The 57,671-nt window shown below is 40.8% G+C and carries 56 protein-coding genes, 2 pseudogenes, 2 riboswitches and 1 other annotated feature (1 of these 61 running past the window's edge); of the genes and pseudogenes, 22 read left to right on the forward strand and 36 right to left on the reverse strand.

The annotated features are described in order from the left end of the window. Positions 1 to 263: pseudogene (locus AC1DVK_RS15580) on the forward strand (transposase); the annotation flags it as partial. A gap of 624 nt (positions 264 to 887) precedes the next feature. On the opposite strand, the gene AC1DVK_RS15585 reads toward AC1DVK_RS15580, so the two are convergent. The 3 genes from AC1DVK_RS15585 to AC1DVK_RS15595 form a co-directional block, all read right to left on the reverse strand. Continuing rightward, a complete protein-coding gene (locus AC1DVK_RS15585) occupies positions 888 to 1,202 on the reverse strand; it encodes a hypothetical protein (protein WP_061461379.1) in 315 nt (104 codons plus the stop codon). A 269-nt stretch (positions 1,203 to 1,471) separates the two neighbouring features. Beyond that, a complete protein-coding gene (locus AC1DVK_RS15590; RefSeq protein WP_410861466.1) occupies positions 1,472 to 2,707 on the reverse strand; it encodes a S1C family serine protease in 1,236 nt (411 codons plus the stop codon). Positions 2,708 to 2,891: 184 nt separating this feature from the next. Further along, entirely contained in the window at positions 2,892 to 3,611 is a 720-nt protein-coding gene (locus tag AC1DVK_RS15595; RefSeq protein ID WP_477626854.1) for a hypothetical protein, read from the reverse strand. A gap of 187 nt (positions 3,612 to 3,798) precedes the next feature. Here AC1DVK_RS15595 and AC1DVK_RS15600 point away from each other — a divergent pair, with 187 nt between their 5' ends. After that, the gene (locus tag AC1DVK_RS15600; RefSeq protein ID WP_410861464.1) at positions 3,799 to 4,155 is read left to right on the forward strand and encodes a hydrolase; all 357 of its coding nucleotides are present in this window, start codon (positions 3,799 to 3,801) and stop codon (positions 4,153 to 4,155) included. Positions 4,156 to 4,195: 40 nt separating this feature from the next. Here AC1DVK_RS15600 and AC1DVK_RS15605 read toward each other — a convergent pair whose 3' ends face one another. The 3 genes and pseudogenes from AC1DVK_RS15605 to AC1DVK_RS15615 all read right to left on the reverse strand — a co-directional run bounded on the left by AC1DVK_RS15605 (position 4,196) and on the right by AC1DVK_RS15615 (position 5,794). Then, complete coding sequence (locus AC1DVK_RS15605; RefSeq protein ID WP_477626855.1) at positions 4,196 to 4,363, reverse strand: hypothetical protein; 168 nt, start codon at positions 4,361 to 4,363, stop codon at positions 4,196 to 4,198. 13 nt (positions 4,364 to 4,376) lie between these two features. Next, positions 4,377 to 5,387, reverse strand: a pseudogene (locus AC1DVK_RS15610) (aldehyde dehydrogenase family protein); the annotation flags it as partial. Positions 5,388 to 5,446: 59 nt separating this feature from the next. Further along, the gene (locus AC1DVK_RS15615) at positions 5,447 to 5,794 is read right to left on the reverse strand and encodes a winged helix-turn-helix transcriptional regulator (RefSeq protein ID WP_477626856.1); all 348 of its coding nucleotides are present in this window, start codon (positions 5,792 to 5,794) and stop codon (positions 5,447 to 5,449) included. 124 nt (positions 5,795 to 5,918) lie between these two features. Between AC1DVK_RS15615 and AC1DVK_RS15620 the strand changes: the two genes are divergently transcribed. Further along, entirely contained in the window at positions 5,919 to 6,542 is a 624-nt protein-coding gene (locus AC1DVK_RS15620) for a nitroreductase family protein (RefSeq protein ID WP_477626857.1), read from the forward strand. A 178-nt stretch (positions 6,543 to 6,720) separates the two neighbouring features. On the opposite strand, the gene AC1DVK_RS15625 is transcribed toward AC1DVK_RS15620, so the two are convergent. The 5 genes from AC1DVK_RS15625 to AC1DVK_RS15645 form a co-directional block, all read right to left on the reverse strand. Next, a complete protein-coding gene (locus AC1DVK_RS15625; RefSeq protein ID WP_477626858.1) occupies positions 6,721 to 7,725 on the reverse strand; it encodes an ABC transporter permease in 1,005 nt (334 codons plus the stop codon). A gap of 1 nt (position 7,726) precedes the next feature. Further along, positions 7,727 to 9,229, reverse strand: a complete 1,503-nt coding sequence (locus tag AC1DVK_RS15630; protein WP_477626859.1) for a sugar ABC transporter ATP-binding protein — start codon at positions 9,227 to 9,229, stop codon at positions 7,727 to 7,729. Between the two features lie 56 nt (positions 9,230 to 9,285). Further along, on the reverse strand, positions 9,286 to 10,398 hold the full coding sequence (locus AC1DVK_RS15635) for a sugar ABC transporter substrate-binding protein (protein WP_477626860.1): 1,113 nt from the start codon (positions 10,396 to 10,398) through the stop codon (positions 9,286 to 9,288). Between the two features lie 116 nt (positions 10,399 to 10,514). Next, positions 10,515 to 10,620: riboswitch (SAM riboswitch) on the reverse strand. 97 nt (positions 10,621 to 10,717) lie between these two features. Next, entirely contained in the window at positions 10,718 to 13,459 is a 2,742-nt protein-coding gene (locus AC1DVK_RS15640; protein WP_284471920.1) for a GTPase domain-containing protein, read from the reverse strand. A 498-nt stretch (positions 13,460 to 13,957) separates the two neighbouring features. Then, entirely contained in the window at positions 13,958 to 14,131 is a 174-nt protein-coding gene (locus tag AC1DVK_RS15645) for a hypothetical protein (RefSeq protein ID WP_164468807.1), read from the reverse strand. Positions 14,132 to 14,341: 210 nt separating this feature from the next. Beyond that, positions 14,342 to 14,589, forward strand: a binding site (T-box leader). A gap of 96 nt (positions 14,590 to 14,685) precedes the next feature. Here AC1DVK_RS15645 and brnQ point away from each other — a divergent pair. From brnQ to AC1DVK_RS15675, 6 genes are all read left to right on the forward strand, one after another. Beyond that, positions 14,686 to 16,020, forward strand: coding sequence for a branched-chain amino acid transport system II carrier protein (brnQ, locus tag AC1DVK_RS15650; protein ID WP_477626861.1), 1,335 nt, complete (start codon positions 14,686 to 14,688; stop codon positions 16,018 to 16,020). 120 nt (positions 16,021 to 16,140) lie between these two features. Next, positions 16,141 to 17,073 carry an aldo/keto reductase gene (locus AC1DVK_RS15655; protein WP_477626862.1) on the forward strand — a complete coding sequence of 311 codons (933 nt, stop codon included), beginning with the start codon at positions 16,141 to 16,143 and terminating at the stop codon, positions 17,071 to 17,073. Positions 17,074 to 17,237: 164 nt separating this feature from the next. Then, entirely contained in the window at positions 17,238 to 17,369 is a 132-nt protein-coding gene (locus tag AC1DVK_RS15660) for a hypothetical protein (RefSeq protein WP_477626863.1), read from the forward strand. A gap of 96 nt (positions 17,370 to 17,465) precedes the next feature. Beyond that, positions 17,466 to 17,702, forward strand: coding sequence for a DMT family transporter (locus AC1DVK_RS15665; RefSeq protein ID WP_081108671.1), 237 nt, complete (start codon positions 17,466 to 17,468; stop codon positions 17,700 to 17,702). Between the two features lie 115 nt (positions 17,703 to 17,817). Further along, positions 17,818 to 18,525: a 23S rRNA pseudouridine(2604) synthase RluF gene (rluF, locus tag AC1DVK_RS15670; protein ID WP_061461357.1), complete on the forward strand. Its 708-nt coding sequence runs from the start codon at positions 17,818 to 17,820 to the stop codon at positions 18,523 to 18,525. Positions 18,526 to 18,647: 122 nt separating this feature from the next. Further along, positions 18,648 to 19,241, forward strand: coding sequence for a hypothetical protein (locus AC1DVK_RS15675; protein ID WP_477626864.1), 594 nt, complete (start codon positions 18,648 to 18,650; stop codon positions 19,239 to 19,241). A 12-nt stretch (positions 19,242 to 19,253) separates the two neighbouring features. On the opposite strand, the gene AC1DVK_RS15680 is transcribed toward AC1DVK_RS15675, so the two are convergent. The 10 genes from AC1DVK_RS15680 to AC1DVK_RS15725 all read right to left on the reverse strand — a co-directional run bounded on the left by AC1DVK_RS15680 (position 19,254) and on the right by AC1DVK_RS15725 (position 29,095). Further along, positions 19,254 to 20,222: a sugar phosphate isomerase/epimerase family protein gene (locus AC1DVK_RS15680; protein ID WP_061461355.1), complete on the reverse strand. Its 969-nt coding sequence runs from the start codon at positions 20,220 to 20,222 to the stop codon at positions 19,254 to 19,256. Between the two features lie 21 nt (positions 20,223 to 20,243). Beyond that, complete coding sequence (locus tag AC1DVK_RS15685) at positions 20,244 to 21,284, reverse strand: Gfo/Idh/MocA family protein (RefSeq protein WP_089362554.1); 1,041 nt, start codon at positions 21,282 to 21,284, stop codon at positions 20,244 to 20,246. 17 nt (positions 21,285 to 21,301) lie between these two features. After that, positions 21,302 to 22,324 carry a Gfo/Idh/MocA family protein gene (locus AC1DVK_RS15690; RefSeq protein ID WP_477626865.1) on the reverse strand — a complete coding sequence of 341 codons (1,023 nt, stop codon included), beginning with the start codon at positions 22,322 to 22,324 and terminating at the stop codon, positions 21,302 to 21,304. 18 nt (positions 22,325 to 22,342) lie between these two features. Continuing rightward, positions 22,343 to 23,065, reverse strand: coding sequence for a ThuA domain-containing protein (locus AC1DVK_RS15695; RefSeq protein ID WP_477626866.1), 723 nt, complete (start codon positions 23,063 to 23,065; stop codon positions 22,343 to 22,345). A gap of 233 nt (positions 23,066 to 23,298) precedes the next feature. After that, complete coding sequence (locus tag AC1DVK_RS15700) at positions 23,299 to 24,333, reverse strand: LacI family DNA-binding transcriptional regulator (RefSeq protein ID WP_318682106.1); 1,035 nt, start codon at positions 24,331 to 24,333, stop codon at positions 23,299 to 23,301. A gap of 57 nt (positions 24,334 to 24,390) precedes the next feature. Next, positions 24,391 to 25,209: a carbohydrate ABC transporter permease gene (locus AC1DVK_RS15705; RefSeq protein ID WP_477626867.1), complete on the reverse strand. Its 819-nt coding sequence runs from the start codon at positions 25,207 to 25,209 to the stop codon at positions 24,391 to 24,393. After that, a complete protein-coding gene (locus AC1DVK_RS15710; RefSeq protein WP_061461343.1) occupies positions 25,209 to 26,069 on the reverse strand; it encodes a carbohydrate ABC transporter permease in 861 nt (286 codons plus the stop codon). The genes AC1DVK_RS15705 and AC1DVK_RS15710 overlap by 1 nt, the downstream gene beginning before the upstream one ends. Positions 26,070 to 26,257: 188 nt before the next feature. Continuing rightward, complete coding sequence (locus AC1DVK_RS15715) at positions 26,258 to 27,547, reverse strand: ABC transporter substrate-binding protein (RefSeq protein WP_061461341.1); 1,290 nt, start codon at positions 27,545 to 27,547, stop codon at positions 26,258 to 26,260. 370 nt (positions 27,548 to 27,917) lie between these two features. After that, the gene (locus AC1DVK_RS15720; RefSeq protein ID WP_061461339.1) at positions 27,918 to 28,103 is read right to left on the reverse strand and encodes a hypothetical protein; all 186 of its coding nucleotides are present in this window, start codon (positions 28,101 to 28,103) and stop codon (positions 27,918 to 27,920) included. Positions 28,104 to 28,255: 152 nt separating this feature from the next. Beyond that, the gene (locus AC1DVK_RS15725) at positions 28,256 to 29,095 is read right to left on the reverse strand and encodes a YitT family protein (RefSeq protein WP_061461337.1); all 840 of its coding nucleotides are present in this window, start codon (positions 29,093 to 29,095) and stop codon (positions 28,256 to 28,258) included. Between the two features lie 494 nt (positions 29,096 to 29,589). Here AC1DVK_RS15725 and bioF point away from each other — a divergent pair, with 494 nt between their 5' ends. The 3 genes from bioF to bioC are packed head-to-tail and all read left to right on the forward strand — an operon-like array spanning position 29,590 to position 32,344. After that, complete coding sequence (gene bioF / locus AC1DVK_RS15730; RefSeq protein WP_410861456.1) at positions 29,590 to 30,786, forward strand: 8-amino-7-oxononanoate synthase; 1,197 nt, start codon at positions 29,590 to 29,592, stop codon at positions 30,784 to 30,786. After that, a complete protein-coding gene (locus AC1DVK_RS15735; RefSeq protein ID WP_477626868.1) occupies positions 30,783 to 31,526 on the forward strand; it encodes an alpha/beta fold hydrolase in 744 nt (247 codons plus the stop codon). Before bioF ends, AC1DVK_RS15735 begins: the two co-directional genes overlap by 4 nt. Then, entirely contained in the window at positions 31,523 to 32,344 is an 822-nt protein-coding gene (bioC, locus tag AC1DVK_RS15740) for a malonyl-ACP O-methyltransferase BioC (protein WP_477626869.1), read from the forward strand. Before AC1DVK_RS15735 ends, bioC begins: the two co-directional genes overlap by 4 nt. A 233-nt stretch (positions 32,345 to 32,577) precedes the next feature. On the opposite strand, the gene AC1DVK_RS15745 is transcribed toward bioC, so the two are convergent. The 7 genes from AC1DVK_RS15745 to AC1DVK_RS15775 form a co-directional block, all read right to left on the reverse strand. Next, positions 32,578 to 33,255, reverse strand: a complete 678-nt coding sequence (locus AC1DVK_RS15745) for an ABC transporter ATP-binding protein (protein WP_410861453.1) — start codon at positions 33,253 to 33,255, stop codon at positions 32,578 to 32,580. Further along, entirely contained in the window at positions 33,252 to 34,358 is a 1,107-nt protein-coding gene (locus AC1DVK_RS15750) for an ABC transporter permease (protein WP_410861452.1), read from the reverse strand. The genes AC1DVK_RS15745 and AC1DVK_RS15750 overlap by 4 nt, the downstream gene beginning before the upstream one ends. Positions 34,359 to 34,457: 99 nt before the next feature. Next, entirely contained in the window at positions 34,458 to 35,837 is a 1,380-nt protein-coding gene (locus AC1DVK_RS15755) for a sensor histidine kinase (RefSeq protein WP_477626870.1), read from the reverse strand. Beyond that, positions 35,834 to 36,511 carry a response regulator transcription factor gene (locus AC1DVK_RS15760; RefSeq protein ID WP_061461320.1) on the reverse strand — a complete coding sequence of 226 codons (678 nt, stop codon included), beginning with the start codon at positions 36,509 to 36,511 and terminating at the stop codon, positions 35,834 to 35,836. The genes AC1DVK_RS15755 and AC1DVK_RS15760 overlap by 4 nt, the downstream gene beginning before the upstream one ends. Before the next feature lie 275 nt (positions 36,512 to 36,786). Continuing rightward, entirely contained in the window at positions 36,787 to 36,975 is a 189-nt protein-coding gene (locus tag AC1DVK_RS15765) for a hypothetical protein (RefSeq protein ID WP_061461318.1), read from the reverse strand. A gap of 195 nt (positions 36,976 to 37,170) precedes the next feature. Further along, positions 37,171 to 37,416: a hypothetical protein gene (locus AC1DVK_RS15770; protein ID WP_477626871.1), complete on the reverse strand. Its 246-nt coding sequence runs from the start codon at positions 37,414 to 37,416 to the stop codon at positions 37,171 to 37,173. A gap of 120 nt (positions 37,417 to 37,536) precedes the next feature. Then, positions 37,537 to 38,943: a M28 family peptidase gene (locus AC1DVK_RS15775; RefSeq protein WP_477626872.1), complete on the reverse strand. Its 1,407-nt coding sequence runs from the start codon at positions 38,941 to 38,943 to the stop codon at positions 37,537 to 37,539. Between the two features lie 276 nt (positions 38,944 to 39,219). Here AC1DVK_RS15775 and AC1DVK_RS15780 point away from each other — a divergent pair, with 276 nt between their 5' ends. Genes AC1DVK_RS15780 through AC1DVK_RS15790 form a run of 3 tightly spaced genes read left to right on the forward strand, consistent with a single transcriptional unit; the run spans position 39,220 to position 43,429 of the window. Further along, complete coding sequence (locus AC1DVK_RS15780; RefSeq protein ID WP_089362542.1) at positions 39,220 to 40,368, forward strand: iron-containing alcohol dehydrogenase; 1,149 nt, start codon at positions 39,220 to 39,222, stop codon at positions 40,366 to 40,368. Between the two features lie 12 nt (positions 40,369 to 40,380). Next, complete coding sequence (locus AC1DVK_RS15785) at positions 40,381 to 41,994, forward strand: sensor histidine kinase (RefSeq protein WP_410861450.1); 1,614 nt, start codon at positions 40,381 to 40,383, stop codon at positions 41,992 to 41,994. A 4-nt stretch (positions 41,995 to 41,998) separates the two neighbouring features. After that, positions 41,999 to 43,429 (forward strand): sigma-54-dependent transcriptional regulator, encoded by a 1,431-nt coding sequence (locus AC1DVK_RS15790; RefSeq protein WP_410861449.1) that lies wholly within the window; start codon positions 41,999 to 42,001, stop codon positions 43,427 to 43,429. Between the two features lie 54 nt (positions 43,430 to 43,483). Here AC1DVK_RS15790 and adhP read toward each other — a convergent pair whose 3' ends face one another. Further along, positions 43,484 to 44,497, reverse strand: a complete 1,014-nt coding sequence (gene adhP, locus AC1DVK_RS15795) for an alcohol dehydrogenase AdhP (protein WP_061465944.1) — start codon at positions 44,495 to 44,497, stop codon at positions 43,484 to 43,486. 276 nt (positions 44,498 to 44,773) lie between these two features. On the opposite strand from adhP, the gene AC1DVK_RS15800 reads away from it, so the two are divergent. Then, on the forward strand, positions 44,774 to 45,070 hold the full coding sequence (locus tag AC1DVK_RS15800) for a DUF3892 domain-containing protein (RefSeq protein WP_061461310.1): 297 nt from the start codon (positions 44,774 to 44,776) through the stop codon (positions 45,068 to 45,070). An 84-nt stretch (positions 45,071 to 45,154) separates the two neighbouring features. On the opposite strand, the gene AC1DVK_RS15805 is transcribed toward AC1DVK_RS15800, so the two are convergent. Next, positions 45,155 to 45,967, reverse strand: coding sequence for a hypothetical protein (locus AC1DVK_RS15805; protein WP_089362539.1), 813 nt, complete (start codon positions 45,965 to 45,967; stop codon positions 45,155 to 45,157). Between the two features lie 215 nt (positions 45,968 to 46,182). Further along, the gene (locus AC1DVK_RS15810) at positions 46,183 to 46,704 is read right to left on the reverse strand and encodes a YbaK/EbsC family protein (protein WP_477626873.1); all 522 of its coding nucleotides are present in this window, start codon (positions 46,702 to 46,704) and stop codon (positions 46,183 to 46,185) included. A 159-nt stretch (positions 46,705 to 46,863) separates the two neighbouring features. Then, a riboswitch (PreQ1 riboswitch) is annotated at positions 46,864 to 46,908 on the forward strand. A gap of 6 nt (positions 46,909 to 46,914) precedes the next feature. On the opposite strand from AC1DVK_RS15810, the gene AC1DVK_RS15815 reads away from it, so the two are divergent. The 5 genes from AC1DVK_RS15815 (at position 46,915) to AC1DVK_RS15835 (ending at position 52,858) form a co-directional block, all read left to right on the forward strand. Continuing rightward, positions 46,915 to 47,400 carry a QueT transporter family protein gene (locus AC1DVK_RS15815; protein ID WP_410861447.1) on the forward strand — a complete coding sequence of 162 codons (486 nt, stop codon included), beginning with the start codon at positions 46,915 to 46,917 and terminating at the stop codon, positions 47,398 to 47,400. Between the two features lie 121 nt (positions 47,401 to 47,521). Beyond that, entirely contained in the window at positions 47,522 to 48,178 is a 657-nt protein-coding gene (locus tag AC1DVK_RS15820; RefSeq protein ID WP_089362536.1) for a TVP38/TMEM64 family protein, read from the forward strand. A gap of 115 nt (positions 48,179 to 48,293) precedes the next feature. Beyond that, positions 48,294 to 49,919, forward strand: a complete 1,626-nt coding sequence (locus tag AC1DVK_RS15825; protein WP_410861446.1) for a PAS domain S-box protein — start codon at positions 48,294 to 48,296, stop codon at positions 49,917 to 49,919. A 629-nt stretch (positions 49,920 to 50,548) separates the two neighbouring features. Then, positions 50,549 to 52,177 carry a copper resistance protein CopC gene (locus AC1DVK_RS15830; RefSeq protein ID WP_410861445.1) on the forward strand — a complete coding sequence of 543 codons (1,629 nt, stop codon included), beginning with the start codon at positions 50,549 to 50,551 and terminating at the stop codon, positions 52,175 to 52,177. 18 nt (positions 52,178 to 52,195) lie between these two features. Further along, positions 52,196 to 52,858, forward strand: coding sequence for a YcnI family copper-binding membrane protein (locus AC1DVK_RS15835; protein WP_410861444.1), 663 nt, complete (start codon positions 52,196 to 52,198; stop codon positions 52,856 to 52,858). A 47-nt stretch (positions 52,859 to 52,905) separates the two neighbouring features. On the opposite strand, the gene AC1DVK_RS15840 is transcribed toward AC1DVK_RS15835, so the two are convergent. The 5 genes from AC1DVK_RS15840 to AC1DVK_RS15860 form a co-directional block, all read right to left on the reverse strand. Then, complete coding sequence (locus AC1DVK_RS15840) at positions 52,906 to 53,904, reverse strand: S8 family peptidase (protein WP_410861443.1); 999 nt, start codon at positions 53,902 to 53,904, stop codon at positions 52,906 to 52,908. A 340-nt stretch (positions 53,905 to 54,244) separates the two neighbouring features. Continuing rightward, complete coding sequence (locus AC1DVK_RS15845; RefSeq protein ID WP_089362533.1) at positions 54,245 to 54,751, reverse strand: SEC-C metal-binding domain-containing protein; 507 nt, start codon at positions 54,749 to 54,751, stop codon at positions 54,245 to 54,247. 199 nt (positions 54,752 to 54,950) lie between these two features. Next, complete coding sequence (locus AC1DVK_RS15850; RefSeq protein ID WP_477626874.1) at positions 54,951 to 55,520, reverse strand: nitroreductase family protein; 570 nt, start codon at positions 55,518 to 55,520, stop codon at positions 54,951 to 54,953. Between the two features lie 11 nt (positions 55,521 to 55,531). Next, a complete protein-coding gene (locus tag AC1DVK_RS15855) occupies positions 55,532 to 56,704 on the reverse strand; it encodes a toxic anion resistance protein (RefSeq protein WP_089362531.1) in 1,173 nt (390 codons plus the stop codon). After that, the gene (locus AC1DVK_RS15860; protein WP_061461298.1) at positions 56,701 to 57,357 is read right to left on the reverse strand and encodes a 5-bromo-4-chloroindolyl phosphate hydrolysis family protein; all 657 of its coding nucleotides are present in this window, start codon (positions 57,355 to 57,357) and stop codon (positions 56,701 to 56,703) included. The genes AC1DVK_RS15855 and AC1DVK_RS15860 overlap by 4 nt, the downstream gene beginning before the upstream one ends. A 250-nt stretch (positions 57,358 to 57,607) precedes the next feature. Here AC1DVK_RS15860 and AC1DVK_RS15865 point away from each other — a divergent pair, with 250 nt between their 5' ends. Then, positions 57,608 to 57,671, forward strand: the 5' end (the start) of a protein-coding gene (locus AC1DVK_RS15865) for a hypothetical protein (RefSeq protein ID WP_089362530.1). It continues 374 nt past the right edge of the window; only the first 64 of its 438 coding nucleotides appear in the window; its start codon is at positions 57,608 to 57,610; its stop codon lies beyond the right edge, outside the window.

A 57,671-nucleotide genomic window follows, 5' to 3' on the forward strand; every position in this document is an offset into this window, starting at 1 on the left:
GGTTATAAAGAAGGAGCGAAAAGCAAGACCTATTCTGTCAGTATTAAATCCAATGAACATATAGAACAGGCTACATTCCAGGAGAGTGAATATTTTAAAGAAAAATCAAAAGAACGTTATAAAATTGAAGCGAAAAACAGTGAATTGAAACACAGGCACGGGTATGATGTTGCAAAATCCTCGGGTCTACTTGGCATGGAATTACAAGGAGCAATGGCTATTTTACCGTTAACTTGAAAAGAATATTGAAATTAATGGCCTAAAAAAGTGACAAACAGAAGCAAAAAAAGACGATTTCCATTCAAGTACCGAATGAGAATCGTCTTTTTTTAATTTGATTTACCGTACTAGTTAGAAAAACGTGAGTTTTTCAGCAGCCTCTTTTAAGGTGTCCATTTTTTTTCGTGGGTATAGTTCATGATGTAGAGTGAGAACTTTTCATTTAGGAATGTGGGCAAGTTTGGTTTGGATGGCCAAGCACATCGAATGTACACATATTGTAAGTCAGCTGGGATTTGGGTTATTGAATACGCTTTCATTCGTTAGTGCACTTGGGTTATCGTTTGGTTACATTTTAATCGTGTACAATTTTCTGAAGTACTCGTTATGCACCAAGTAATATTTCAAGCGACCCTTTAAAATTCAGAGTATTGGCCTACTCTCAATTCCAAAGTTCCCGAATACAACTTCGCTACCGTACCGACAGCTGATTCTTCACAAGCATTCCGGGTTCTAGCCTCATCTACCTGTAAGGAATGATGTAATACGAGTATGAAACTATTATTTCTTCGTGGATATACAATGGGGTTCCTATTCTCCATGTTCTTACAGCCGTTGCTCTTGGTGTCGTGTGGCCTTTCTTTCAGAACAGGAATGATTGTCCTTTTTTAGTTACTGTATTCGGTACTCCTTTTTGTTTTAGGAATAGCTTTTGATTTTAATTTTATAACTTTAGTTGTATCCGGTACAACTCTTTCACCCTTTTTTGTGTTCATCACCATTTCTTCTGTCAGGACAAAAAATATACCAACTAGAAAAATGGCAGCTGCGCTTAGTGTAATGGCCATCCCAACAGCGGTTAATAAATAATCCTTGTTGTAATCGCTTACAAAAAAACTTAAACTAAAAATTAAAATCCCGATTACACAACCTGTGCCTGATACCCACTTCACTGCATCCATCATCTTCTGATTAGTTTCCATTATTTCATCCCCTTTCTTTCTATTTTATGACATTTCACAAATTTGTCAAATCTTTTCTATTTTTTAACATATCCACAATGAAAACCTTGACAAATAGAAGACGCCACTATTCACTTTTAGGTATTCAAGACTATATGAAAAATCTGTAAAACAGTATAAATACACTATCAATTTTTCCAATACTATCCTTTTCTATACTTTTAAAAACTTTTTGACTTCAATATCAAATAAATGACCCCTGATGAATTTATCAGGGGCCATACATCTTTCTATGATTTCTGTAAGGTTATCGTTAACGTTTTCTTTTCAGCACCCCGATACACTTTAACCTTCACTTTATCTCCGATTTTCTTATCCGTGTATAAGACTTTCCTTAATTCTGCTGCCGTATTTATTTTCGTTCCATCAATCTCCGCGATGATATCCTGTTGCTTAAGCCCTCCATTCGCTGCTGCCGATCCCGCTTCAATACTTGTAACCATGACACCCGACTTTGCAGCTTCAGGAACATTTTGTAGGTAATACTGTGGCAGTTCTTCTATACTGGCCAAGCTTACTCCTAAATACGGGCGCGTGATTTTTCCGTTTTCAATCAGTTCCGTAACAACCGGAATCACATCATTACTTGGTATGGCAAAACCTAGGCCCTCCACACCATTTTCGGAAATCTTCAAGCTGTTTATGCCTATCACTTCCCCAGCTGTATTGATCAATGCCCCGCCGCTATTGCCAGGGTTGATCGCTGCATCTGTTTGAAGGACATCAAGTTCCCACTCACCGTCCGATGTATCGACTGAAATGGAGCGTCCGGTCGCACTGACGATCCCTTGTGTAACCGAACGTGAAAAGTCAAGTCCAAGAGGATTACCAATCGCCAATACTTCTTCACCTGGACGCATGCTATCAGAATTCCCGAATTTAATTCCATCAGGTGCTTTCGAGGCATCAATTGTCAAAACCGCTAAGTCCGTCAAAGCATCCGCCCCGACAACCACTGCAGTTGCCTTTTGTCCATCATATAATGAAATTTCGACTTTCTTTGCTCCCTCAATAACATGATTGTTCGTAATGATATAGGCCTTCCCATTTGCCTTTTTAAAAATGACCCCTGAACCAGTGCCGCTCGCAACCGTTTCGCTTTTCGTGCTTTGCTGCTGGAATGGGTCCTGGTTTTGCATCTCTTGTAAATTCACGACCCCTACAATCGATTTGGATGCTGATTCCACCATCTCTGCCCTATCATTTGAATCCGTACTTGTCGATAACTTTTCTGCCGTGACACTTCTATCCTTTTCAACGTTTTCCGTTTGCTCTACACCCGCCTTTTGGGTTGACTCATTCACGGAACCTTTCCCTTGATCTATAAAATCCCCGCCAAATACAAATACAGAAGATGTAACAATAGAAGCAACTGTTCCGGAAACAAGGCCAGTTAGCAAAAAGGACTTACCCTTCTTCCTTTCTGTCTTCACTCTGGCTTGCTCATCACCATTATAATTCTCCATCTTTATCCCTCCTATGATTGTCATTTACTTGGCTCAATCATATACAGTAATTATTAAAAAATTCTTAAGAAATAAAGAAATAAGTGACCTTTTTATAAAAAATATAAAATTTTATCACATCCTGCTATGTGATATTTTGCATGCTAGAAAACAAAAAGGCACAATTCGACCGTTATATATACCTTTACATGACTTCATACACTTCTTTTGTCTCCTTATTCACGCCATACCAGCCCCAAGTAACTGCATGGCCATTTTTCTGACTGCCTTCATCCACTTCGAACACTTGAAAAATGTAATCTCCCTTTTCGGCATCATGATCATATTCTATTTGCAAATGCGGGAAATTTTCCATGTCCACGTAATCCTTCACAAGCTTCTCCGCCTGAGATTTACTTAAGGTACTAACCGAATCCTTACTCTCTTCTTTTCCTTTTACCGTCTCAGCTTTTGTATCCGTTGCCGCCTTATCTTCTAATTCGGATCCAATGGTCCCTTCTTTACTTGCTTCCTCCACCGGTTCCACTTCGTCATCCCCCTTTACGGGTTCTATAGTGGCTGGGCCTGATACCGGATGCATTTCCGCCGCCTTCAAAACCATCAGTTTACCTTCCTGGTATTTTGCCTTATATGCGGCTGCTTCTTGAAAATCTCTTTGGGCCGAATCAAAATCCTGTTCGTCGTATTTCTTCATTCCACTCGCCAGAAAACCTGAAAGATCCATTAATTCTCTTACTTCCGGTGTTTTTGCTTCTATATAAGCTAATTCAAATGCCTCGTGGGCTTCTAAATAATTTTCCTCATTCAACTGACTTTTCCCCAAATCCATATTGGAATCATAATTCCTTGTTACGCAGCCTGAAGCAATCAACATCAAAAAAATAACCATGAATGTTCTCTTCACTACATCACTCCTCGCTTTTCCAAAGATACTCTCCCATATTATTCTATACATCCATCTTAAACCCTTTGATAAGAAAACCGATACCTCTATTTCCTATCATTTTCATTAAGGAAATGTTGACTTTTATGATTATCTTTTTACAAAAAGTGGTACAGAAAGATAAACGGTTGAAAGGATGATGAGCAGAATGAGGCAGGACAAACAGACCTATCATGTCGATTTGGTCAGCGGCGACGTACTCGGACAAAAACTTGAAGAGAACCCGAGCTTCACTGTACACGTAACTGATGAGGAACTGGCAGAATTGAAACAATGCTTGGAGGAACACCGGACAGATGACCTGGAGGCATATGCCCGTTCACATGTCCCCTACCTTCTCTATCATCATGACCGGGCAAATGATAAATACGATGCAGCCATGAAAAAGCTTTATGCCCTCATATATAAATTTGGCGATGAAACGGCACGAAACCATATCGAAGAAATCGGCATATTGAAAGACAACAAATTCGAGGGAAAAGAAGAAGTGCAAAAGTTCAAATAACCAATAGGAACAGAACCTGAAATTTAAAGGTTCTGTTTTTTTATGATAAGACTACTAAAAGGTAGTGGGCATGACTCTTCGGTTCGGTACCATTTGACAGACGCTTTAAAACGCCTTCAAGTTCGTTTAAATACTCGATTTGCTGTGGACGCACTTCTATATTTTTTTCAGCATCAATCATATGTAAAATTGCTGCAAAATAAGCCATGCTTTTTCACTCCCTAATTTCGGTTCCAGACAACCAGCTTCATTTCTGTCATTTCTTCTGCTGCAGTATTTTAATCCTTCACGGCCAGTTCCGCTTTCATATTATCCACACGGAATGTCGTTGATCATGACTCCACCAACTTGTATATTTTCTGCCGCATCCAGTGCTTTACGTACATCGTTCGTATAAATCCCTGCTTGCAGGCCGTAATTGGAATCATTCACTAAATCAATTGCTTGTTCTACTGATTGAACCTTGTTAATCAACACGATTGGGGCGAACACTTCATGACAAGATACCTTTGAGTAAGCATCAGCATCTAATATGACGGTCGGATGAAGGATATTGCCTTCCGCTATTCCACCTGTTGCAATCTTGGCTCCATCTTGTTTCGCCTCCTCAATCCAATTGAGGGTTCTTTCAACATCATTTGGGGAGATCAATGCGGAAACATCCGTTTCTGGATCAAGCGGATCACCTAAGTTTAATAGTTTCGTTGCTTCTATAAACTTTTCAACAAAACGATCATAGACTTCTTCATGAACATAAACCCTTTGCAAAGAAATACATACTTGTCCCTGGTTTGAAAATGCCCCAGTCACACAACGAGAAATAATCTTATCGATATCCACACCACTGTCAATGATGACAGCTGCATTGGATCCCAGCTCCAGCGTCACTCATTTCAATCCAGCTTTGTTGCGAATGCCAATCCCAACTCCTGGGCTACCGGTAAAAGTAATCATGCTTACTCTAGAATCTGTGACCAACTTGTCTCCAACAACTCTTCCTCCACCCGTGACCACATTTAATGCTCCTGTAGGCAATCCTGCTTCCTGTAATAGTTCTCCAAGGAATAAAGAGGATAGAGGCGTTTGGCTTGCTGGCTTTAATACAATTGTATTTCCTGCTGCGATGGCAGGAAATACTTTATGGGCGACTAGATTCATGGGGAAATTGAAAGGTGTTATCGGTTCACGTACAGTGTAACAAGTCGATTTTCGCCACCTTGGGCGGCATCCAGCGTCTTGCATCACTGCTCTTGCAAAAAAAAGCCATACTCCTAGTTGATGCAGTTCTTACTTATTTATGACGACAGATTTGTTCTTGTCTTTCGAGGTTTTGTTCGACTGCATATGTATTGCCCCATTCACACATTGTATTTAATACAGGTACAAAGGATTGACCTAACTCAGTTAAACTGTATTCTACTTTTGGTGGTACTTCTTTATATACTTCTCTTCGGACAAGCCCATCTCTTTCCAACTGCTTTAATTGGTCGGTTAAGACTTTCTGGGTAATGGCCGGTATTAGGATATAAAACTCTTTCGTCCTCATTGGTTTTTGACTCAGAAAAAAGAGGATTAAACATTTCCACTTTCCTCCTACAGTATTCATGAAAATATTTATTCCAGTATTTAGACTCTTCATTACTCATTCCTCCTGAATAGGCACATAAAGGTGGCTATGCCACTTTATTGTGCCTTATTTTCTACTGCATCATGGTCCATTATAATCGAATTATGAAGCAAATATTACATTGGAAGTGAACACGATGAGTGTAAGAGAGATTATAGAAAAAAGACGTTCCGTAAGGCAGTATGATCCCCATTATAAAATTAGTCCAGAAACGTTGTCGACATTTATTGAAGGAGCAAGTAAATCGCCTAACGGAAACAATATTCAAGCAACACGATACCTGGTTATAGATGAACCATATTTAAAGAATTTGTTACTGCCCATTGCTTTTAATCAGCAACAGGTAATTGAAGCATCAGTACTGATTGTTATACTAGGTGATTATCAAGCATTTGAAAAAGAAAATATCATAATGATACATGAGGATGAGTTTCAAAAAGGTTATTTTGACGCATCAGTAAGAGATTATCTAACAAACGCGGCAATCAATTATTATCTAAATAAATCAAAAGAAGATTTAAAGGTTGAATTAATAAGAGACGCAAGCCTGGCGTCAATGTCGTTAGTTTTATTAGCGAACGAGGCAGGTCTTGAAACCATTACAATGTCCGGGTATGATTCCGAACAATTAAAGTCAGCCTTGAAAATTTCTGATAGGTATTTAGATGTTATGCTTATTGCCATGGGGAAAGGAATTAAAGAAGGTCACAAAACAGTAAGACACGATGTTAACAAAGTCATTTATAAAAACAAAATATAGTGAGTGTAATTACTTTCTTTAAATTTGGATATTGGAAATTAGTTTGGAAAGAGGGGGAAAAAGAACCCTCTTCCCCTATCTTCTTATTCTTTCGTTAAAACTCACCACGAGTTACCAGTCTCTTATATCATCCACATGCAGACTTATCATATAGTCATATTAACGTAACAGATTCATTTTAATGTTTTTGTTTATAATAAGTTACCGCGAGCGCAAGGGCCAGCACTGTTCCTTTGACGATATCCATAGCATAATACGGAACGGACATCATGATCAAACCATTTTGAAGGATTCCGATCAGGACTGCACCGACAAAGGTTCCAAAGGCATTCGATTTTCCCGCTCCTAAAACGGAGGAACCAATGAAGGCTGCTGCAACGGCATCCATTAAATAGGGGGACCCTGAATTGATTTCCGATGTCATGACCCTTGAAGCTAGGACAATCCCCCCGATTGCAGCTAATAGAGCTGAAAGCAGATAGGCAAGGATTTTGTATTTATTAACCGATATCCCGGAAAGTCTCGCCGCTTCCTTATTTCCCCCAATCATGTACATATAACGACCGTGCTTCGTATAAGTCAAAAAGATATGGGTCGCAATCACAATGACTGCCATGATCAGGATTATCCATGGTACCTGACCAACCTTTGCGAAAAGCTGGCTGATTTGCCCTGTTGCGAATGTCCCATCGGGCATGACCATATTTTGCGAAACCGTGGCCCCTTTTGTATAGGTAAGGGCAATTCCCTGGATAATGAACATCGTAGCCAATGTCATCAGCATGTCGGGAATTCTCAATTTAACGATCATGAATGAATTCAATGCCCCTACGACAAGTGAGGCACCGATTGCAGCTAATATGGCAATCAATGTATCCTGTGAAAACCAGACAAACATTGAGATGACGATGGCATTGGCCAATGATGCGACGGAGCCGACGGAAAGGTCGAACCCATTCACTGTCAAGGATATCGTTATGCCGATCGCAATGATGGTCACGATTGAGATGGAACGCAGGATGTTGATCAGATTAGTAGTTTGAATGAAAGATGGATTGGACACGGCAAAAATTCCAATTAGAATGACAATCGTTAATATTGTGCCGTATTTATAGAAAAATTCGAACAGGTCCACCTTTTTCTTCGCTTTCGCTGTCTGTGTAACAGAAATGGGTGTACTCATCCTAATTTCCTCCTGTTGAATAGAATAGTAGTTCTTCTTCATTCGTTTTGCTTGTTTCTAGTTCGATGACAGTGCTCCCGTCATATAACACGTATGTCCGGTTAGTAATGCCAATGATTTCGGAGAGCTCTGATGATGCATAAATGATCGCTTTCCCATCCCTCGCAAGCTTTGCAATCATTTCGAATATATCCTTCTTGGCTCCAACATCGACACCTTTCGTTGGTTCATCGAATATGTATACATCCGCATCGGCTATAAGCCATTTTCCAATGGCAACCTTTTGCTGGTTACCACCTGAAAGGTTTTCGACTTTCACCTCCCCTGAAGGAGTTTTAATGCCGAGACTTGCGATCATTTCCTTCGCTTTTTCCATTTCCGCCTTACGATCCACAAAACTGAATGTCTTGCAGAATTTGCCGATACTGGCTGCAGTCAAGTTCGCCGATACTGATTCCTGAACAAGGATCCCTTCTTTCCTGCGTTCCTCAGGTATAAGTGCCAGACCGCTTTTTACTGCTTGGTGCGGTGATTTCAAAGAAAGCTTTCGGCCATTTAGGATGATTTCACCTGCTGTAATCGAAGTATGACCGAAAAGGCTTTTACACAACTCCGTTTTCCCAGACCCGACCAACCCTGCCAAGCCGATTATCTCCCCTGCTTTAATATGCAGACTGACATTTTTAACTTTCTCTGTATCTGACAATCCCTTCACTTCCAGAATAACGTCGCCAATCGAAGAATTCACTTCAGGGAACTGTTCATCCATGGTTTTCCCTAGCATATTCTCTATCACTTCGTTACGGGTGATGTCTTCCATCTTTCGACAAGTGACAAGCTCCCCATTCCTCATGATCGTAATTTCCTCACAGATTTCAAAAATCTCAGGCAGACGATGTGAAATGAAAATGACTCCAACACCTTTTTGCTTTAATTCATTTACAATTCGAAAAAGTTCTGTCGTTTCTATATGACTTAACGGAGCAGTTGGTTCGTCGAGAATCAGGAATTTGCATTCTGTCGAAACGGCTCTTGCTATCAGGACCATCTGTTTTTCAGCCAAGGTAAGGTCTCTTACCAGCTTTTTCGAAGGGACACGAATTTTCATATCTTCAAGAATTAAAGAGGCTTGGTTGTGCAGCTCTTTCCATTGAACTATCTGTTTTTTTCCCATGTTTTGGACCATATCATTCAACATTATATTTTCCCCAACGGTTAAATAAGGGATGAGGGCCGTATCTACTTCCTGATAAACTATTTGAATACCCTGTTCCTGCGCCGCTTTGGGCGAGCGGATATTCTGCTTTATCCCATCAATAAAAATGTCACCTGAATAATGAACATGGGCTCCCGATAAAACCTTCATTAACGTCGATTTCCCTGCTCCGTTTGCACCGACCAATGCGTGGGTTGCCCCTGATTGTATAGAAAAGTCAACTTCACTAAGCGCCTTCACTCCTGGAAATTCAATCGAGATTTTCTTCATTTCTAGTTGCGTGCCCATGTCCATTCCCCCTTATTGAACAGACACTCCCTTCACTTGCAAGAGAGTGTCCCCTTTTACTTTTTATAATGAGCTTTCAAAACTTTCATCCAATCTTCTTCAAATTCCGTTGATACACCCCATCCTTCGACAATACCAGACAGATTTGCCATGTTAACGGCTTCTTTTGAGGCTTGGATTTGCTTTTGTGAAATAAGTGAAGCCTCTAAGTCATAGGTTTGCGGTGTTTTTTCGCCCGCTAATTTTTTTGCCAATATCCTCATATTCACTGCACCAATCAACTTGGGATCGACGGCTGCCGTGTAGGACCATGAGCTAGCGGCCGATTGGATTTCCTGAAGATCTGCATTCGATACATCAATTCCGTATATCTTCACTTCATCGCGGCCCGCTTCTTTAATCGCCCGGGCGGCACCGATAGCGAAGGCATCCCATGTTGCGAAAATGGCATCCAATTTACCTTTTGGGTATTTATTCAGCATTGCGGCTACTGCATTTTGTGTTTGAACCGAAGTATCTGCAGATGCCACTCCGAATCTTTCGACTTCCCTAATTCCAGGGTTTTCTTTTAATTTTTCCTGATAAACTGAATTTCTTCTCACCATTGGAGGAAAACCATCCACCCAAAGGTAAGCAATCGCCGCTTCACCTTTCTGTTCTTTTATCAGTTTATCGAAAGCCAGTGTTGCCAGCGCTTCATCATCCTGTGAAGTTAATGTCACACCTTCTATTTTAGATAAATCGCTATTTGAATCGAATGTGACAACGCTTTTACCTGCATCAACCAACTTTTGAACGTCATTCACTGTTGCTGCATCATCACCATGGGAGATGATATAGCCGTCATAATCTTCCTGCAAAGCCTGCGCGATCGCATCATGGAATTTAGCCGTATCCCCATTGGCTGTATACGTATCCACTTGAAAGCCCATTGCTTCTCCTTCTTCCTTCGCTCCAGCAAGGTATTGGGCCGTATGATCATCACCGCCAATTTTACGGATCACTTTGATTTTGGCCCCTTCCCCATCAGCAAATCTTTCCGGTACATTTTCAAATGATACTTTTTCTTCTTTCTTCGATTCTGTGGAACTCTGTCCTGTAGAACAACCCGTTAAAAGCAACGCCGAAGCGATGGCTGAAACGAATATCCCTTTAATAGATCTTCCCATCTTGTTTCCCTCCACATTCTCCTATTATTCTTATCAGTTAAGTTGGTGTAAATCATAAAATAAAAACCTCTCTAGTAATAGAGAGGTTTAATCAGCTGTATTGCAGACTTATCCCTCTCTTATCTGTCAAAACATTTCTGTTTTGCAGGATTTAGCACCAATTCCTAATGGAACGGTTGCTGGGCATCTTAGGGCCAGTCCCTCCGCCACTCTTGATAAGAGAATATATCGTGTTACGTTTTTCGTAATTATCACTTTATAGGGATATAGTCGTAAAGTCAATAGTTTTTCGAATATTTGAAATGTTTCCTGCTACTTTTTATTTTCTTTGAAGCTGGGCTAGACGCTTTTTCTCAATTTTTTCAAGTCTCTCCAACTGACGTAGTTTCACTTCGAACACAGTGATCGGATCACGGTAAACTTCCGGATTTTCTTTCATATGCTCCAATGCAGCCTGGTAGTCTTTAATTTCAGTCTGCGTTTGCTCTATTGTTTTTTGAAGTAAGGCAAATGAGCTGCGATAGAAAAGTGAGATGTCCCGATCTAAAGATTTTTCAAACAATCCAAATTGGGTAAGGAAGCGTTCAGTGATCATTTCCGCAACATCCTGGTAATCTTCACTTTCCAAGTATTTCTTATAACGATTGTACATATTGGCTTTATTTTGCGGTATTGCCCCAAACAGCTTTCCTGCTCCTTTAAGCAGCAATTGTGATGGAGTCCTTCGCAAAAGGATATTAACGTCATCGATGCGGATACTGCTTGTCATCCGGTCGGCATCACGGCGCCAGTCATCCAATACCCTGAAGTCACCTGCCAGCATAATCCGTTCTTCTTTGTATAATTCATTGAATCCGGCACTCATCTCATCCATAAACTGTTGGCTTTGTGAGAACTCCATTTGGGAACTAGCAATCCAATCTTGAAGAGAACGGTAATATTGAGGCATGATCTTGTCAGAAATGAAGGCTTGAATCCGCTCATTCATTTCATGGTTCAACTGTATATGGACCTGACTGAAATCACTGCTTTCCGTTAACGATTTAGAGCAATCCCTCAGTAATTCAGGAATTTTAGAAGAAAGCTGACTTTTCACTTCATCCTTAAGCACACGGTACGACCTTATGATATTTTCACTTTTTTCTTTTTCTAAATCAGCCAGTTGATTGACCGCACCATTCAATTTGACTTCCATCTGTTCATTCCAAGAGATGGAATGCTCGCATTTCCGTTCATTGGCTGTCCGTTTTTCTAACAGATAAGATAAAGTTTTACGAATGAAAGCAAGGATTTTTTCAGACCTTCTTTCTTTCCAATTATCATCTTGATAATTCGATTGAAGGAATGCAGAAAGGTCATTCAACTGCTGCTTGCTGTCATAAAGTTTAGAGAAAGCGAACACTTTCGCATTCGGGAAATATGCATTCACTTTATCCCATGTTTCGTCTTCCATCCGGACCGCGACTTGATCACTGTATATCGTATCCATTTTATTTAATAAGAAATGAATCGGCAGTTTCGGAGCCATCATTTGAATTTCCAATAACAGGTCCCGTTCACTACCGGTGAAAGGCGCCCGGGCATCAAGAACGAACATCAGGCCATCACTGCCATGTAAATAGCCTTGGAAATCCGATTCCACGCTTTTTTCCCCATTGAACCCCGGTGTATCCAATAATCGCAGACGATTATTTCTAAGATAGTCACTAATAAGCGTCACATCGACAATAGTCCCGCGCTGGCGGCGTGTTTCATCCAATTCAGTTAGCTCCATGACAACCTTGCTATCTGTATCGGTAATTTCAAGGATTTCCAAATCATCCCCGTCTTTGACGCTGACTAGTGAAGAATGATCTTCGGCAGCGATGCTCTCGCCAACTATTGACTGTATAAAGGATGTCTTGCCATTTCCTGTACTTCCCACAAGAAGAAGATTGAAATTTCCGGTATCCTTAAGCCCCTCGACCATCCATTTAAGCTTATTGCCAACCCTTAAATCATTCTCTTCAGCCCATTGGATGATAGAATTGAACAGTTTCTCTCCCGCTTCCAGTCCGCCTCCCAATTTAGGCGATTTCGAAAGCAGGCTTTCTGCATCCTGAATGACCAGCGCATTAATCGTATCCGGGAAGATTTCATTCCAGGACAGCGCGGATGCCGCCGCAAACAGCGAAAGCTCCCCATCTGCGATTTTCAGCCAGTTTTCCAGCAACCTTGGCACGACAGGGCTTAAATCTTTGATTAGGTGCGTTCCTTCCAACAGGCCTGCATATGCATCCCTGTAATAGACGGAAAGCTCATCCCATACATCCCCTTGGTTTAATTCGATGGTATCTATCAAGTTATTAATCACTCTTAGCCATTCAAAATAAGAATCGGTATATTTATAATTTTTCCAGAGGGCAACCGTCACCTTTTCGAAACGACCCTGGTCAAGTGTGTATAGCGAACCAAGGACAGTTGAAAAGTAGTCCGGATCCATCGATTGGGCAACCCCCTGCTGGATATACGTTTTCAACACATCGAACCAGCCCATTGATTCTGTACGGATACTTTCATTCGCCGCTAATACCACCGCACTGTTCCAATCCTTTTGTTCTTCAAAAAAGGCTCGTGCGATTTCCGTGACATTCGGATAGTCAGGTTGAAACTCTACTGCTTCTTTCACGACTTTGGAAGCCAAATCATTTCTAGATTCAACTATGTAAAGGGAAAACAGTTGCAAAAGAACCTCCGTTTTCAAAACCGCTTCATTCGTATCGACGGATTTATAAATATCCTCTGCGGTTGAATACATTTCCAGTTCAAAATAAGCATCAGCGATGTTTTTCTTCGCCCATGAACCAAGTTCACCTTCTATGTTTTCCCATTTAAAAATGGCTGCTTCAAAGTCATGGTGCTGAAAGTATACTTCACCTTGAGCGAATCGAATTGCCGTTAAATCCGCTCTTTCTTTTTTTTGTTCCACGAGAAACATTTCACCCAAAGCTTGAATGGGGTGTTTCCTTGTATCCTCAATCATCGTTTCATAATATTTTTTCCCGATCAGCCGTTCGTCCATCTTTATTCCCCCGATATATTTCATATTTTCAATTAAAGGATAATCACTAATTTGAAAAGCAGTCAAGAAGCCCTAACATGCAATTAATAGGTTCCTTTAGTTAAGAAAATCATTTGTAAACCTTAAAATGTTATTTTAACAAAACAATATGGTAACAACATGTCACCACTCTTACAATTTTAAAACAGAAACGAATGGAACTGTAATGATTTTAATGAACCGATACAGAGATGTCATTTCCATATTCGAGAAATTATGTTTTTTCTAGTTTAACCGGTATCTGAAAAGTTTAGCGAACCATTCTTTATACATCTAAATTACCAGAAGTCCAGCCCTTTAACTACCTAAAACTAAAAACGGTAATAAGACAAATCCTCTACCCCACTCATTACTAATATCCCATTTTATCGTTCATATAAAAAAGCAGCACCCTCATTCGTGAAAGGTAACTGCTCTCTGATAAGCTCCGAACAGTCATTGTCCTTTGACAAATTAGGATTATACCCCTGTACGCTTACGTTGGTTATTCGGCTTTTTGGTCAACTGGCTTTTAAGCTGTTTCGTTTTCTTCACTACGCCGGTTTCCAGTTTATCTTTACTTGATCCTGCTTGCTTTTGAGCCAGTTTTTGTTTGACTGCATCCGCCAGGCTTAACTTTTTATTTTCAGACATAATGTTGTCTCCTTTAGTGTTCTGCCTTCTATTATAATATAGTTGCGGTTAGAAAGATAATAGGGAGTTATATCCGATTCTTTTTGCAAAAAATACCCCTCGATAAAGGAAGTTTCGCCAACGGAGGACTAATTCCCTGCTTAAAAGGAATAATGAAATGATAAATTATGTTGACTTCATAATCAGAATTTGCTAAATTATCTTTATATTATAAAATCTATGAAGAGAAAGAGTAAGATTAGTACCCTGTTCCACAGAGAGTCGACATTTGGTGGAAGTCGATGTCCAAGGCCTATCCGAAAATCATCTCTGAGATGCAAAGCTGAAAATGCAGTAGGCTTTGACGGGTTTCCGCCGTTACAATGGATCACGTATGAATTCGTACGTTGACTGAGTGCCGCAGCTTCTTATGAAGTGCGGAATATGGGTGGTAACGCGAGCACAAACTCGTCCCTGATTTTCAGGGGCGAGTTTTTTATTTGCACAAAACACTTAAAATAGCCTTTTTCAGGCCAGTCGGCGGGAGTTATCATTTTAAAAAAAGGAGAATCACCATGAAAAAAACAGACACATTATTTATCGGCCTAATGCTTTTCTCAATGTTCTTCGGAGCGGGGAATCTTATATTCCCCCCATTTTTAGGAGCGTCTTCGGGAACTTATTTTTGGCCAGCCATTACCGGTTTTATCGCCACTGGAGTCGGCCTGCCAATTTTAGTGCTTCTCGCCGTCTCACTTGTTAAAGGCGGGGCACAAACTATCGGGGCACGTGTACATCCTCTATTCAGCACGTTGTTCATGGTTGTCATTTATTTAAGCATCGGACCTTTTCTAGCCATTCCACGGAATGCGAATGTCGCCTATGAAATGGGCTTCAAGCCATATCTTGGTGACTCAATGAATCAATCCCTGTTCCTATTCATATTCACAACTATATTTTTCATCATCGTTTATGCCATTTCATTGAATCCAAAAAAAATGGAAACCTTCATGGGACGCTGGATTACACCTATTCTGCTTTTGTCCATGGTCATTCTCTGTGTTGTCGGATTCGTAAAGCTTGATGCTCCATTCAAAGCTCCAACAGACGCATATGCAGCAGGAGCATTTTCGAAAGGGTTCATTGAAGGGTACAACACGATGGATGCTTTAGCTGCCCTGGCATTTGGGATCGTCATCCTTACTTCAATCCAGCAAAGAGGGATTTCCGATCGAAAACAATTGACGAGATATACAGTAAAAGCGGGTCTCATCGCTGGTGCATTGCTTTCATTAGTCTATATCTCCTTAGGTATAATGGGAGCACGCATGGCAGCCGATGGGTCATTCGAAAACGGAACGGATATCCTCACAGTCGCATCCACCCTTTTACTTGGAACTGGCGGGAAGGCCCTTCTCGGCATCATTTTCACTTTAGCATGTTTCACCACCGTCGTCGGATTGACGACCGCTTGCGGACAGTACTTCTCGAAACTTTTTCCCAAGCTGAACTACAAAAGCGTCATTCTGATTGTAACAATCGTCGGTTTCATCCTTTCAAATATGGGTCTGAATCAAATTCTGAAAGTATCGGTACCATTCCTTGTGATGGCTTATCCGTTAACGATCGTCCTGATTGTCCTAACATTCTTCAGCCGTCATTTCAAAAACCCGAAGAAGGTTTATCGCAGTGCAATGACTTTCACAGGAGTTTTCGCCTTGATGGATGGGCTGAATGCTTTCGGCTTACAATTAGGACCCGTGCAAACCTTGACTGATGTCCTTCCCCTTTCCGCTTACGGCATGGAGTGGGTCATCCCTGCTCTCGTCGGTACAGCCCTTGGCATTCTGCTCAGTCAAATCGGACAAACAGCTCCAGCTGAGGAGTTGGAAATCAAAACATTATTATAATGAGGGAAGCAGATGATTTTACAGATCATCTGCTTATTTTTTGGAGGGCCTGCATTGCTTTATTTTGGAAAACACCATCCACTTTTTGTTATGATGGGGCTAAAGGAGATGATAAGTAATATGTCTAAACAAACCCGTATTGGTAAAACAGATTTGTATGTAAATCCGATTGGCCTTGGAACGAATGCCATTGGCGGACATAACCTATTCCCTAATCTAAGCGAGGATACAGGAAGGGACGTCTTGAGAACGGCACTTGATGAAGGAATTAACTTTTGGGATACAGCTTACATTTACGGTCCGGAGCGCTCAGAAGAACTTATCGGTGAAATCCTTAAAGAGAGTCGCAAACGCGAGGATATCGTACTTGCCACTAAAGGGGCACATAAATTTTCCGATGGCAATATCGTCTTTGATAACTCTCCGGCTTTTCTGAAAAATGCCGTGGATTCGAGTCTAAAAAGGCTCCAAACAGACTACATCGACTTATTCTATATCCATTTCCCTGATGAGGGTACTCCTAAAGATGAAGCAGTAGGTGCCTTAAAGGAATTGAAGGATGCAGGCAAAATCAAGTCAATCGGAGTCTCGAACTTTTCGTTCGAACAATTGAAGGAAGCGAATAAAGACGGCTATGTCGATGTCCTGCAATCCGAGTACAATCTATTCAAACGGGAGGCAGAACAAGACCTACTGCCATATACAGCCGAAAATAATATCTCCTTCATTCCTTATTTCCCCCTTGCTTCCGGCCTTCTCGGCGGCAAATATAATCAAGAATCAACATTCGAGGACGGCCGGGCAAAAAGTCCGCTTTTCCAAGGACAAGCCTTTGTAAGCAACCTGCAAAAAGTGGAAGAGGTACGGGCGATCGCCAAGAGGAAGCATGCCGATGTCGCCGATGTGGTACTAGCTTGGTATTTAACTCGGCACTCGGTAGATGTCCTGATTCCCGGAGCGAAAAAGCCAGAACAGGTCACACGCAACTTAAAAGCATTGGATGTCAATCTAACCATGGATGAAATCGCCGAAATCAGTGCCATTTTCGCTTAGTATATAGAAGGAAAGGCTGTTCAGCACTGTTGAGCAGCCTTTTCTTGATTTATCCCATCTTTATTCCTAACCTTAATTGAACGTCTTACATTACTAGATGATTAGGATCTTCTATTTTCGCTATATTTAGTGAATATTCTACTAATTAAGGAAGAGGCAGCCTGATGAAAAAATCTATTGTTATTTTATTTTTTCTCATCTTGGCCAATCTGTTCTGGGCCGATAATTACATTTTCGACAATGGATTCAAAAGCCAAATTGGAGGAGTGTATGGAAATAATGGAGATTGCTGTTAAAGGAGAAAATTTCAGCCCTCCATGCACTCGGACTTATCATATCTTTATTGACACCTTCCGGATATTTTCCAGCTCACAGGACTCATATACATTTGAATCTTCCCATCTGTTGGCCCCTTTATTTTCTGGAATATTTCCCTTCGTCATATCAATGCAAGCCAGGCTGGAATTTATCTAAATCTGATTGCTGTTTTTACCGCCATTCTTAACCTACTTTTAGGTCAACCGATTACTTTGGTCCAACTCCTGGACGGTCTCCTTGCCTTCATTGGTGTCTATCTGACAAGTAAAAAGAAAAAAGAATACCCAGCTGCCGTCATGAAAAACTTGTAAAAAATGTACAGAATTTCAAACCTCCTAACGCTTTCTTGTCTTTTCCCCTTGTCTACCCAGCATGATTTACGTTATCCTTTAAAGAAGAAAATCTGAATGCAAAGGTGTGCTTTAGTTGAGGATCAATAAATATATCAGTGAATCCGGAATTACCTCGAGACGAGGCGCAGATAAATGGATAGCCGATGGCCGTGTGACGATTAATGGCACAGTTGCTGAGCTTGGCAGTCAAGCTGAACCCGGGGATGATGTTCGTGTAGATGGCAAGCCAATAAAAGTGGAACAGCAAAATGTCTATATTGCACTGAATAAACCGATAGGGATTACAAGTACGACGGAAAAACACATTAAAGGAAATATTGTTGATTTTGTAAATCATCCGCTTCGCATTTTTCATATCGGACGGCTGGACAAAGACTCTAGTGGACTGATCCTGCTTACGAATGATGGAGACATCGTAAATGAAATCCTTCGTGCAGAAAACAAACATGAAAAGGAATATATCGTAACCGTGGATAAGCCACTTACCGCTTCCTTCATTCAAGATATGTCATCCGGCGTGGAGATTTTGGATACGAAAACACTTCCATGTAAGGTTAAGCAATTGACCAAATATACATTCAACATCACCTTGATGCAAGGATTGAACAGACAAATCCGCCGTATGTGCTCAGCACTCGGTTATGAGGTCCGTGATTTGCATCGAATCCGAATCATGAATATCCATTTGGACGGACTGGCGCTAGGACAATGGCGCGACCTGACCAAAGATGAATTATCGGAACTATTCAAGGAGTTGGATTATACCCCTAGGCAGAGATAACTATTGAGATGCTCCCAGAATTCAGGGGGCATCGTTTTTTAATTTCAGAAGATTTTTCAGCAATAAAATTGCTATTTTGTTCTTTTTGGGTACTTTTACTCGTGAATTTCGCACTTTTACTCGTGAATTCTGCAATTTTACTCGTGAGTTCCACAGTTACTCGTGAATTTCACGCTTTTACTCGTGAATTCCGCTCATTTACTCGTGAGTTTCGCACTTTTCGTGAGTTTCGCACTTTTACTCGTGAGTTTCGCACTTTTACTCGCGAATTTCGCACTTTTACTCGTGAATTCCGCTCATTTACTCGTGAATTCCACTCATTTACTCGTGAATTCCGCTCATTTACTCGTGAGTTTCGCACTTTTACTCGTGAATTCCGCTCATTTACTCGTGAGTTCCGCACTTTTACTCGCGAATTCCACTTTACTCGTGAATTTCGCACTTTTACTCGTGAGTTTCGCACTTTTACTCGCGAATTCCGCTCATTTACTCGTGAGTTTCGCACTTTTACTCGTGAGTTTCGCACTTTTACTCGTGAATTCCACTTTACTCGTGAATTCCGCTCATTTACTCGTGAGTTTCGCACTTTTACTCGCGAATTCCGCTCATTTCCTCGTGAGTTTCGCACTTTTACTCGTGAGTTCCGCTCATTTACTCGTGAATTCCGCTCTTTTAATGGCCAAAATAAAAAGCAACCTCTAATAGGCTGCTCGTAATCGGCTATAAAATTATACCCACCATAAATCAGTTGGACTTTCGTTGATGAGGACAGTTTTTAAATTGGTTACCGCCCGTTGAAATCCTTCTTCGACTGACATCAGCGGATCTTCGTGTTCGATGCTGACGACGTAATCGTAACCGTATGTGCGAAGGGCGCTCATGATGTCGGACCAATCTTGCAGGCTGTGTCCGCATCCTACTGAGCGAAAGTTCCAGGCGCGGCTTTGGACATTTCCATATGGCTGCATGTCGGTTAATCCATACATATTGATATTATCCTGATCCAAGTATGTGTCTTTTGCGTGGAAGTGGTAGATTGCCCCCGCTTTCCCTAGAATTTTGATGGCTCCGACTGGCTCGATGCCCTGCCACCAAAGATGGCTTGGATCTAGGTTGGCTCCTATTGCATCCGATGTAGCTTCCCGCAGTTTTAACAAGGTGTAGGGTGTGTGAACGAGAAAACCACCGTGCAGTTCAAGTCCAATTTTTATATTGTGTTCATCGGCAATGGCGGCTACTTTTTTCCAATAGGGGATCAATTTTTCTTCCCATTGCCATTTCAGCACATCTGTATACTCATTGGGCCATGGGGCGACAGGCCAGTTTGGATATTTAGCTCCTTCGTGATCACCAGCTGTACCAGAAAAGGTATTGACGACCGGGACATTTAGTAAGGATGCAAGCTTGATTGTTTTAATCAGTGTTTCATCACTTTCTTTGGCGAACGCTTTATCTGGAGAGATCGGATTGCCGTGGCAGCTGAATGCACTGATCGTTAATCCTCTTGTTTGAACGGATTCCAGGTATTTTTGGCGCTTTTCTTCACTATCCAGCAGTTCATCGAGTGGACAATGGATATTGCCTGGATACCCGCCTGTACCGATTTCAACTGTTTTTAATCCGGAATCCGCAACATAATCAAGCATATCCTCGAATGATTTTTGAGCAAATAGCACGGTAAAAACCCCTAATTTCACAAGCCCCACCTCACCTTTTCTTTAGTTTATGCTCATGACCTTCCCACTTGCCGAGCTTTGATAAATGGCTTCGATTATTTTTGAAACTTTCATGGCTTCCGATGGTTTTACCAATGGTTCCACCAATCCTAGGCAGCTGTCAATAAAGTTCTCTGCCTGCTGCAGGTCTGGTGTATCCTCCCCTGGCATCCATACTGCCTCACTATTTAATAGCATGCCGTGTTTAGCCTGATTCAAGACTAATGGGAACACATCAAGTCCGCCCTGTGTTCCGGATAAACTCAAAACAGTTGCTTCTTCACGGATATTCGCGGCCCAAGAAGTTTCGAATAATAAAGATGCTCCGTTGGCAAATTTGATATAAGCCGTGGCATGGTCATCCACTTCAAATACCGATGCATCGAAATTCCCCCATAGATTGACCTGATCGACACCCTTACTGACATAATTATATGTCGAACCTACGATTTCAATCGGTTCTGGGTCATCCATCAGCCATAAAGCCAAATCAAGCAAATGGCAGCCGTAGTCGATTACGCTTCCCCCGCCTTGCAATTCTTTGCTTGTAAATACTCCCCAGCCAGGGACTTTTCGGCGTCTGATTGCCTGTACACGCGCTACATATGGCTCACCGATTTCACCGGCCTGAATCATTTTCTTTGCAGCCTGGGCTTCCTTCATGAAGCGGTAATGATAAGCAGTCGATAACACTTTACCCGATATGTTTGCAGCCTCGGTTATTGCCTTACATTCCTCAGTTGTAATGGCCATCGGCTTTTCGCATAACACATGTACACCCGCTTGCAGGGCAGCAATTGAAATCTCCGCATGGAACTTATTTGGCGTTGCAATCGTAACAGCATCCACTTCAGCAAACATTTCTTCATAATTGGTGAAAACCTTCTCGATATGAAATTCACGTGCCACTTCTCTCGCCTTCATTTCATCTATATCCTGGATGGCGTATAAAACTACCTTATCTTGAAATTTTTGAAAAGCTGGGATATGCCTTTTTTGGGCAATTCCGCCAGCACCGATAATACCCATTTTTAATTTGTACATGATGACTATAAACCCCTTTATAAGCGGATGATTTTTCGGGATGCATTTGATTCCATCGCGCCAAGAATGACTTTTAATGATTTTAACCCTTCAACTCCGGAGACAAGAGGCTCCTCATTGTTCACCACACATTTTACAAAGTGGCTGATCACTTCGGAATCATGCTGTCCATCAGAATCATTTGTCTGGATGCTTCCTAATTGGATGGTTTCTGTCTTTCCATCATCATGATGGATGATCAGTGAGTATTTCGGATCGTCTTCAAGGCGCAATACCGCTTTTTCCGTATAAATGACCGTCGCATTGTCTTCTTTTGCATAAGACCAGCTGGCGGTAAGAGTACCGATGATACCGCTCTCCGTCCGGAGAATACAGGCCGCACTGTCATCAACGTCTGTGTTTTTCTTGGCAGTCGTTTCCACAAAGGCTCCCACTTCAACAAATTCCTCTCCAAGGAGATACCTTAATAAATCAGCTTTATGGACGCCTAAGTCGCCCATTGCACCAATGACTGCCTGATCCTTTTTAAAAAACCAGCTTTCCCGTCCGTCCACACTCCAGGTTTCTGGCCCGGAATGTCCAAAGGCCGTCCGGAAGCTATAGACTTTTCCTAGCTTCCCACTCTCAATAAGCTGTTTCGCTTTTTGATGCGAAGGAACAAAACGCTGATTATGACCAATCATTAGTATTTTTCCGCTTTTCGCTGATGCTTCATTCATTTTTTCAGCTTCATCTAAAGAAGTGGCCATTGGTTTTTCACAAAGAACATGCTTACCTGCTTCCAAGGCCGCAACTGTGATGCCTGCATGCAGGTAATTCGGTGTACATACACTGATCGCTTCAATCTCCTCATTTTTCAAAAGTTCTATATAATCAGTATATGCTTGGGCGCCATACCTTTGTGCTGCTGCATTCGCCCGGTCTGGCACAATATCACAAACGGCAATGATTTCAGTTCCCTTATGTGCATCATACTCCGGAAAATGCCTATTTTTTGCGATACTCCCGCATCCAATGACTCCTACCTTCACTTTGCCCATTCTGTTCTCTCCTTCACTTCAGCTCTTTGTTGATATGGATTCCAACGGTTCGGCTTTCCCATAGTTCGTTACCATTCCAAATTCTGGCTTGACCCAATAAACGGCATTCTTAATTACCCGTTGAATCTCTGGATTATGGTAAGTCGGATATGTTTCATGACCTGGACGGAAATAGAAAATCCTTCCTTTTCCCCGCTGATACGTGCAACCGCTTCTGAAGATCTCCCCGCCTTCAAACCAACTGACGAATATTAATTGATCTGGTGCAGGAATATCAAAATGTTCCCCATACATCTCTTCCTTCTCAAGCTCTATATATTCCCCGATTCCATCAACGATCGGATGACTGGGATCGACAACCCAGAGCCTTTCCCTCTCATCCGCCACCCGCCATTTCAAATCGCAAGTCGTGCCCATTAACTGTTTGAAGATTTTAGAGAAATGACCAGAATGAAGGACGATGAGACCCATTCCCTCGAGAACCCGCTTCTGAACCCTTGTAACGATTTCATCCTGAACTTCATCATGTGCTACATGTCCCCACCATAGAAGTACATCCGTTCGTTTCAGTGCTTCTTCGGTTAATCCATGCTCTTCTTCATCGAGAGTGGCCGTCCTCACTTCGACCTGCTCACTTTGTAAAAAGCCGGAAATTGCCCCATGGATTCCATCTGGATATACTTCGGCTACTTCAGGCTTTGTTTTCTCGTGGCGAAACTCATTCCATACTAGGACTCTCATGAACAATCTCCTCCATATCAATTTGTCGGCATCTTGCTCCTGCTCGTATTTTAAACTATTACCTCTTTATTCATAACGCAAACGTTTGCGTTAAACGTGATCAAACCTTAGTCGATTATCAGATCATACTTATTGGCAGAAAGTTGAATTTTCAAAAATAATAGTGATAATCTATATTGTAAATTTATGTTAGCAAAAATCAAGCTTTAATTAGTAAAACATTTCTACATTTTTCATTTAATTTCCTTTTCGGCAACAAAATGCGACTCCCGCTTTATGATTTTGGTAGGGATCCTTATACTTTTTTCCATCATTTCAGGATTTGCAATGAGATCGAACACGCATTTTGCCGCCTCATACCCTAACTGATACGTATGGATATCAACCGTTGTAAGCGGCGTACTTAAAAATTCTATGAATTCTGAGTGATTAAAACAGACGACACTAATTTGCTCCGGCACTTTCAAGTTCTTTTCAGCTAAAACTCCAAGCAAAAGAACTCCCAATAAAAGATCCATAACCAAAAAAGCGGTTGGAGCCTTACTTAATTCCAGCAATTCATCAATCGCCTTTATTCCATCTGTTCGATTTAAAGGGATCAATTTGATATATTCCTGTGGCACATCTAATCCCGCCTGCTCCATCGCTTGTTGAAACCCTGTCAAGCGGGCTTGAATCACTTCAAACTCTGGACTGCCTCCTAAAAAGGCGATTCGCTCATGTCCAAGGCTGATTACAAACTCCGATACTTCCCTGGCCGCTTGAACATTATCGTTATCAATGAATGTGATGCCGCCGACGTTCGTACTTGGCTTCCCTATCAAAACAAACGGAAAGCCTTGCTTTATTAAATATGGCACTACTTTATCGTCCTTTTTAGAGTATAAAACAATCATGCCATCCACTCTTCTGCCCTGAACCATTTTCACGACATCCTCAAAGATGGCATCCTCCGTCTCGCCGGTTGTCAGGGAAAGGCTGTACCCCTCTTTATTGCAGAAATCCCCGATGCCTCGGATCACTTCTGGAAAAAAGGGATTATAAAGTGATTCCCTTGCGGAACTTTTCATGACGATTCCAATGGCTTTTGTGGACTTCGTGACTAAGTTGCGGGCATTTTCATTCATATGATAGCCCATTTCTTTTAATACCTTGCGTACCTTACGCTTTGTCTTTTCACTTATTGTCGGGCTGTTATGAATTACACGCGATACCGTTGATGGAGCGACATTCGCTTTTTTGGCAACGTCCTTTATTGTAACAGACATATTCATCACCACTTCCCGTTCACCGCTTATGGTTTAATATTCCCTATATTTAAATAGTTATTTAACGGCTCCATCTGCAATTCCTTTGATAATTTGCCTTTGAGCAAAAAAATACGCAATGATGACTGGAATGATGGATAAAGTAAGTCCAGCCAAGGCAAGATGCCATTGTTTCGTATATTGCCCGAAAAAGAAGAACAATTTAAGCGGAATGGTCTCCGATCCCTCGCCACCAATAACAAGGGATGGCAACAAATAGTCATTCCATATCCAAATGACATTTAAGATCCCAACTGTAATGGACATCGGTTTTAATAATGGAAAGATGATATACCAAAATACCTGAAACCGGTTAGCACCATCAATTTTAGCTGCTTCATCAAGAGAGAGGGGAATCCCTTTTAATGTACCATGGTATAGGAATATGGAAAGACTGCAGCCAAAACCTAAATACATGAAAATCAGTCCGGCCTTGTTCAACATCCCCAGCTGACCAAATTGGGCAACAAGCGGTATCATCACAGACTGAAACGGAATCAACATGGCTGCTACAAACACAAAGAAAAGCAAGGAACTTATTTTACTTTTGTTTCGGGAAAGTGCATATGCGGCCATCGCAGAAAAGATGATAATAATGACAACACTGACGCCCGATATCAATAAAGAATTGAATAAAGTCCGGAGGAAATCCAATTGCTCGAAAGCTTGAATGAAGTTTTCGAATGTCCAGGTTTCAGGCAGTCCCAGTGTATCGGCAAATATATCCCGCTTCATTTTAAAAGCATTGACAATCATTAAATAAAACGGAGTGAGCCATATTACAGCTAAAATGAAACCGATGAATCCAACCAGCCATAGCTTCCATTTTTTTTTCATTACAGCTCAACCTCCCTTTTCTTATTGATATACACTTGTGTTAAAGAAACTGCTGCCACAATTACGAAAAAGATTACGGCTTTTGCCTGTGCATATGCCATATCATTTTCGGTGAAAGCGGATTTTACAATGTTCATCGCGACCATTTCGGTTGAATTATAGGGAGCTCCGTTCGTCAAAGAAAGATTTTGATCATAAATCTTGAACGAGTGGGACAGCGTCAAAAACAAACTGACGGTAAAAGCAGGTGCCACAAGCGGGAAGGTGATATGGCGAAAACGCTGGAAGCTGTTAGCCCCATCAATTTTTGCCGCTTCGATCAAGTCTTCAGGAACAGCCTGCAGATATGCAATATAAATGATCATGATATACCCGGCCATTTGCCAAGACGTTAATATGATCAATCCCCAAAAACCTGTTTCTGTCGTTGATAACCATCCATTAAATGCCTCGATCCCAGTCAAGTCACCAATCGCACCAAAGACCTTAATGAAAATGAACTGCCAAATAAAACCTAGGATCAAGCCGCCAATTAAATTGGGCATAAAGAAAACTGTCCGCAGTATGTTGCTTGATTTGATTTTCGATGTCACGATAAGAGCCAAACTTAAACCGATGACATTGATTACAACAATTGCCGCTACGGAAAATTTAATGGTGAACCAAAATGTATCCAGAAACCCTCTATCCGTAAACAAATCCATATAATTCTTAAGACCGATGAAAGCTGGCGTCCCTAGACCGTTCCAATTCGTAAAGGAATAATAAAATCCGTAGATGAGTGGCACGATCACCACCAAAATGAGTGCAGCAAGAACAGGTGTCAAAAACAGCCAATATGCGGCATCCCGATTCCTCAACGAAACCGACCTCCTTGAAATGATTTAATAGATAACGGATTTCAAAAAATATTAAAAATCATCGATCATGACTAGTTAGTAAATGATGTATACCTTATTTACGCAATTTCCCTTAGCTACTTTCTTGTAACAGGAACAACCAATCGACACACTTTTCATGCCGATTGGTCATTTGCCATTCCGAACACTTACTTGCTATGAATCTTCTCCCAATTTTCAATGTTCTGTTGGACAAGTTCATCCCACGTCAATTTACCAGTTACGTACTTTTGGACACTTGCACCAAGGTCATCATTCCAACCAACCGGATATCCATTAAACACCCACCCAATCGTGTTTCCATCTTGGGAGTATTTATAAATTTCTTTTGAAATTGGATCGGCTATTTTTTCTACATCATATCCTTCATAAGCAGGAATGAATTTAAAATCTTCCAAAACGGCTTTTTTCCCTTCTTCAGATGTATACATCCAGTCGAGGAACTTCTTCGCTTCTTCCTGTACCTTTTCATCCGATTTCTTGTTCACTGCCCAATAGTTCGGTACGCCGACCGGCATTCCTGCTTTGTCTCCATTAGGAATCGGAATGATACCGATGCCTTTTTCCGCTAATTCCGGGTCCATATCATATACTGTGTTATACACCCAGTTACCTTGCTGAATGATTGCAACCTTTTCAAGTGAGAACAACTCTTCCACTTGTTGGGAGTAATCAAGACTTGTTGTCGGCTGGACGGAATATTTATTTTGGATATCGACCATTTGTTTAAACTTGTCACCATCCGTGAATTTAACAGTTGGAGACTTGCTTGCTTTTAACACATTCCCATCAAACTCCGGCGCTAAGAATACATTGGATAAATGGTTCCCTGTCACCCACTTCTCTTTAACCGGGTAAGCGAAAACTGCATCGATTTTCAATTTGTCTTTCTGTGAATCCATTTTCTTAACTGCCGCCTCTAATGCTGCATAACTTGTAATTTCTTCAGGATTGATTCCGGCTTCCTTAAATATCCGTTTGTTATAAATCAAGCCGTATCCTTCCTGGTTAAATGGAAGTCCAAGAACTTGCCCGTCCTCTTCCACGCCATCCAAAGTGCCATCAAGTGCTGCTGCCGCTGCCTTCGTGTCCTTTAAATCTAATAATCTATCTTTATATTGTTTGACATCTACCGGTCCGCCAATGTTAAAAACCGCTGGCTCCTCACCTGAAGCGAACTTTGCCGTAATGGCTGATTTATAATCATTTCCACCGCCAACTGTCGATATCTTGATCTTCACATCTGGATTTTCTTTTTCATATTGTTTCACCAATGCCTCGAATTGCGACTTGAATTCTACCTTGAATTGAAAAATATCCAGAGTCACTTTATCCTTAGAGTCGCTGTTTCCACCAGTAGAAGAAGAGCATCCAGCCAAAATCACACTAAAAATTAATAAAACAGAAAAGATTCCCCCGTACCATTTTTTACGATTCATGCCTACCGACTCTCCCTTTTTTCATAATATTCATGCAATTTTAAGAAAACGTTTGCATAAAATAGTAAAATAAAAACCTTTCGTTCTACGATATGAATAGTCTATCGTACTTCTTTTACATCACCTCCCCACAAACTCTTTTGCAAACGTTTACATTTATGCGCTTTATATTACCACCAAATTCCATACTTTACAATTAAATTGTAGTATATTGTAAAAAAAGGATGTTCAAAACCTTCTCAATCTAATTATATGATTCAGAAACCATTGAATATTCCTTTAAACGGTTATAAAAACTATTTTTTTGTACGGGCCATTTTCACCTCTGACATTAGTACCCAAAAAGGGAAACCCAACGGTCCCCCTCTTTTCACTTCAATACCATCTGTACATTGGATGAACCATATTCATCTTTCAGTTCATAATATTTATCGCTTGCCTGTCCAAATTCTTTAAACACACCACTAATGATCAATTCATTCGTTTCCTTATCAACTACACTGTACTTGATATTGCTTTTCCCAAACTTTCTGTCATCCACTTTTAAAAGGATCATCTTAGACACCTCCATATTTAATGGCTGCATTCCTCAGGGTGTGTGGTTTCTTACTTACATAATATAACAAATTATTCGGAATTTACAGATTTTTTTACATTGCAAAATAAAAAAGCCTATTAGGCCTTTTCATTTCGAACTAACCAATCGCTTCAGGACTTCGAGATATCCAGGAATCCTTCACCAAATACATCCCGAACGTCATGTATGGCTATGAAAGCATTGCTATCCGTTGACTGCACAATTCTCTTTAACTTGAGCACCTCTTGCTTACTTATAACGATATATAAAATATCCTTGGATGCTTTTGTATAGTATCCATGACCGCTAAAAACGGTTACCCCTCGGTCCATCAATACCGTCACTTGTTTTGCAATCTGGTCCGCTTCATTTGATATGATGGTAATCGCTTTTTTCGGGTTCAATCCCTCAATGATGAATTCCATCGTTTTTGTTCCAATATAAAGCATTAGGATAGTAAGCATCAGACCTTCTGCGCCAATGATGAAATAAGATGAGAACGCAACGATTAAATCGAAAAACAGAAGTCCATAACTTAAGCTCCATCCCAAATATTTATTCGTAATTCGGGCTAGGATCGTTGTACCGGCAGTCGTACCTCCAACTCGAATGATTATTCCAATCCCTGCTCCAGCAAAAACCCCGCCAAATATCGCATTGATGACAATTTCATCGGAAGATATATTCCAACTTTCGGTTAAATGAAGGAAAAGCGAGTTGAATGCAACGGCGATGATGGTATAAATCGTTGTCATTTTCGACAGATATTTATAACCGACAATGAGCAGGAAAGCATTAATGATCAAACTTAACAGCCCTGGTGACCACTCAAAAAGATAAAATAAAATGATGGTTATCCCCGTGACTCCTCCCTCACCAAGTTCATTGGGAATAACGAAAAGATTTATTGCCAAAGCGAAAATAAAAGCTCCTATTAATATAAATAAAACATCTAAAGAAATCTTTTTCATATTTAATTACCTTCCTTTATGTAATTGTTAATGTGAAAAGAAATAGGTTAATTTCACTGCTCTATAGTAACATGGAATTCCATTTAATCCTTCAAAGATTTGAAGGTTTAACAAAAAGACTACCTTGGTAGTTAGATTATCTTCAATGAATAAGCTTAATACGTATAAGGGCACTAAATTTTTCTAAGCTCTTTTAGACATTAGCTTAACAAAGCTGCTGCCCATGGAAAACAGCAGCCATCATAATCCCCCTTTCAACTTATTGTTATGGTCAAACTCTACTGCTCCACTACATGGTTCAAAGGACAAATTCTAATCAGAATGCTGATAATAGTTCTCCTCTTTCGCCCCTCGTTATCTCCCTGATTTATGGATAATTATTTTATAATCGGGTTCCTTTTCAAAGCTTGACAGTTTTATAGAGTCATGATTAGAATGTTTTATATGTTAACTAAAATAAATTTAAGTTAACATATAACAAAAGGAGAATGTCCATGCACAGTGAAAAACAATTACCTTGGGAAGATAAAATAAAGAAAGAACTGGCTTATTTAGAAGAGATATCGCAAAAACGTGAACTCGTCACAACTGTATTTGCCGAGAAACCATGGCTTTTGATTAATGGCCATAGGATGCTAAACCTTGCTTCCAATAACTATTTAGGATATGCAGGAGATGAACGGTTGAAAAAGGCTATGGTTGATGCAGTACATACATATGGTGCAGGAGCAACGGCTTCACGTTTAATCATTGGCAATCATCCCCTTTACGATCAAGCAGAACAAGCTCTTGTCAATTGGAAGAAAGCAGAAGCAGGTCTTATTATCAACAGTGGATATAACGCAAACCTAGGAATTATCTCCACCCTGCTGTCTCGTAACGATTTTATTTATAGTGATAAATTGAATCATGCAAGCATTGTCGACGGAGCTCTTTTGAGCCGTGCGAAGCATATGCGATATCGGCATAATGATTTAGATCATTTAGAAGCATTATTGAAAAAATCATCAATTGAAGCACGTAAATTAATCGTGACGGATACGGTCTTCAGCATGGACGGTGACTTTGCTTATCTTGAAGACCTTGTTCGATTAAAAGAGCGTTATAACGCAATTTTAATGACAGATGATGCACACGGAAGCGGCATCTACGGTAAAAACGGCGAAGGTTATGCCTGTCATCTCCATCTTCAAAATAAAATTGATATCCAAATGGGAACATTCAGTAAAGCGCTTGGTTCATTCGGAGCCTATGTTGTCGGAAAAAAATGGCTTATTGACTATTTAAAAAATCGCATGCGCGGATTCATTTATTCAACTGCACTTCCCCCTGCCATACTCGGTGCTATAAAAACAGCGATTGACCTTGTGCAAGAAGAACCAGAGCGCCGTGCACTGCTCCAAACACATTCGGAATACTTTAGAAAAGAACTCACATATTACGGGTTTAATATTTGTGGGAGTCAATCACAGATTGTTCCTATTGTCATCGGAGAAAACGAAAAAACGATGAAATTTGCCAAACGTTTGCAGAAAGAAGGAATTGCAGCCATTGCTGTCAGACCGCCGACCGTTCCTGAAAATGAGGCGAGAATCCGGTTTACCGTGACAGCTCTCCACAATAAAGAAGATCTTGATTGGGCAGTTAAAAAGGTTTCTATTATTGGAAAAGAAATGGGTGTTATTGAATGAAAAAGCCGAATTTAATCATGCTTCCTGGCTGGGGAATGGAAGAAGGAGCATTTAAACCGTTAATCAAACCGCTGTCTGAAGCATTTAACCTTTCATTTATAGAATGGAGAGATACGAAAACACTAAATGACTTTGAAGAACGAGTCATCGACACAATCGCTTCCATCGATGGTCCTATTTTTTTACTTGGCTGGTCATTAGGGGCACTCGTATCACTTGAACTTATAAGCTCATATCGAGAAAAAATAAAAGGTTTTATACTAATTGGTGCAACGAGTCGGTTTACCACGGATGAAAACTATTCATTTGGTTGGAATCCACTTATTGTCGAGCGCATGAAGAAACAACTACAGCGTAATAAAGAGAAGACTTTGATTTCATTTTATGAAGCAATGTTTTCCGAAGCAGAAAAAAAAGAAGGTTTTTATCATCAATTCAATGCGACAATTCAACGCGAGTTTCAAGGAGATGATGTGTTTTCGCTTCTTATAGGCTTGGATTATTTACTTCAGAAAGACGTAAGAGTAAAGCTCGCTCAGGTTAAAACCCCCTTTTTATTGATTCATGGAATGGAAGACAAAATTTGCCCACTCGAAGCCTCAACTTTCATTAAAGAAAATCTGGGTGGGGAAGCTGAATTCCACATTATGGAAGGAACTGGTCATATTCCCTTTTTCACAAAACCACAGGAATGTGTGCAGCTCATGAAAACATTCATTCAAAAAGGAGTACATTCATGATTGATAAACGATTGTTAAGTAAGCGGTTCAGTGAACATGCGAAAACATATGATGCGTATGCAAATGTTCAAAAAAATATGGCGAGACAATTGGTTGATCTACTTCCTCAAAAAAACCCCAGTCAAAGAATTAATATTCTTGAAATTGGCTGCGGCACTGGTTACTTGACCAGGTTACTCGTTAAAACATTTCCTAATGCTGTTATTACGGCTGTTGATTTAGCACCAGGAATGGTTGAAGTGGCGAAAGGACTGACAAAGGAAGACCGTGTTACTGTTTTATGTGCTGACATCGAAGAAATGGAACTTAATGAAAACTATGACTTAGTTATTTCCAATGCCACGTTTCAATGGCTGAATAACCTTCCTGCAACCCTTGAAAAATTGTCTGCGCGTTTAACGCCTGAAGGATGCCTGATATTTTCAACGTTCGGAACTAAAACCTTTCAAGAGCTTCATATGTCGTATGAACATGCGAAAGAAAAGCTTCAACTTACCATTGATAGTTCACCTGGCCAAATGTTTTATACTCTAGAAGAATTATCGCAGGTTTGTGAAGAAGCAATCCCTTTTTCATCAGCATTTCCAATAGAGATAACAAAAATGGAAACGCTTGAACCAGAGTACTTTCAGACAGTACGTGAATTTTTCACTTCAATCAAAAAGATTGGTGCAGCTAACAGCAACAAAGAAAACTACTGCCAACGCCCCGCTTTTTTTCGAGAGTTAATCAACATATACGACACAGAATACCGAGAAGAATCAGGTGTGAAAGCAACTTATCACTGTTTGTTCTTTAAAATTAAAAAACATAATTAATCCGAAGAGAACGGTCTGGGATACCAGCATAATATCCTTTTCTTATAGCCATATATAAAATATGCCTTTGCCTTTGCTTACATATTTGCAGCCCGTTCCTATAAAATTATTTATAACGGTTCCATCTAGTATTTCAGAGAATTCAGGCCGCCGCCTCTCCTAATTCCTTTGGAGAGGCGGCGGCCCAGTTACCCCTTGATTCAACTCAAGGGGGCGTGTGTTTTAGGTATAACTCATCCAAATACCTTGCCATCTGTAATATTGACCACTCGATCACATAAATCTAGCATTCTTTCATCGTGCGTTACCATGATGGCCGCTTTATTTCTTGACTTCACCTCATGTGCAAGCATTTCAACAACATCCCTGCCTCTTTTGGAATCAAGACTTGCCGTTGGTTCATCCGCTAAAATGATTTCAGGATCATTCATCAGCGAACGGGCGATGGCTACACGCTGCCGCTCTCCGCCCGACAGTGCTTCAGGCAGGTGATCTGCCCGATTTCCAAGTCCAAGATGGCTAAGCAATTCGTCCGCTTTTTTCACAGTTTTTTTATCCCGCTTGCCAATCAGTTCGGAAATGAGCAGCAGCTGATCTCGTACAGTTAAATATGGAACAAGATTCGATGACTGGAATACAAACCCGATCTTTTCAAGGCGCACCCGAGTCAATTCCTTTGAGGATAGTGATGTAATATCCTCATCATTCAGCAGTAAGCGACCTTCGCTCGGAGATAGTAACGCACCCGCTATTGAAAGAAAAGTACTTTTTCCTGAGCCTGAAGGACCCACGATCGCGACGAATTCCCCCGCTTTCACATTCAGGGAAATATTATCAAGGGCTGTCACCTTATTAATGCCTTCCCCATAAATCTTACTGACGTTTTCAAATAATAGTTTATCCCTCATCATGATACCCTCCCTATTGCTTCGATCGCGTCTATCTTCGCTACTCGGTATAGTGATAGCAGCGAACCCAATAGGGATACAACCAAAAGTAACACGGAATATTTAATGACCAAATCGGTACTCAATACGAATGGCATTCCCTCTGGCATGATTAACGTGACGACATATGTCAGGGCAACACTGATGGCTATGCATGTCACTGCAAGCAGCATTACTTGACCAATAATACTTTTTGCCAGGTAGCCCGTATTGGCCCCGAGTGCTTTAAGAACTCCGAATTGATTCGTTTTTTGCAAGGTAATCACATAAAAGAATACAGCCAAAACGAATGCTGCTATGACAAACAAGAAAGCGATCATCATCGTCAATGTGCCCTGTTCCTCTTTGAACCCTGGTATACTCTGAAGGGATTCATCTTTAGAAATGAGCGTTACATCCTCAGGCAATGATTCACGTACATTCTCTTCTGCCTTCGAATCCATTTGCACTGCTATGGTGCTGATTGAATCCTCCCCTTGGTTTTTCAATGCAGGATTAATCTCCTGCCATCCCTTAACATTCATGTAAACAACAGGTGAATGGCTGTAAGACTGCTTTTCTGTAAAACCAACAATGGTGAAAACCTTACCTGATAGGTCATCTTTGAGTGAATCACCTAATTTATAGCCAACCTCTTTTAAAGAACGATCAGCAACTACTTCACCTTGTTTCTTATTGTCATAGTTCCTTCCTTCTATGACCTTCGGTGCTAAAATACCATTAGCATTGGTCGCAAAAATCGTGACATCCGTTTTTTCCGTTGACCCGATTTTATTCAATGTGGTCATCATTTGCCCAAGACCCTCGGCTGCTTTAACATCCGAGGAAGCACGGATTTCATCTAGTTTTTCCATGGATATGATCGATCGGTTCAATTTATTTTTAGAGTCATGCTCCATGACAAAATAGTCGGCCTTCATATTTTGTATGGATGAAGCATTATCTGAAGAAAGTCCATTAGCTAATCCTGAAATGATAAAGACAAGCAAAGCGACCAATACCATGATCAGTCCAATCAGCAGATAACGTAACTTTGAATGCTTTAGTTCACGTATTGCCAAAAACATCATTTCATCCCCCATTCCTTTTGTTTACCGATCAATTCCTACTTGATTCGGTATGACCCGATTGTAAACAATCAATATGAATGGAAGATGAACAAATGATTACATAAGGGGCAGCCGTATATAAAAAGTGGTCCCTTTGCCAAGTTCGCTTTGAACCTCAATCGTTCCGCCATGTAGTTCAACGGTCTTCTTCGTTATCGAAAGTCCTAAGCCACTGCCTGTTTCACTGCGATTTCTCACTTTATCGACTTTATAAAAGCGCTCAAGAATATAAGGGAGGTCTTCTTCTGGAATTCCCATTCCCGTGTCTGAAATCATCACTTCAACAAAGTTACCCATTTTTTTGAGTCGAATAACGATCGAACTGCCGCTTTCGGAGTATTTAATGCTGTTGGTTATCAAATTCGTCCATACTTGATTTAAAAGTTTCTCATCTGCAGTAACGACGGTTGATGGTAAATCCATTTCAATCACCATATTTTTTTCACGCCAATTCCATTCCAGCATAAACATCACTTGCCTTATTTGTTGTGCTAAATCGAAATTGGAACGTTGCAGCGGGTCATCCTCTTTATCCAAGGAAGCAAGCATTAGGAGCTGTTTGCTTAACAACGACATGCGCCTGCTTTCTTTTTCAATAATGGACAAGTAATTATTTCTTTGTTCCTTTGTTAATTCCTCAGATTGAAGGGTTTGAGAAAAACCTTGGATGGATGCGAGCGGAGATTGAATTTCATGAGAAACATTTGAAACGAATTCCTGTCTCATATCATCTAACCGCTGTATGCTTTGAGTCATTTTCGCGAAATGTTGTGCCAAATCCCCAATTTCATCACTCCGGGTAACATTCAATTTACTACTATAATCCCCATCAGCGATTCTCTTTGTAGCTTCTGTTAATTTCGTAATTGGCTTAACGATGAAACGCGTGTTAATAATAACAAATAAAAAACTGAGTAGGAGCGTAAGTACGAGCAAAACAGAAAGGTAAAAACGGAACTCTCCAAACTGCAGTTCTATATTCGGCCTTACAAACAATGCATGCCTTTCCCCATTCACGTTCATGGGAACGCCAATGCTATTGATTAATACATCCTCAAAAAAACCGGTAATAAATAGCCCATTATTGTAATTGGCGATCCCTTGATACGTTTTTCCGTTCAGAACTCCGGAAATCGTATCCGTGTCCAAAGCCGTTTCCCGAAACGGCTCCCCATATAAAGTTCCTTCACCCTGCTCATTAAAAAGATACATTTGATAGTGCAATCCTGCTATATGATTTAAATAGTCATCAATATCCTGATCTGGGTTTTCCTCATATAAGGAGACAATCTCACTTGCCACTTTGCTTATCTTCTCGCCATTGTAAGGTTTCTGAACCTTATGATAATAGATATTGGAAATCAAAAAAGCGATGACACTCGCAAGCACCATGATCAAAATGGTTTGAATAACTATCCTGAAATAGAGTGTTTTCACTTCCTATTGACCTCCAGTTTATAACCTAAGCCACGGACAGTCGTTATAACAAAATCATCGGTACGCCCGGCAAAACGTTCCCTTAACCGTTTAATATGGACATCAACCGTCCGATCATCCCCTTCAAAATCAGCACCCCACACCAATTCAATAAGCTGTTCACGCGTAAAGACCTGATCAGGAAAACTCCCCAGCTGAGCCAGCAGCTCAAATTCCTTAAGCGGCAGGAGCAACGTATTCCCCTTTATTCTCACTTCATAACTTTTCCGGTCAATAATCGTTTGATTCAATGATATGGATTCAGAATTCACCATACGGTACCTTCGCAATAGCGCTTTTATCCGAAATAGAAGTTCCCGTGGCTCAAATGGCTTCACGAGGTAATCATCCGTACCCGCAAAGTATCCCTTTTCCTTATCGATAAGTTGATCTTTGGCAGTCAATAAAATGACAGGCAGATCATATTGATCCCGGATTTCCTTACAAAGATCCAGTCCGTTTTTAAACGGCATCATAATATCAACAACCGCCAGATGGATCCGTTCCCTCTCCAGTTTCAAGGAAGCTTCATTCCCGTCCTTCGCTTCCGATACCATGTATCCTTCCTTTTCCAAATGAAATTTAAGCAACTCCCGAATATGCCGATCATCATCCGCAATTAATATATGTATCATAGAAACCACATCTCCACTTCTTTTATAGCTCTAGCTACACATACAATAGCAATAATTAAACCTGTAAAACAACAAATACTCATTCCAACTCCAGTTCCTTATAAATTAGTTTGCCACTAATAGGCAAAAAAAAGAAGATAAACAAAAAGGCGGCCAAGGTSTTCATGAASACCTTGGCCGCCTTTTTCCATCTGGTTACTTTTCATATTAACGGGGTTTTATAAATAGACTTAGATAGCAGATCAAAGCCCCGCTTAAAGCAGGGCTTCAATTAACTAAGGTTTTAATTGATCACTAAGCCAGCCATCAATATGATCTAAATTAAAAATCAGTAAATTATTTATGGGTCTTAGATGAGGTATCTTCTTATTTAATATTAGATCATCGATTTCCTTTTCGGTAATTGGATAATTTACCGATTCTAAGTAAATTATTAAACTTTTTATACCATAGGCCTTTCTCATTTAATCACCTCCCACCAAACCATCCTTATTCAAAAGAATAAAGAAACCTTAGTGCTAGATATTAAATGAAAGACAGCTTAATACTTTTTACCCAATTCCGGAAAAAATAATCCTCTTTTACTTTATGTAAACAACTTGGTGAACCAGTTTGTATAATAGTGGGTATAAAAATAGGCCCTTAACCTTAAAGGCTATTTAAATGAAAAAATTAATCCATTGAATAAGGCCTCCTCTCCTTGGTAATTCCCACTTAATCCTATTCCACATATTTGGATATATATATTTATCTGTTCGTTCAAACCCCATCTTTATAGCAAGTTCAGTGTTGGTTGTATCCAACAATACTTTTCCTGTTGTTCTTTCTTCTGATACTGGAAACAACTCTCCCTTATATTCAGCATAGGGATTAATAGAAAATAATTCATAATTCATTAACTTCATTTAAATAGGGAATCCCTCCCATTTGGAAAGATTATGAATTAGACTTCCCCCGTTTATTCATTTTTTAACATAAAAAAAGAGTGCAGCTGCACCCTCTAAAATTCATACTTTTTTAATGCTTTATCTGAATTCCTTTTCGTCAAATAAATGCGGAGCTTTCACCTTTTTCCCTTTTTTATGATTTGGATTTGGCTCTTTAGCTTCGATTTTAGCTTGGTCATAGACAGCGGTTCCGACAATTCCAGCAACATCTTGAAGCTTTTCTTTTGAGATTTTATCAATGGAATCATCAGGAGTATGATACCAAGGTTCTGATGGACTGTGGATGAATAAAGCAGCGGGAATCCCAGCCTCAGCGAAAGATACATGGTCACTGCGTCCGCCTTGTCCATATGGAGTAGGCTCGCCATTCAGCCTTGTACTTGATGCCTGAGCCAGCTCGGTCACAAGATTCAACTCTCCATCATTAGTCAAAATGACCAAATCTCCAGCGTCCTTGCTTCCCACCATATCCAGGTTGAAGTTTGCAATCGTCCGCTTGATCTCATCATCAGAGAGGTTCTCCACATAATTCTGTGAACCAAGCAATCCATTTTCCTCGGCCCCAAAGGTGACGAAGCGAAGTTCCGTATCTGTAGGAAGATTCTTCAGTGCACGTGCAAGTTCAAGTGTGACGGACGTGCCTGATGCATCATCATTCGCTCCAGGTGCCCCAGCGACGGAATCATGATGTCCAGTGATATAGATGATATCGCTCTTCTTAGCCTTAATGGTCTTTGTTGCTTTTTTTGTTGCCACCACGTTATAAGAGGTTTTCTCTCCGGTATGTGCTCCTTCAATCTTTAATGATGCTGCCAGTTTAACTCCAGCATTCAATTTTTCAAGCAGTGCTTCTCCATCCTTTTTCGTTATCGTGACAGATGGAATATACTGATCATTAGCCCCTCCAAGGGTCCCATTTAATTCCCCATCTGCATTATTGAATAGGATGATACCTGCTGCCCCTTTTTCTGCTGCATTCAATACTTTCTCTGCAAAAGTGAAGCTGCCTCTTTGAATAAGGGCGATTTTCCCTGTAACATCCGCTTTTTCAAGCTCTTCCTTCGTTCCTAAGCCGGCATATACCACTTCACCGGATAGATCACCATTAACTGAATAAGTTAAATGGTTCGCTTGGATTTCCTCATCAAACCCGTCAACGGACAGCTCGACCAGATTTGGGTCTGTATAGGATAAAAAACTGAACTCGTCAATATCGGCTTTATAGCCATAAGATTCGAACTGCTTTTTGATGAATTGGACGGCCTTATACTCCGAATCAGTACCGGCAACTCGAGGTGTTTGTGAGAGGTATTCAATATTCTTGTAGATTTTGTCGACATCGATCCTTTTAACGATTTGCTTGTCTGTGGATGGCACATGATGTACTGGAGAAGAACTCGGTGTTGCTAAAGCGGTAGTAGTGGTCCCGGCTGCTCCGAATGTTAATGCCGCGACTAATGATACGGATAGAAATTGTTTTTTCATAGATTGCCTGCCTCCTAGTTCAATAGATTCCCTCCATCATTTTACAATATACAGAAAATTCTAACTAGGTAGGTTTATCCCTATTAATCCATGTCTAAAGTAATGAATTTACAAATAAAAGAAATAGTTAGGTGATTTGACTCATAACAAAAGTCCTCAATCGTTTGATACTTTGTCATATTATATAAAAATACCTGGTATCCAAACAGGATTTTCGTTCTTTTTCGGGAAAATAATACAATAGAAATTGAATTTTTATAGGGAGAAGGCGCAAAGATGTCGATAACTAAATTTGTGATGCCGGAAGTGATTTTTGGAAAAGGTTCGATAGAACAAGCTGGCGAGGCCTGCTTACGGTTGGGTGCCAAAAAGGCGTTGATAGTCAGCGACTCCGGTGTTGCCAATGCTGGCTGGTTAGATAAAGTCATTGAATCCTGCCAAGATGTGGGTCTTGCCTTTGCTACCTTCATTGAAATGACGACCAACCCGAAAGACACGGAGATTGAAGCCGGCTGTTTGGCATTTAATGACCAAGAATGCGATGCCATCATTGGTTTGGGAGGAGGCAGTGCTTTGGATGTCGCCAAAGGGGTAGCCCTTTTAGCTACGAATGGTGGCATCATCAGTGATTATGAAGGTGTTGATAAAGTCCACTCTCCCCTCCCACCCATGGTGATGATTATGACTACGGCCGGATCAGGATCAGAGGTCTCTCAGTTTTCGGTGATCGTCGATTCATTCCGCGAGAAAAAAATGACGATCATTTCAAAATCACTCGTCCCCGATATTGCAATAATCGATCCTGGTACCTTAACCACCTTGGGACCGGATTTGACCGCGGCTACTGGAATGGATGTTTTAACCCACGCCATTGAATCCTACGTTTCTATCGCTGCGACACCGTTGACCGATGTACAAGCTAAAAACGCGTTGTCCATCGTTTCCCGTCACTTACGCCCCTCTGTAGCATCCAGGCATAATGAGGAAGCTAAAAACGCGATGGCGATGGCGAGCCTGCAAGCTGGACTAGCGTTTTCCAATGCCATTTTGGGAGCGGCCCATGCCATTTCACATGCAATTGGCGGAAAATACCTTCTTCCGCATGGTGAAATCAATGCGATACTGCTTCCCCATGTCATGGATTTTAATCGGATTGCCTCACCAAGGCGATTCAGTGAGATGGCAGACATCATGGGCATCGATACGCGGGCATTGACCGAGCAGCAAGCTGGAATGGCAGCCGTTCACTTCGTAAGGGAATTATCCCAGGATATAGGAGCTCCCAAGAGTTTAAGTGATGTCGGCATTACGAAAGAAATGATAGAACCCATAGGGATGACCGCACTTGAGGATGCCTGCATGATCACAAATCCTCGTGATATGTCATTAGAACAGATTAATCAGCTGCTTCTTACAGCCCTTTAAGAGGTGAAAGGCATGAATAAACTTGAATTGATAGATTTAATGACAGGTGTGAAATCTTCAAAAAAAACGTATTACACGGAACTTAAGAAAACCGTGGATCAGTTGAAGAAGAAAAATATGCAGCTTGAAATCATGAATGACATCACTAAAAATATGAATATTGAAATCGACATCCAGGAAATTCTCCGAAATGTCATTGCGAAACTCAAGCAGCTCATTACATTCGATGACAGTCATTTTATCATATTGTATGAGGAAGAACCTGCCCTGCTTCATATCTGCCCCAATGGTCACTGCGAACTTGAAATGGATTCCAATAACCTGTTACACCCTTTTCAGGATTTCTCGTCCGTCTTGAAAGACAAGCAGCCCATTCAGGTGGAAGTTACACGGTTACCGGACTTCCCAGAAAAAGAACGTCTAATATCCCTTGAAATTGAAACACTTCTATTAGTCCCTTTGTACGGAAAAAGTAAAAAAATCGGAATCTGGACTTTCGGAAGGAAGAAAAAGAAAACATGGCATAAAGATGAACTGGATTTTCTTGAGCAACTATCCAATCAGCTTGCACTTACTTTGGAGAATGCCCAGCTTTATAAGGAAGTTCTTCATTCCAAACAGGAGTGGGAGGATACGTTCAAGGCAGTTGAAGATATGATCATCGTCTTTGATCACAAAGGATCTGTCTATCAATCCAATGATTCTGCCCGGGACTTTTCCGACTTGGTTCCTTTAATTGAAGCATCCCAATCTCTTATTCAAGATACCTTTTCATTTAATATGCCAGGATTTCAGGAAATTCTCCTTCAGCATGATACCATCTTGGAAATGCATGCTTACCCGATTCAGAATAAGGAGCACCAAGTATATGGGGTCATTGCTTATTATAAAAATGTCACCGAAAGAAGACAGATGGAAGTCCAGCTATTACATGCCGGTAAACTTGGGGCGATTGGTGAAATGGCAGCTGGGATTGCCCATGAGTTGAACAGCCCATTAACGGCCATTCTTGGTAACTCGCAAATTTTATTACGGAAAACCCCACAGGACAATCCGGATTATATGCTATTGGACGACATTAAGATTTGCGGGGACCGATGCAGGCAAATCGTGAAAAGCCTGCTTACCTTTTCTAGGCAGGATGAGTATAGGTTCCACTATTACTCTATTAACGAGGCCATTCACCAGGTTCTGAACCTATTGAAGTTCCAACTTGGGAAGAAGCAAATCTCCCTCCATCTTAGCCTTCAGGAAGACCTTCCTTTCATAAAGGGCAGCCAGCCGCAGATTGAACAGATCATCATCAACTTGCTATTGAATGCCAAGGACGCATTGGATGAGTCTGCGCAATCGGAAAAATCGATTTCGATCGCTACCTATTCAGAAAACAAGTTCATGGTGGTTCAGGTGACTGATAACGGAACGGGGATTGAACAAGAACGCCTGCCCTTCATATTCCATCCCTTTCATACGACTAAAGACCGTGAAAAGGGTACAGGTTTGGGGCTGTCTGTAAGCCTTGGCATCGCCAAGGACCATGGCGGAAAGATCGACGTTTTGAGCACACCAGGACATGGAAGCACTTTTTTCCTGAGGCTTCCTATACAAGGAGAGGAAAGGGGATGATAAGGTGATTCATTTACTTGTGGTAGACGATGAGAAAGAGGTTGGGACTTTTCTATCCCGCCTTTTTACGATGAAAGGTTACCTCGTACAAGTTGTGAATAGCGGGAAGGAGTTTCATGAAATCGACTGGAATCAGCAGCGTTTTGATGTCGCAATGATAGATTTGAAGCTTCCGGATTGCGATGGACTTTCCCTCCTGCAGCATCTAAAACAACTGCAGCCGCGTTGCAAGGTACTGATCATGACCGGATACAGCACCGTCAAGACCGCTGTTGATGCCATGAAACTTGGCGCGAGTGATTACATGGAAAAACCCTTCGTGGATATTGAAGTACTGGAAAGGCAGATTGACAACCTATTGAATGAAAATGAAGCTTTGAACCAGCATTTCATCCATAAGCTTGCCGAGGATTCAGGACTCATTGTCGGTGAAAGTCCTTTAATGAAGAATTTGATTGAAACGGCCTTCAAGGTTGCGCAAAAATCCGTCAATGTATTAATCGAAGGAGAAACCGGAAGCGGGAAAGAAGTGCTTTCACGCTTCATCCACATAGCCAGCCCCCGAAACCATGAACCTTTTATCGGCATCAATTGCGGAGCGATCACTGAATCCCTGCTTGAAAGCGAATTATTCGGTCATGAAAAGGGCGCTTTCACCGGAGCGACCCAACTGAGAAAGGGTTTTTTCGAAATTGCGGGGAACGGGACGCTTTTCCTTGATGAAATTGCTGATGCAAGTCCGGCCATTCAAGTCAAATTACTTCGAGTTTTGGAAACGCGGGAATTCATGCGGGTTGGTAGTAGCGGGACATTACGGACGAACGCCCGTTTAGTGGCGGCCTCCAATGAAAACCTGCAGCAGGCAGTTGACAAAAAAACATTCCGGGAAGATCTATTTTATCGACTGAACGTTGTGACTCTAGAAATCCCGCCTTTAAGGAAACGTAAAGAGGATATTCCCCTGCTTGTCCGGCATTTGATTGAGAGAAATGGTCAGGGAGATATCTCTTTTTCCAATGTAGCCATTGAAAAGTTACAGCAACACAACTGGCCAGGCAACATACGCGAACTATCTAATGTGGTCATGCGGACGCTGACTCTCGCAGACCATAAGTCAGAAATAACCGCCAATGATATCTCACTAACTAACAGCCAGATTACTCCGAACAAGAAAGAGCCTCCGAATGAGACTGAGGCAACTGAAAACCTTCTTGAAGAGTGGCGAAAAAAGCTGGTGGCTGACTTTAATGAGAAAGATGAACTGATGCTTGAAGAAATCCTTACAGAAATCAAACAGCTTCAATCCACAATTGGAAAGGAACTCGTCTTGCAGGCGCTGCAAAAAACATACGGCAACCGGAATGAAGCTGCCAAACGCTTGCAGATATCCATAAGGAAACTGCGCTATATATTAAATGAGAAGAACCAGACATAAGACAAAAATACAAAAAAGGAGGATGCCCTTTTCTATGGCATCCTCCTTTTGTTCTTATTCTAAAGTCAATACGATGCGCCCGTTGATTTCTCCTTTTTCCATCATCGAAAACACGTCGTTGATTTCATCAAGTGTTCTTGTTTCAATATTTGTTCTTACTTTTCCCTCTGCCGCAAATTGAACAGCTTCCTGTAAGTCTTTTCTCGTGCCTACGATTGACCCTTTTACAGTTACCCCATTTAGTACTGTATCAAAAATCGGGATTGGAAGTTCATCATTCGGCAGTCCAACTACGACCAGTGTCCCGCCCCTCTTGACTGAACTGTATGCCTGTTCGAATGCCTTTTTCGTAACCGCTACAGAAATGGCTGCCTGCACACCACCAACTTTATCCTTTATGGCTTGTACAGGATCAGTCTTAAGCCCATTAACAGTGAAATCCGCCCCCAGCTCCGTTGCCAGATCAAGCTTATCATCTTGAATATCGACAGCAATGACATTAAAGCCCATCGCTTTCGCATATTGAAGGGCAACATGTCCCAATCCGCCAATTCCATAGATCGCTACCCAATCACCAGGTTTCGCTTCTGATACTTTAAGTGCTTTATAAGTCGTTACACCCGCACAGAAAATCGGTGAAACTTCCGCAAAGTCTAGCCCTTCAGGAACCTTCACCACATATTTGGCAGGTGCTTTACAGTATTCCGCATATCCCCCGTCCACGGAATAGCCTGCATTCAGTTGATCCAAGCAAAGCGTCTCCCTTCCAGTCAGACAATACTCACAATCGCCACAGGCCGAGTAAAGCCATGGGATCCCAACACGGTCACCTACTTTCAAGGAAGTTACGCCTTCTGCCACCTTTTCTATAATGCCTACACCCTCATGTCCAGGGATAAGCGGAAGTTTAGGTTTAACTGGCCAATCGCCATGTACCGCATGTAAATCGGTATGACACACGCCACATGCTTTAATTTTCACTAATATCTCACCATAAACCAAGTCTGGGATGGGTACTTCTTTAATCTCAAGTTCTTGGTTGAATTCATTGACGACTGCTGCCTTCATTGTCCTAAGCTGTTGTTTTGCATTGAAAGTGCTTTCCCCTTGTTTTACATTCATGATTCATATTCCTCCCTTAATTTAAGTGGATATTTTTTTTACTACCACACATACAAGATGCAAGTGCCATGCCACTTCAAAAGGCCAAGACAACAGCATTCACTAAAAAAAAGTGCCGAAAAGTCGGCACTTCTGGACGAATTAACGGCTCAAGTCGGACGAAATCCGGTTTGTATATTGCAGACCAAATAGCTCACCCTATAAATAGGAGGTGTCTAAAACATGGACCAATTTGAAAAAGCCTATGAATCCTATAAACAGCAAGGAACACCGCAAGCAAACCAACTTGATTCAGCTGGAAAAGAAGAAATCATCGCCGTAAGGAAAAATGAAGAGGACAATATTATCGCCATCAAGACGGACTCCGGCCGCGAGCTCGACTACCCCACTGCCCTTTCGGAAGCCAAAGCAGGCAACCTGGCCAATGTTGACGTCTTTCATAAATATGGCCGTGACATATTGCGGAGTGAGCCCGATGGGATAAAAGAAAATAACCTGGATCAACTACCGGAGTTTTAAGTTTACGGGGAAACTGCCTGATATGGGCAGTTTTTTCTGTCTGGATCTAAACGATAAAAAAGAACCAGCATGATAGCCGGATCCTTATTTTTCATACTGATAGGATTCAGAGATTTCGAGCAGTTGGCCACAGGACTCGACAACCTCAATGATTTCCATCCACGACATGTCCAGACCCAGTTCATTAGCATGGGAAATCTTATCACGTAATTTCCGGATGGCATTGGCATCCTTTTTCCCTTTACTTTTTGAAGGGATTTGGAAGAAACACCTCAGTTGTTTATCCTTATGTATGATGTCGAATTTATCACTGATTTGCAGGCACTCTATTAAATTGATATCTTCATTTTTATCGATTCTCCTCCTATATAATTCGGTTGCTTTTTCTAAACGGTCTTCGCTGATCATTGGATGCCAGGTGCCATCGCCAAATCTATCCATGATGATATCGCTCATCCTCATTTCCAATAAGGTAATATATCCGAATATGAGCATCCTGATTGGAGGCTTTTGAAGGTCGGCATGGGTGATCAACTTTTTAATTGAATTATTCTCCAATACGAACACCCTTGTTTTATTCTTAAAAATATGGAGAAGCTGGATCAAAGGGGTTGAATCCGAAACCATTTCCCTTGGTGAAAAATTTCTTAAATATTCCGAAACGCTCCCTTCACCTAGTTCTTCCCTATCTATATATCCGATGATTTCTCCTTGATCTTGCACTGCCAATATATCAAAATTCTTTTTTTCCAGAGCTTTCTGGATATCCAGCGCCAGATCGTTTTTATGGCAAAACTCAAGCTCCTGGGCTATGCTCTTTACCGTGATATTTTCCTCATAAAGAGTTTTAAGACTAAGATAGCTGCTATTGCTTTTCCCATGGCTTCCAATTAACATCTTTCATCCTCCGCTTATGAACTTTCTGCACGTTTTACCAATCACGAACCGCTTTAAGAGCGTTTGCCTCTTCAAAAGTTTTGGAGCAATCGCATTCGAACAAGTTTATAAGGCTTTAACCGCTAACTGAATAATAAAATGTCCATGTCATCAATAAATAAAGTCCACCCATGTGGACTCAATCCCATTCATCTGGATCTTTTTGGCACCATAAATCAAATGCCATCAACAGCATTGCCTACCGCCGTTTCCTCATTCCCCTCTCCTTCCCAAGCCTTACAAACATCCACCCAACCCTTTGCTCCTGAATATTCAAATAATTCAGCGAGTGTAAGTTCTATTGCAGAGTTCGTACTGCCGCATGCCGGGAACAATGACTCAAAGCGCTTCATTGATACATCAAGAAAAACATCTAGATTGTTTGCAAGTCCGAATGGGCAAACTCCTCCGATGGCATGGCCTGTTTGTTCGAGCACTTCCTCAGGTGATAACATTCGTGCCTTGAATCCGAACACCTGACGAAATTTCTTATTATCCACTTTTGCGTCCCCTGCCGCTACAACCAAAATAGCATGTTCACCTTCCCCCCTAAAGGAAAGAGTCTTAGCGATCCGTGCTGGGATAACGCCGATGGTAACTGCTGCCTCAATCACCGTAGCACTCGATGTTTCGAACTCCATTACATCGCCTTCCCGGTCCCATTGTTTAAAATGGCTTTTGACACTCTCGATACACATATAATTTTCACTCCTTTGAAGTTCATACAAAAATAATATCATCCTTCATTACAATAAATCAAAATCCTTTTGGACTTCCCCTGCCTTATAAATACAACCATTCTTTACAAATTGACCAAACAAGCTTACATGAGATACTATTAATCTTCGGGCAAAAGCCTTAACGTGGTTCGTAACCATCCCACGATAAAAAACTAGGGAGAGAGTAAAATGAATGTTCGTACACTCGTGATAAACGGGTTATTGGCTGCCTTGTATGTGGCGGTCTCATTGGTGTTTAAACCAATTGCTTTTGAGATGTTCCAATTTCGTGTACCGGAAATGTTGAATCATCTGATTGTATTCAATAAAAAGTATATCTACGGTATCGTGGGCGGCGTCTTCATATCTAATCTGCTTTTTTCGCCGATGGTGCCATTTGATTTGATTTTCGGGGTAGGGCAATCCGTACTCGCCTTATTGCTTGTCATTTTTGTATCTCGGTTCATAAAAAGCATTAAAGGACGAATGTTCGCCACGATTATCTTTTTCACATTCACAATGTTCTTAATTGCAATTGAACTGAACCTTGCCTTTGGCTTACCATTCTGGTTAAGCTGGATGACCACGGCTGTTGGTGAGTTCGTTGTCCTCTTGATTGGTGCGCCAATTATTTATGGAATGAACAAAAGAATTCAGTTTGAAAAGTGGCTATAAAGGAATCCTCGCGTCGTTAACCCACTATAATGTAAACAGAGCTGTCTGCATCATGCGACAGCTCTGTTTTCACCAATGAACTTGAAAATGATAAACTATTAGTCAGAATGGTGGTGACCCTTTGAAAAAAGTCCTGACTTTAACCGGTCTATTGGTAATGGCATTATTTATTTTTTCAAATGCAGAATTATTTACTTTGATTTGGAAAAGTGACTTGGATTCAGTTATTGGCATATTGATGGAAAACTTATTGCTTACATTTATTGTGACATTCGTATTGATGTTTGTCCAAAATTCATTTACAATCATCCCCTTAATATTGCTCCTGACTATCAATGTCACGATATTCGGATTCATATATGGCTACCTATGGAGTTGGTTTACAAGTGTTGTTGCGTCAGGGTTTATTTTTTATGCAGCAAGAAACTGGTTTCAGGAACCTCTTTTAAAGAAGATGGGAAAAAAGTGGCAAGAAACTGTTGTAGAGCATGGTTTCATGTACGTTTTTACCGGCAGGATTTTCCCGCTTATCCCAACAAGTTTAATTAACTTGGCAGCTGGAGTCAGCACCGTCACTTTCAAGGATTTTTTATTTGCGACGGCACTAGGCAACCTTATATACTTTTTCTTCCTATCTCTAATCCCATATGGATTCCTATCCGTTGAAATGAACCAATATACGCTAGCTGCACTTGCACTCCTTTTCTTACTATTTTTCATTATCTATAAGCGTGCAAAAAAGAAAAAGAAACTATCCTTATTCAGAAAAAACAGGTGACCGCATTGGCCCCTGTTTTTTTATTTAGGATTCTGCATATATTTTTTTCCGATAGTTTGTTAAAATGTGTATGTAATTTTACCTTTGAAATGTCTTAAAATCAGGGAGAATCTCCATGTCCAAACGCTCCATTTTAGCAATTTATATCCTATCCGGGATTCTTACACTAGTCGTGTTCGACTATTTTTTAACTACAAATATCCATAACAAAGAGTTCTTCATTCAACTTCAAAGAGCGGAAGGCATTTTTTTCCTTTTATCTATAGGCTTGATCTTATACCTTTACTTAGCTAAAAGGGAAGAATTCAAACAATTAAAAGAAGCGGAACAACGTCGGCGTACCCTCATCAATTCAATGGTGGATTTCGTTAACTTCAAGGATGGTGATGGCCGATGGCTTGAATCCAATGCCTTCGGGCTGCAATTATTTCAATTGGAGCATGTAGACTATAAAGGAAAAAAAGACAGCGAACTCGCAGAATACTCCGAATTTTATAAAGAGGCGTTGATATACTGTGAAGGTTCCGATGAAGAAACGTGGGTAAAAGGGGAAATCACAAGATGTGAGGAAATCATCCCTCTTCCCAACGGCAATCACAAGACCTTTGATACAATCAAAGTTCCTCTGTTCCATGAGGATGGTTCACGAAAAGGCTTAGTCGTCATTGGCAGGGATATTTCTGAAAGGGTTGTCGCGGAGAAACAATTATTCGATAGTGAACAACGCTATAAATCATTGTTTGAACACAATCCTTATCCGATGCTGATGCTTGATTTAAACGGATTGATCACGACCGTAAATCCAAGGTTTGAAACGGTAACAGGCTTTCAAAAAGAAGAAATACATGGTGCCTCATTCATTAATTTGAAATTTTCAGCAGAAGATGCGGATTTAATCCGTACATCTTGCCAATATGTCATGGAAAACCATAAGGGGATCAAAAAAGGGAAAGATATAGAATTCATAACGAAGTACGGGAAGTCCATCTTACTTTCATGTACGTTTGTCCCGATGATGGTTGGCGAAGATTTGGTCGGGATCATCACTTATGCTAAAGAGGTCACTCAAATTCGAGAAACTGAAGCACGCTTGAGAAGAACCGAAAAATTGTCGATAGTTGGCGAGCTAGCCGCAAGTGTAGCCCACGAAGTACGAAACCCGTTGACTTCTTTAAAGGGCTTCGTCCAGCTGCTTAAAAAGAGCGACCATCCCTATGAACAATACTACACGATTATGTTAAGTGAATTGGACCGGATCAATCTAATTGTAAGTGAGTTACTCGTTCTGGCAAAACCACAGGAACTTCCATTCAGCAAACATCAAATCATCGAACTGATGAATGATGTCAAAACATTGTTGAAACCAGAGGCGGACTCGTACCCCACCCAAATATCAATATCTGTTAAAAACGAAATACCGCTTCTGTTATGTGAGGCAAACCAATTAAAACAAGTATTCATAAACATGCTCAAGAATTCAATGGAGGCATCCGCCGATCACATTTTGATTGATTTCGAGCGCATGGACAATAACCTTTCCATTACCATCAAAGATAATGGAAGCGGAATAGAAAAAAAACGGTTAAAGCATCTTGGTGAACCTTTCTATTCTTCTAAAGAAAAAGGAACAGGGTTAGGATTGACAGTCAGCTGCCGAATCATTGAAGCGCACCGGGGGAAGGTCCGTTTTAACAGCGAACTAAACCATGGAACCGAGGTCCAAATCATTTTGCCCATATAAGTATAAATCGGAGGACAAGCCTTTATCTTGTCCTTTTTTCAGGTTTCGGAACTATACTTGATAAAATTAAAATAGGGAGGTAAAGAAATCCTTGATTTCCCTCAAGAATGACACAGCCTCATCAGGTTGGTTCCCCTTTAAGTATCCTTTGCCCTCCTGCGTTATTGGATGTAACGGTCTCTGTTTTGCCAGCTGTACCCATTTGCGTTGCCTCAATTACCGCCTCTTTTTTTTGACATCATCCACGGTCTCTTCCTTATCCTTATCCTTATCCTTATCCTTTTCCACATCCATATCCTTTAGAAAAACAAGGACTACGTCGCTCCCGATCCTTTGAAACTGTAACTGAAATAGCTCGGGTTTGCTTTATCCTTGAAAAATTACTTCTTAATCGGGTTTGCGCCACAGGCCTATTGATTTTTACGTAAGGGAATCACCACCAATATTTCCCATCCGATGTTTTATTGGCTATAATGGTGGAAGCTAGGCAAATCTAACCTTATTGTTATCACTTTTTTAGTGAACCTCTCAAACTGCCTTTAGATAACTAATTTATTTTCACTGTTTTTTCACATTTTCCTTTTATAATAAGCTTACATAATCTGATGAAAGGATGATGGCACACCAAGATGAAGAATTATTTATGGCTGGTAGTCAGCCTATTCAGTTTGCTTTTATACCCGGCAATGGCTTCTGGTCATGCTACAGTAATAAGCTCTAATCCTAGCCCGAATGAAGTGATGGATACACTTCCTGAAAAGATCAGCATTCAATTCAGTGAGAATATACAACCAGCTTTCCATTCGCTTGAGGTATTCAGCCAAGATGGGGACAAAATTCAAATTCAAGATAGTGCAATCTCGGAACAAAGTGAAAAAGTACTGGAAGCTAAGTGGAAAGGCACTATTGATGAAGGGATTTACTACATAAAATGGAGAGTGGTTTCCAGCGATGGCCATCCCATTGAAGGGACAATCCCCTTTCAATTTGGAGATTCAACGGTCCTACCAAATCAAGAAATTTCCAAAGTGAACGCAGGTTTTCCGGATTCCATCACCGTTTTCCTGCAAAGTCTTCAATACATATGCTTCGCGGCCCTTACCGGAATCCTTTTTTTCCAATTATCTTTAATGAAGGGTTCTCGTCTTTTTGAAGCCAGCAGCAGGGCTCGTCTATACCTTTGGCTTTCATATGCAGGTCTAGCATTTTCCATCTTCTGCAGTCTGCCTTTAAAAGTGACGATTGACGCTGGTGTAGGTTGGGCGGATGCGTTTAATGGGACTTTTATAAAAGAAGTATTGAATGCTACAAGCTTCGGTACCATCTGGATCATAGAAATTCTATTGTTGCTCCTTCTGTTTTTRGTTATTTATTTCATGCTCGAGAACACACTGATTAAATCACTACCCTTCCTTTCTTTCATCATAATAGCAATCTTGATGGTTTGTAAGGCTTTAACTGGACATACGGCAGCTGTTCCTAATCAGGTTCTGGCCGTTTTGATGGATTTCCTCCACTTATTGTCCATGGCTTTATGGCTTGGCGGCCTTTTGGCCTTATTGGTTATTTTGCCTGGACTTGCTAATCGGCAGGCAGACGATAAGAAAATCTTTTACTGGTCAATCATTCAAAGGTTTTCCAGATGGTCGTTTCTGTTTGTAATCATACTGATCATTAGCGGGATCTATAGCAGTTTACAGCATGTACCGACTATCCATTCATTGATAAATACAACATATGGACAATTGTTACTTGCGAAAATTGGTCTCATGTTAGTCATGATCGTTTTAGGGGCCTTTCATTATTTCAGGGGGAAAAAGCGGGTTAAAAAACTTGGTTATAGTGTGGGAATGGAGTTTGGTTTAGGAATCGTCGTACTCATTGTTGCGGCTCTATTGACAAATGTCCAAACTGCCATGTCTTCTCCCGGTCCAATAGAAAAAACGTTACTGACTAATGAAAATAATGAGGTCACATTAATGGTGACTCCGAATAAAGTCGGGGATAACCTGATTCAAGTAGATCTATCCAATGGAGGCAAGCCGATAGCTGAAATAGAACAGCTTACAATCACTATGCAGCCAGTAGATACGCCAGGCGGTGAGATAAAGCTGCAAATGAAGGAAAAAAGCACAGGTACATTTGCATCAAAGTCTATAATAACCATGCCAGGAAAGTGGAATATCCATATTCACGGATTAACTGATAGCCTGGATTCAATCAATGCTGATTTTACAATTTTCATAGGGAATTCATAACAGGAGGGATAAATACAAATGAAAAACATTTCAAAGCTTCTTATTTCCACATTTGCTGCATTATTCATTTTCTCTAGTTCTGCGTATGCACACGTTACGGTCAAGCCAACCTCATCTGCACCTGAGGCGTGGGAAACTTATACACTCAAAGTGCCCGTTGAAAAAGAGACTGCCACCACAAAGGTGACTTTAAAAGTACCTGAAGGGGTTACTTTTGAAAGCTATCAGCCTGTACCAGGATGGAAAGTGACAACCAAGGCTGACAAAGATGGGCATGTAAAAACGGTAACTTGGGCAGCAACTGAAGAAGGAATAACCGCTGGACAATTCCAGCAATTCTCATTCGTTGCCCAAAATCCTAAAGAAGAAACGAAAGTGGCCTGGGATGCATTTCAATATTACGAAGATGGTGAAATTGTTGAATGGAGCGGTGATGAAGGCTCAGACCTACCGCATTCTGTAACGGAAATTTCGGTAGCTCCCAAGGATGCTGCCGGATCTACGGACCATGGTCACAAAAATGAAGCAGACACTAATAATTCCAAGACTGCTGACAATGCCAAGGATTCCGTAACAACAGAAGGTGATAGCAATCAAACGCTGATCATCACTCTGGCTGTCATATCACTAATTCTTTCCATTGTAGCGCTTTTTGCAGCTCTTAGGAAAAATAAAAAATAATCATTATGGAAGGTGCCCCAAGAATCATGGGGCACCTTTTTTCACTTCTAATTTTCCATGACTACCGATTTACTCGGAAACTGAAGGTTTTCTGATTTTATGGTAGTATTAATGGAATTTTCCACTCTTTGTCCCGCTATCGTTAGGTTAAGCATTCCATTGCCCTGTGCCTTTTTGCTTATTCCCAGGTCTTCCGTACTTTTCACTAACTGTGCATATAATTCCGATTCAGTTAATTCGCGGTCAAATTCCTTTTCCGCAATCACTTTCAAGAGGGCTGCTGCACCGCTTACATGAGGCGTAGCCATCGACGTTCCGCTCAGCCTTGCAAATTTATTTCCTGGATACGTAGAAAGAATACCAACCCCTGGCGCCACCAAGTCAATTTCATCATTTGTATTTGAAAAATCAGCTAAATTTCTGTTTAAATCCACAGCTCCTACTTCCACTACCTCGGGATATGCTCCAGGATAATCCATTTCATCCGTTTCATGACGCCCATCGCCACTATTTCCAGCGGCGCAAACGACAAGGATATCGTTCTGAAGAGCCTTTTGAATGAGTTTGTGTTCAGCTTCATCCGCTGGACCGCCTAGTGAAAGTGAAATAACAGAAACCTTTTCTTCATTAGGTCCCCGCCAATTGATTGCATACTCTAAAGCTCCATTAATCCAATCTATTTCGCCTTGCCCTTGACCATTTAAGGCCTTTAACGCTAATACGCTTGCTTTAGGAGCCACTCCAACTACACCAGCATTATTAACGGCAGCCAAAATTGTACCGCTCACATGTGTCCCATGTCCGTTATCATCTTGATAATCCCCGGTATTGGTAAAATCCTTCCCTCCGATGATTCTTTCTTTAAGATCTGGATGTCCTTTATCAATGCCTGTATCGATGACGGCAACTACCACACCCTCACCATAATTGCCTTTTTCCCAAACTGCCGGGGCCTTCACAAGCTCGACACCCTCGGGAATCTTCTCTTTCACCGTGTCCATTACTTCAAGTACTTTGTAAGGTATTAATCTTTTTTCTCTTGTCATTTGATTACCCCTTCCTTCGTTCAATAAGTTAAACTGCCAACAGTGTGGGGATTTTCATCCCGTCTGGTTGCCGTCTACCGTTGAAAGAGATGAGATCAAAAAACTCTTCTCCCTTATATATACCAGATTTTTAAAAATAAAAAAGAAGTTTTCGGAAAATTCCGTCTAAATAACTACTTTTTATTTCTTTTTCTTTTATTATCTGGTAATTCATATTATAGAACAAATGTTCTGTTTGTTCTACATGTTTTTTATCAATTATCAAATTTCATTTTAAAGCTAAGCACTTTTCGCAACTAAAAAAGAAGCGACCCCAGAATCGAGTCAGCTTCCATGGATGTTAAGCTGCACCACAGCATTTTTTGTATTTTTTCCCGCTTCCGCATGGACAAGGTTCATTTCTTCCAATTACTGGATTTTCATGGACGTGCGGCATTTTAGCTGCCTTGGCACTTTCCATGATAATTTGCGTGCCTTTTTCCTTCATTTGCTGATACCGCTGTTTAAATAACTCCATTACATCTTTACTGTACTTTAACGTATCTTCCGCGATATCCATCGCCTTTTGCTTGGATATATTATAATCCTCCAGGGCAAATTGATTATCCCTGAAAGAAACCCTAACTCCAAAATGCTGTCCAGCCTGTTTATTGGTCTTGCGCTCCTCAACGAATTCAAGGTATACTTCCTGGCAATCACAAGTCTGATGCATGCAATAATAATCATATATCCAATACGTTTTATCTTCATACTTACTCTTTAAAGCAATGCCATCCTCAACGCCAAAAACATCCAAATATTTAATCGCTTTTCCATCGAGGATCTCAAATGGATCAATCGTTCTCATCTATAGACACATCCTAATTCATCAAAGTTTATTCTTCCTATGTATTGTACAACCTAATTCATCAATCGTCACTTGAAACGAAGCCTGATGAGGCCAAATCCATTTCGTTAAAGCAGATATATGGAAGCCTTATTGAAGGCAAAAAAACAGCTGCAGCAGTGATTTTGCACTGCTGCAGCTGCCCCTAATCCTTAATCTTTCATCCGATCCAAGTGGTCAATTCATTAATCGGTGTTTTCTTAGCAGGTTTCGGCTCCATGTCAGGATAACCCAAGTATATGAAAGCCAGTATTTCCCCCTTTGAGGATAGCTTGAAATATTCCCGGACCTTTTCATGATAAGTTATTTTCCCCGTTCTCCATACTGCTCCCAGACCTAGGGAATGTGCAGCAAGAAGCATGTTTTGGATGGCACTGTTCACTGCCGCATATTCCTCGGAAACGAGGACATTTTTCTTATCACTAGGCTCTATGCCCACTGCGATGATGACAGGAGCCCTTAAGGGATTCTTTTTTTGCCTTTCAAGCTTACTGATTAATTCTTCCGGGGTATCATCAGCATTTTCAATTCTTGTTATTTCTTCGAATACCTGCCCAAGTTCATTTCTTCCTTCTCCTGTCAATACAAAAAAACGCCAGGGCTCCGTTCGATGATGATTAGGTGCATATGTTCCAGCTTCTATGATTTGCTCGATCATTTCTTTAGGTACCGGATCTTGCTTGACGATTCCAATGCTTCTTCTCGTTTTTATAGCTTCAATAGTTTCCATTTTATCTCCCCTTATCCCTTTATTTCTAATAGTTTCTGTTTCAGTTCATTTTCCATTGACGCCAATTCCTGTTCGGCTTGTCGGCGTTTATGCCTGCCTTCTTCTTGAATCCGCATGGTCTCCTCAAGCGTGGAAATCAAGTTAGCTTGCGTATTCTTTAATGTTTCGATATCGACAAGTCCCCGCTCATTTTCCTTAGCCGTTTCAATGGTATTCGTTTTCAGCATTTCAGAATTCTTCAATAACAAGTCATTTGTAGTCTTGGAAACCTGCTTTTGCGCTTCTACAGCATGCCTCTGCCTGATTAAGGTCAATGCAATCGCAACCTGATTTTTCCAAAGTGGAATGGCCGTCATGATCGAAGACTGTATTTTCTCGACTAGTGCCTGATTCGTGTTTTGGATCAGCCTGATTTGCGGTGCGCTTTGAATAGTGATTTCACGACTCAATTTCAAATCATGAAGCCTTTTATCCAACCGTTCAGCAAATTGCCGCATATCATTGACTTCTTGAAATTTCATTTGATCATTGCTTAATTCAGCGGACTTCCTTAGTTCCGGAATCGTTTTCTCATGGATTTCTTCGAGTTTAATTTCCCCTGCTGCAATATAAACATTCAAAGCCTGGAAATATTCTTTATTCGTTTCATATAGCTTTTCAAGGATTACAATATCCGATAACAGGATATTCTTGCTCCGGTCGAGTTTTACACTGATTCGATCAATTTGGGCCCCTGTTTTTTGATACTTGGAGAGCACCTCCTGTACAGATCCCGAGAGCTTCCCGAACATGCGTGCAAAAAATGAGGGCTTATCCGGTTTAAGCTCATCCGGGCTCAGCTCGTTTAACTTCTTCATTAAATCACTGATAATGTTGCCCACTTCACCTACATCTTTTTTCTGGACATGCTCAAGCATCGAGTTTGAAAAGGTCAGGAGCTTTGATTGGGCGGGTGTACCATAGGATATCATCGCTTGATGATTCGTTGGATCGATTTGTTCGGCGAGCTGATAAGCCTTTGCCCTGTTCTCTTCAGGAATGACATCAATCAGTTTAACCGGTTTCGCTTCCTGGGAAGATACTTTCTCAAGTTCCTGCACCCCATCGAATGGATTGGCTAAAAGATCATCGATCAAACTGGCGTTATTCGTTTTATTCAACAGGTTTGGATCATTGTTATTCATTTTAACCTCCTGCTTTCATCAATTACTTGTGACTCTTTTCTAGTTTTAATGGATTGTTTAGCAACGTCCAATTCGAAGTTAAGGTTATCGATATCATCGGCAATCACTTTATATAAATCCTTTTCTATCGTTTTAGTGAGTTCTTTTAAGGTTTTACGAGTTTCTGTTAAGGAAAGTTCAAGTTCCTTATTCTTTTTTGGCTGCTGTGATAAAAAAACATATTTCTCGGCGAGCTCCGTAGCTGAATCCAGATGCGAGTAATAAAATTGCTCCGCCTGGTAAAAACGCTTCGGTTCTTTTTTCGTGAGACTATATATTTTCCTGATCATTTTAATCATATCCTTCCTCTGTTTAAAAGAAGAGATATGCCTGACCGAGATTAGTGCCTTTTGCACCCGCCATATTTTCGGTTTTGCTTCAATTAAATTTTTCTTTATATATTGGTATTCTTTTCTCGTCAATTCATGCTTTTTCAGGAATCTTGATGAAAAATAAACGGAACTTAACCAATAGGAAAGCGCCCCTCCTGCTAAGGATATGACAACAGATAGGACAAACGGTTGATTCAATCCAAAATAGCTAATCATCCAAAACGGCAAAACCATTGGAAATGCAATCAATATCGGAACAAAACCAGCAAGAAATCGATTCATTATCTTTACACTCCTGACTTACACTCTTTTCTATATATACGGATTATCTTTAAGATTGGTTTCAAGATGGATGAAAGATTTTCTCCTATACTAAACGATATAGGAACAGCATGGTTTCTGCAAATTTATTGAAATTTTTTCGATAAAATTATCTCTTCTTCCCACTATTATGGGCAAACGCCTAGACACTTCACCGGAACTTACATAAGTTATTACGTATCCATCCTGATTTTAAAAAGGAGAGTTGACTATGAATTCATACGGATTTTATCCTTATCCACAACAAAATGGAAATCAACAGTACTATCAGTCTA

This window comes from Peribacillus sp. P4_B1, assembly GCF_056402395.1.

Bases quoted from the DNA above. Each gene is read 5' to 3' on its own strand.
- bioF (WP_410861456.1), top strand. From the start codon at position 29,590: ATGCACAGTGAAAAACAATTACCTTGGGAAGATAAAATAAAGAAAGAA.
- AC1DVK_RS15765 (WP_061461318.1), bottom strand. From the start codon at position 36,975: ATGAGAAAGGCCTATGGTATAAAAAGTTTAATAATTTACTTAGAATCG.
- AC1DVK_RS15635 (WP_477626860.1), bottom strand. From the start codon at position 10,398: ATGGGAAGATCTATTAAAGGGATATTCGTTTCAGCCATCGCTTCGGCG.
- brnQ (WP_477626861.1), top strand. From the start codon at position 14,686: ATGAAAAAAACAGACACATTATTTATCGGCCTAATGCTTTTCTCAATG.
- AC1DVK_RS15605 (WP_477626855.1), bottom strand. From the start codon at position 4,363: ATGGCTTATTTTGCAGCAATTTTACATATGATTGATGCTGAAAAAAAT.
- AC1DVK_RS15715 (WP_061461341.1), bottom strand. From the start codon at position 27,547: ATGAATCGTAAAAAATGGTACGGGGGAATCTTTTCTGTTTTATTAATT.
- AC1DVK_RS15695 (WP_477626866.1), bottom strand. From the start codon at position 23,065: ATGAGAGTCCTAGTATGGAATGAGTTTCGCCACGAGAAAACAAAGCCT.
- AC1DVK_RS15840 (WP_410861443.1), bottom strand. From the start codon at position 53,904: ATGACAAGAGAAAAAAGATTAATACCTTACAAAGTACTTGAAGTAATG.
- AC1DVK_RS15590 (WP_410861466.1), bottom strand. From the start codon at position 2,707: ATGGAGAATTATAATGGTGATGAGCAAGCCAGAGTGAAGACAGAAAGG.
- AC1DVK_RS15780 (WP_089362542.1), top strand. From the start codon at position 39,220: ATGTCGATAACTAAATTTGTGATGCCGGAAGTGATTTTTGGAAAAGGT.
- AC1DVK_RS15825 (WP_410861446.1), top strand. From the start codon at position 48,294: ATGTCCAAACGCTCCATTTTAGCAATTTATATCCTATCCGGGATTCTT.
- AC1DVK_RS15720 (WP_061461339.1), bottom strand. From the start codon at position 28,103: ATGATCCTTTTAAAAGTGGATGACAGAAAGTTTGGGAAAAGCAATATC.
- AC1DVK_RS15630 (WP_477626859.1), bottom strand. From the start codon at position 9,229: ATGGGCACGCAACTAGAAATGAAGAAAATCTCGATTGAATTTCCAGGA.
- bioC (WP_477626869.1), top strand. From the start codon at position 31,523: ATGATTGATAAACGATTGTTAAGTAAGCGGTTCAGTGAACATGCGAAA.
- AC1DVK_RS15800 (WP_061461310.1), top strand. From the start codon at position 44,774: ATGGACCAATTTGAAAAAGCCTATGAATCCTATAAACAGCAAGGAACA.
- AC1DVK_RS15845 (WP_089362533.1), bottom strand. From the start codon at position 54,751: ATGAGAACGATTGATCCATTTGAGATCCTCGATGGAAAAGCGATTAAA.
- AC1DVK_RS15705 (WP_477626867.1), bottom strand. From the start codon at position 25,209: ATGAAAAAAAAATGGAAGCTATGGCTGGTTGGATTCATCGGTTTCATT.
- AC1DVK_RS15860 (WP_061461298.1), bottom strand. From the start codon at position 57,357: ATGAATCGATTTCTTGCTGGTTTTGTTCCGATATTGATTGCATTTCCA.
- AC1DVK_RS15815 (WP_410861447.1), top strand. From the start codon at position 46,915: ATGAATGTTCGTACACTCGTGATAAACGGGTTATTGGCTGCCTTGTAT.
- AC1DVK_RS15690 (WP_477626865.1), bottom strand. From the start codon at position 22,324: ATGGGCAAAGTGAAGGTAGGAGTCATTGGATGCGGGAGTATCGCAAAA.
- AC1DVK_RS15585 (WP_061461379.1), bottom strand. From the start codon at position 1,202: ATGGAAACTAATCAGAAGATGATGGATGCAGTGAAGTGGGTATCAGGC.
- AC1DVK_RS15725 (WP_061461337.1), bottom strand. From the start codon at position 29,095: ATGAAAAAGATTTCTTTAGATGTTTTATTTATATTAATAGGAGCTTTT.
- AC1DVK_RS15645 (WP_164468807.1), bottom strand. From the start codon at position 14,131: ATGTCTGAAAATAAAAAGTTAAGCCTGGCGGATGCAGTCAAACAAAAA.
- AC1DVK_RS15745 (WP_410861453.1), bottom strand. From the start codon at position 33,255: ATGATGAGGGATAAACTATTATTTGAAAACGTCAGTAAGATTTATGGG.
- AC1DVK_RS15660 (WP_477626863.1), top strand. From the start codon at position 17,238: ATGAAAAAATCTATTGTTATTTTATTTTTTCTCATCTTGGCCAATCTG.
- AC1DVK_RS15700 (WP_318682106.1), bottom strand. From the start codon at position 24,333: ATGTCTGTTACAATAAAGGACGTTGCCAAAAAAGCGAATGTCGCTCCA.
- AC1DVK_RS15615 (WP_477626856.1), bottom strand. From the start codon at position 5,794: ATGAAGAGTCTAAATACTGGAATAAATATTTTCATGAATACTGTAGGA.
- AC1DVK_RS15770 (WP_477626871.1), bottom strand. From the start codon at position 37,416: ATGAAGTTAATGAATTATGAATTATTTTCTATTAATCCCTATGCTGAA.
- AC1DVK_RS15735 (WP_477626868.1), top strand. From the start codon at position 30,783: ATGAAAAAGCCGAATTTAATCATGCTTCCTGGCTGGGGAATGGAAGAA.
- AC1DVK_RS15640 (WP_284471920.1), bottom strand. From the start codon at position 13,459: ATGGACGAACGGCTGATCGGGAAAAAATATTATGAAACGATGATTGAG.
- AC1DVK_RS15750 (WP_410861452.1), bottom strand. From the start codon at position 34,358: ATGTTTTTGGCAATACGTGAACTAAAGCATTCAAAGTTACGTTATCTG.
- AC1DVK_RS15835 (WP_410861444.1), top strand. From the start codon at position 52,196: ATGAAAAACATTTCAAAGCTTCTTATTTCCACATTTGCTGCATTATTC.
- AC1DVK_RS15855 (WP_089362531.1), bottom strand. From the start codon at position 56,704: ATGAATAACAATGATCCAAACCTGTTGAATAAAACGAATAACGCCAGT.
- AC1DVK_RS15810 (WP_477626873.1), bottom strand. From the start codon at position 46,704: ATGTGTATCGAGAGTGTCAAAAGCCATTTTAAACAATGGGACCGGGAA.
- AC1DVK_RS15850 (WP_477626874.1), bottom strand. From the start codon at position 55,520: ATGGAAACTATTGAAGCTATAAAAACGAGAAGAAGCATTGGAATCGTC.
- AC1DVK_RS15775 (WP_477626872.1), bottom strand. From the start codon at position 38,943: ATGAAAAAACAATTTCTATCCGTATCATTAGTCGCGGCATTAACATTC.
- adhP (WP_061465944.1), bottom strand. From the start codon at position 44,497: ATGAAGGCAGCAGTCGTCAATGAATTCAACCAAGAACTTGAGATTAAA.
- AC1DVK_RS15625 (WP_477626858.1), bottom strand. From the start codon at position 7,725: ATGAGTACACCCATTTCTGTTACACAGACAGCGAAAGCGAAGAAAAAG.
- AC1DVK_RS15600 (WP_410861464.1), top strand. From the start codon at position 3,799: ATGAGGCAGGACAAACAGACCTATCATGTCGATTTGGTCAGCGGCGAC.
- AC1DVK_RS15760 (WP_061461320.1), bottom strand. From the start codon at position 36,511: ATGATACATATATTAATTGCGGATGATGATCGGCATATTCGGGAGTTG.
- AC1DVK_RS15685 (WP_089362554.1), bottom strand. From the start codon at position 21,284: ATGTACAAATTAAAAATGGGTATTATCGGTGCTGGCGGAATTGCCCAA.
- AC1DVK_RS15805 (WP_089362539.1), bottom strand. From the start codon at position 45,967: ATGTTAATTGGAAGCCATGGGAAAAGCAATAGCAGCTATCTTAGTCTT.
- AC1DVK_RS15785 (WP_410861450.1), top strand. From the start codon at position 40,381: ATGAATAAACTTGAATTGATAGATTTAATGACAGGTGTGAAATCTTCA.
- AC1DVK_RS15620 (WP_477626857.1), top strand. From the start codon at position 5,919: ATGAGTGTAAGAGAGATTATAGAAAAAAGACGTTCCGTAAGGCAGTAT.
- AC1DVK_RS15655 (WP_477626862.1), top strand. From the start codon at position 16,141: ATGTCTAAACAAACCCGTATTGGTAAAACAGATTTGTATGTAAATCCG.